Raw genomic sequence first — 55,573 nt, 5'->3', positions numbered from 1 at the left:
CGGGCCCGGTGCGCCACGAACTCGTCCTCGTCGAGGACCTCCACCTCGCCGGTGCGGCGGCGGCGCACGTCCAGGTCGAGGTCGACGACCGTCACCTCGTCCGGCGCCAGCCAGCGCGGCGGCGTCGTCACGTCACAGTAGATCTCCGTGGGCTTCGGCACGTCGTTGAAGGTCGCCGTCCACCAGCCGTCCCTCGGCACGAGGACCACGTGCGCGTAGTCGACCGCCCGGCCGGTGGCCCGCCCCCGGCGGGCGATCGCGCCGGCCGGGGCCCCGAGCCAGACACCGTGCTCGTCCTCGCCGAGGCGACGCATGGGCGAGGACCAGTGCGGGCTCCCGTCGTACTTGCGGAAGACCAACCTGACCTCGTCGTCACCGGACACCTCCCGCAGCGTAGTTGCCCTCCGCGACGCGCGCTGTGGAAAACCTGACTGGGCGTCACAGGCGCCCGGTAGCGTCGTCTCCCGTGACTGTCCCTCCCTCGGTCGAAGAACTGCTCGCCACGGCGGTCGGCGGCGTCCCCGGCGGCGCCCAGCGCCCCGGCCAGGTGGCCATGGCCCAGGCGGTGGCCCGCGCCGCCGAGTCCGGCGAGCACCTGCTCGTGCAGGCCGGCACCGGCACCGGCAAGTCGCTGGCGTACCTGGTGCCCGCCCTGCTGGCCGAGCCGCCCGTGGTGGTCTCCACCGCGACGCTCGCGCTGCAGCACCAGCTCGTGGAGCACGACCTGCCCCGGCTGGCGCAGGCCGTCACCCCGGCGCTGGGCCGCACGCCGACCTTCGCCGTGCTCAAGGGACGCCACCACTACGTCTGCCTGGCCAAGCTGGAGGCCGCCGACGAGCAGGAGCCCGACGGCCTGTTCGACCTGGACGACGGCGGGCTCGGCGGCGGCAGGCCCACCGGCGGCGCGACCCGGCCCGGCGGCGGCACCCGCTGGCTCGGCGAGGCCGGCCGGCTCGGCAAGCAGATCCAGCGGCTGCGCGACTGGGCGATGGAGACCGAGACGGGCGACCGCGACGAGCTAGACCCCGGCGTCGACGACACGGCCTGGCGGCTCGTGTCCACCCCGGCGCGCGAGTGCGTCGGGGCGGCCCGGTGCCCGTTCGGCGAGGACTGCTTCGCCGAGGCCTCCCGCGCCCGGGCCCGCGAGGCCGATGTGGTGGTCACCAACCACAGCCTGCTCGCCGTCGACATGATCGCGGGGCGGCACATCATCCCGCAGCACGAGCTGCTCGTCATCGACGAGGCGCACGAACTCGTCGACCGGGTCAGCTCCGCCAGCCAGGCCGAGATCAGCCCCGAGCTGGTCGAGCGCGCCGGCCGGCGGGTGCGCACGGTGCTCGACGCCGACGCGTACGAGCGGCTGACCGAGGCCGCCGACGCCGTCGCGATCGGCCTGGTCGAGGCGCCCGTCGGCCGGGTCACGGGCGGGCTGCCGCCGGCCCTGCGCGACGGGCTCATGCTGGTCGACGCGGCCGCCCGCAAGGCGCACGACAGCATCGGCGACATCAAGCAGGACGATCCGGACCCGGTCCGCAAGCAGCAGGCCCGCGCCTGGCTCGCCGAGCTGGCCACCACCGCCCAGCGGATGCTCGCCGAGGACTCCTCCGACGTCATCTGGGTCGAGCGCGACGACCGCCGCCGCAGCGCCGTGGTCGTCGCCCCGCTCAGCGTGGCGCACACGCTCGCCCTCAACCTGTACGAGGAGCGCACGGTCGTCGCCACCTCCGCGACACTCGCGCTGGGCGGCGAGTTCGCCACGGTGGCCCGCTCGCTCGGCCTCACCGCCCCCGGACCAGCCGCCGGGCGGGCGGCCGCGCCCGCGCAGCGCGACCCCGCCGCGAGCGCCCGCGACGCCGTTGTCGGCGCGCGCGAGGCCGTGGCCAGCGGGGACGCGGCGCTCGACCTGCCGTGGCGCAGCCTGGACGTCGGCTCGCCGTTCGACTATCCCAAGCAGGGCATCCTCTACGTGGCCGCGCATTTGCCCCGGCCCCAGCAGTCCGGCCTGGCCGAGCCGGCCGCCGCCGAGCTGGTGCGGCTGGTGCGCGCGCTCGGCGGGCGTACGCTCGGGCTCTTCTCCTCCCGCCGCGCCGCCACCCAGGCCGCGGAGGTGCTGCGCGCGCAGACCGACCTGGAGATCCTGGTCCAGGGCGAGGAGGCGCTGCCGCTGCTCGTCAAGCGCTTCCGCGCCGAGCCGACGAGCTGCCTGCTCGGCGTCATGTCGCTGTGGCAGGGCGTCGACGTCCCCGGCGACGCGTGCCAGCTGGTGGTCATCGACCGGCTGCCGTTCCCGCGCCCCGACGAGCCGCTGGCCGCCGCGCGCGCCGCGGCGGTCGACGCGGCGGGCCGCTCCGGGTTCGCGGAGGTCAGCGTCCCCATCGCGGCCGTACGCCTGGCACAGGGCGTGGGCCGCCTGATCCGCTCCGCCAGCGACCGGGGCGTGGTGGCGGTGCTCGACTCCCGGCTGGAGACCGCGCGCGGCTACGGCGGCTTCCTGCGCCGCACCCTGCCACCGTTCTGGTACACGACCAGGCCGGAGGTCGTCATGGGCGCGCTGACCCGGCTGCGCACCACCCACGCGACGCCGGAGCCCGCGCGCTGACGGTCTACCGGGAGGGCCGCTCCGGGTCCCGGGCGCTGCGGGTCGCGTCCGCCGCCGCGTCGGCCGCCTCGGCGGCGGCCTCCCGGGCCCCCTTGGCCGGCCCCTCCGGGCTCGCCGGCGGCGGGACGGCGAGGCCGTCGTCGCCCGGATCGGCGCGGTCGTGCGCCATGCCCCCCTGGGCTCCGTGACGGTGCGCCGCGAGGACCCGCACGGCGGTGTTGAGGACCGCGACCAGCGGCACGGCGACCAGCGCGCCGATGATGCCGGCCACGACGCCACCCATCGCGATGGCGACGATGACGGCGAGCGGGTGGATGGAGACCGCGCGACCCATGATCAACGGCTGCAGGACGTGGCCCTCCAGCTGTTGCACCAGGATCACCGAACCGAGCACGAGCAGCGCGGTGACCCAGCCGTTCGTGACCAGGGCGACCAGGCTCGCCACCGCGCCCGAGATCGTGGCACCGATGACCGGGATGAACGAGCCGAGGAAGACCAGCGCGGCCAGCGGCAGCCAGAAGTCCACCCGCAGGATCACCAGCGCGAGGCCGATGCCGACCGCGTCGATGAAGGCGACCAGCACGGTGGCGCGCACATAGGACACGAGCGTGCGCCACGACTCGTCGGCCGCGTGGGCCATGGGTTCACGCGCGCGCGACGGCAGCAGACCGATGAGGAAACCCGTGATCGACCGGCCGTCCCGCATGAAGAAGAAGGTCGAGAACAGCACCAGGAACACGCCGGTGAGCACGTGCAGGATCGTGGTCGCCGTGCTCAGCGCGCCGCTGGTGAGCGTGTCCTTGTTGTTGGTGAGCCACTTCTGCACCTCGTCGAAGAAGCTGTTGAGCTGCTGGTCGGTCAGGTGCAGGAAGCCGGTCTGCAGCCAGGTCTGAATGCGGCTGATGGCCTGCGCGGTGTTCTCCGACAGCTTCGGGAAGCCGTTGATGAACTGCGTGATGACCATCGTCAGCACGCCGGCGACGGCCGCGATGCCGGTGACCAGGGCGATCGCGGTTGCCAGCGACCGCTGCACCCCCATGCGGCGAAGCGAGTCGACGAACGGGGCGAGCAGGGCCGACAGCAGCAGCGAGATGGCCAACGGTATGACCACGAGCTGCAGGCGCGCGACCAGGTAGAGCAGCACCGCCGTGGCGAGGATGAGCACGAGCAGGCGCCAGGCCCAGCCGGCCGCGATGCGCAGCCCGTGCGGCACCTCGCTGTCGTCGCGGCCGACCACCTCGATCGTGGTCTGGCCGTTCTCGTCGGCGCGGGCCTGGGCGAGCGCCGACTCACCGCGCGCGAGGATCGCGTACTCCGTGGCCTGTTGGGCACTCGCCGAGGCCTGCGCCGCACGGATGGACTCCCGGCGCGCCTCCACGGCCTGCCGTACCCCAGCGCGCCACTGCGCGAAACGTCCCACGCGTCACCTCCTGCAGACCGGACACCGCCTTAATACCGTAGCGGCGGCGCGCCCGTCAGCCCTGTTATCCGGAACCCCGCGCGGACCTGACTTGCCCGGGAGGTAGCTTGGCAAACGTGACCGACACGGATCTCGACACCGGCCTGCCGATCCGGCTGCTGCACGACCGGGTACTCGTACGCCAGGACGGCAGCGAGGGCGAGCGTCGCTCGTCGGCGGGCATCGTGATCCCGGCGACGGCCTCGGTGGGCCGGCGGCTGTCCTGGGCGACCGCCGTGGGGGTCGGCCCGCACGTGCGCACGATCGTCACCGGCGACCGGGTGCTGTTCGACCCGGAGGACCGCGCCGAGGTGGAGCTGCAGGGCAAGGACTTCATCCTGCTGCGCGAGCGCGACGTGCACGCCGTCGCCGCCCGCCGCGTCGAGCAGGACGGCACGGGCCTCTACCTCTGAGCGAGGAACGGCACGGGTACGACCGGCAGCGGCGGCGCGTCGACCGGGCGCGGCACCCCGTCGGGGAACACCACGTGATAGCGCTGCCCGTCCCAGCGGGCCGGCGGGGTCATCGGGTCGCGGCGGGTGAACACCTGCCGGTACGCCTCGATGGCGGACAGCAGCGCGCGCTCCTCCTCCAGCGCGACCTCGATCTCTTCGGGCTTACGCCGCAGCCCACGGTCGAGCCCGTCGCGGACGAGCGCGAGCCGGGTCGCGGCGAACTGGTAGCCACGCATCGCGGCGGCGCCCGCGTCACCGGCCACCCGGCGTGCCCAGGCCCGCGCCGAGAGCCGGCGCCCGAGGGTGCCCAGCGCGATGACCTCGGGCGGTGAGAACCAGCCGGCGGCCGCGTACGCGGGCAGGACGCGTTCGGTGAGCCGACCCTCCCAGGACCGCACCCAGATCACGATGCCGGTCACCGTGAGGAAGATCGGCATGAAGACCGAGAAGTACCCGTAGAGGACGTAGTACGCGTCGTCCTGAGCGAGCGTGGCCATCAGGTTCCACGCGGCGTGCAGACCCATGGCCAGCAGTAACCCGACACACGGTGCGAGCACGCGCACCCGCCGGTCGGCCGACCGCGCGGCGATGCCCAGCCCGATGCCGACCATGGCCGTGAACAGCGGATGCCCGAAGCCGCTGAACAGCACCCGGCCGATGAACATCGCCTCCACCGCCAGCGCCCCACCGGCGACCCCGCCCTCCGCGGCGCCCGAGGCGTAGCCGTACCCGCCCAGGTAAAGGATGTTCTCCACCATGGCGAAGCCGGTCGCCGACAGTCCACAGAAGACGATGCCGTCGGTGACGCCGGAGAACCGCCGCCGCGCGAGAAACAGCAGCGCGATCGGGAAGGCGGCCTTCATCAGCTCCTCGATGACCGGGGCGACCAGCACCCCGACCAGCTCGTCCGCGACGCCCCACCGCTCGAACGCCCACGCGGCCGACGTGTTGACCAGCAGCGCGACCCCGGTGGCGACGAACGCGCCCCACAGGAAGCAGAGCAGCAGCAGCTGCACCGGTTCCGGGTCGTACCGGTCCAACCACAGAAAACAGCTCACCAGTACGGGCACCGGCAGCATCGCGGCCGCCACGCCCACCGCGAGCGCGACCGGCCCGATCCGGTTGCCCACATAGCCGAGCAGCACCACGCCACAGATCGCGATGAAGGCGATGAAGAGCCCGAGCCACAGGCCACGCCGCCGCTCGAGCAGCCGGGGACGCGGCGGCGCCGGCAGGGCGGGCCGGGGGTCCGCCCCGGCGGCCTGCACCGCGACGGCCTGCGGCGCGGCGGGCGGCGCCGGCTGGGCGGCGGGGTCCGGCGGCAGCGACATGCCCGCCAGCCTAACCGGGCACCGGACGCCGGGGCAGGCGCGTGATCGGCGCCGCCCGCCGGATCAGCCGATCGGCCTCCTTGTGCGCCACGCCGGTCGCCTCCAGCAGGTCGGCGGCGGCGTTGCGGATCGTGGCGACGACCGCGTTGCCGGACAGGTCCAGGTGCTGCAGGTACGCGGAGCCGCCGTACCGGACCGCGGACAGCGCGTGCTGGCGGGTCGCCTCCGGCTCGACCCCGTCCGCGAGGTCACGGCGCAGCGCGCTCACCCCCTCGGCCAGTTCGCGAATGGCGGCCACCAGCTCCGGCGGGGCCGGCTCGTCATCGTCGATGAGGAAGGCGACCCGGCGGGCCATCACCCGGGCGTTGCGCCACACCCGGTCGACATGCACGGCCGCCTCGACGTACTGCGCGAGTTCGCTACGCGAGCGCCACCGCACCGGGGCCAGCGTGACCGTCTCCCGGCCCACCGGCAGCACGTCGCGGAAATGCGCCTGGTCCGCCTCCCCCTCGCGCAGGTCGTCCAGCGCGTCCAGCGCCCAGTTGGCCTCCCGGTGGCCGAGCGCCTCGTAGATGCGCATGAGCGCCCCGCTCAGCGTCCGCATCGCCGGGTCGGCGGCCCGGGCGACCGCGCGCAACGGGTTCAGCGGCAGCAGGACGGTCACCACGACGATGCCGACCGCGCCCCCGATGAGCGCGTCGAAGAACCGCGAGAAGTACACCCCGGTCGAGGGCGGGGCCAGCGTGGCGACGAGGACGGCCGACGACGCGGCCTGGCTCATCATCATGGCGCCACCGCCCAGATAGACCGCCGCGACGATCGCCAGGAGGACCGCCAGGCCCAGCTGCACCGGACCGACGCCGACGACGAGGATGAGGATGTCGCCGAGCGCGATGCCCAGCGCGACGCCGAACACCAGCTCCAGCGCGCGCCGCACCCGCGCGCCGATGAGCGTACCGATGACGATCAGGGCCGCGATCGGCGCGAAGAACGGCTGGTAGTGGTGCAGCAGGTCGGCCGAGATCCACCAGGCCAGCGCGGCGGCCATGGCGCCCTGGGCGGCGACGAGCAGGTTCGCCCGCACACGCCGGCGCCGGTCGCGCAGGGTGCGCTTCGACGTCTCCGTGATCCGCGCGAGGTCGGGCATGGCCCACGCTAACCACGTTCCGGTGCCATGCAGGACAAAAACGGCTTATTGCCGGCCACCGCGTCAGACCCGCGTACGGTCAGGCCGCCTCGGCCAGCAGGTCGCCGCCCGTGGCCACCCGGGCGAGCACGTCGGCCGGCCCGAGCGGCGCCAACCGGCCGGACTCGACCTCGTCCCAGGTCAGCGGCGCGGACACGGCCGGAGTGTCGCCGGCCCGCAGCGAGTACGGCGCGACGGTCGTCTTCGCGGCCGCGTTCTGGCTCCAGTCGAAGAAGACCTTGCCGGCGCGCAGGTTCCTGGCCATCCGGGAGACGACCAGCTCCGGCAGGGCACGCTCCAGGTCCTCGGCGACAGTTTTCGCGTACCCGTTGATCTCCTCGGACCCCGACGTGCCCGGCAGCCGGCAGACCAGCTGCATGCCCTTCTTCCCGGAGGTCTTCGGCACGGCCGCCAGCCCGTCGAGCGCGAAGCGCTCGCGGGCGGCGACGGCGACCAGCCCGCACTCGGCCAGGCCGGTGCCGGGGCCCGGGTCGAGATCGGCCACGAGCAGGTCCGGCGGGCGCGGGTCGCCGTCGGCGGACACCCGCCACTGCGGGGTATGCAGCTCGATCGCGGCGAGGTTCGCCAGCCAGACGAGCGTGGCGACGTCGTCGACCACGACGAAGTCGATCGTCTCCCGCGACCGGGTGGAGCCGGGCACGGGCAGGGTCACCGTGCGCACCCAGTCGGGCGTCCCGGCGGGGGCGTTCTTCTCGAAGAAGCCCTGCGCGGCGACGCCGTTCGGATAGCGGATGCGGGTCAGGGGGCGGCCCCTGAGATAGGGCAGGAGCACCGGCGCCACCCGGACGTAGTAGTCGATCATCTCGCCCTTGGTGAACCCGGTCCGGGGATAGAGCACCTTGTCGAGATTCGACAGCTCCAGCTCCCGGCCGTCGACCCGGACGAGCACGCGGTCACCCGGCATCGGCGTCTCCCGTCTCCGCGGGCGTCTTGTCCGGGCGGATGCGGACGAACCTCGGGAAGCGCAGCCGCCCGTCCGGGGTGAGCTGCCCGTAGCGCACCTCGACGACCAGCTCGGGACGCACGAACGTGGCCCCCTTGGCGTCCTCGCGGGGCAGCGGCGTCGCGAACGGCGCCTCGGCGGCGACCAGCGGCCGCAGGCTGTCGAGCAGCAGCCGCTGCGCGGCGCCGGAGATGCCGCCGCCGACCCGGCCCCGGTAGTCGAGCCGGCCATCCGGCCGGGCCACGCCGACCAGCAGCGCGCCGAGCGGGCGCACGCCCGGCCGCCAGCCGCCCACCACCACGTCGATCGTGTGCTCGCGCTTGACCTTGATCCAGTCGCCCGTCCGCTGGCCCGCGAAGTAGGGCGCCGCCAGCCGCTTGGCGACGACGCCCTCCAGGGCGAGATCGTGGGCGGCGGCCAGGGTGGCCGGGCCGTCGTCGAAGCTCGGCGGGACGAGCCACCGGTCGTACCCGTCGAGCGGCAGCGAGTCGAGCAGGTCGCGACGGCGGGCGTAGCTCGCGCCCGTCAGGTCGGCGCCGTTCCAGCGCAGCACGTCGAAGATCATGTAGGTGACCGGGAGGGCGGCGGCCAGCGCGGCGGCCTTCGTCGTGTCCCGTACGTGCATGCGCTCGGCCAGGGCCGTGAAGCTGGGCCGGCCGTCCGCCCCGAGCGCGACGATCTCCCCGTCGAGCAGGGCGTCGCCACCAGCCCCGGCCTCGGCGGCGACGGCCCCCAGCCGCCGCAGCTCCGGGTAGGCGAGGGTGATCTCGGCGCCCGAGCGGGCGAACAGGGCGAAGCGGTCGCCGTCGCAGCGGGCCAGGGCGCGCACCCCGTCCCACTTGAACTCGTACGCCCAGCCCGGGCCCCGCGGCAGCTCCCCGGTCATGGCGAGCATGGGCGCGGGCACGGAGCCGGGCACCCGCTCGGGATGCCCGGGCCTGGCGCGTGCCGATCCGGCCACCCCACCAGCCTAAATGATCAATACCGTACGGGTACGACCCCCTTGTCCTGGGTATCTGGCGTGGGATGCTGGTAATTCGAGCCGGCAGCTCGCCGCGCGGCGCGGCGGGGAGGGGGCACAAATGCGGGCGATCTGGAAGGGTGCGGTCTCGTTCGGTCTGGTGTCGATCGCCGTACGCCTGTACTCGGCGACCGAGGAGAAGGACATCCGGTTCCACCAGGTGCACCGCTCCGACGGTGGCCGGATCCGCTACCGGCGGGTGTGCGAGCTCGACGGCGAAGAGGTCAAGTACGACGAGATCGCCAAGGGGTACGACCTGGGCGGCGGCGAGCTGGTCGTGCTGACAGACGAGGACTTCGCCGACCTGCCCCTGAGCACCAGCCGGGCGATCGACGTGCTGGAGTTCGTGCCGTCGGACCAGATCGACCCGATGCTCTACGCCAAGGCCTACTACCTGGAGCCCGACAAGGTGGCCACCAAGCCGTACGTGCTGCTGCGCGAGGCGCTGGCCGAGTCGGACCGGGTCGCGATCGTGAAGGTGGCGCTGCGCCAGCGCGAGCAGCTGGCCACCCTGCGCGTCCGCGACGATGTGCTCGTCCTCAACACGATGCTGTGGCCCGACGAGGTGCGCACGCCGGAATTCGGCTTCCTCGACGAGGGCATCAAGGTCCGCTCGCAGGAACTGGCCATGGCGACCTCGCTCATCGACTCGATGACGGGCGACTTCAGCCCGGACGAGTACACGGACGACTACCGCGAGGCGCTGCAGCAGGTCATCGAGGCGAAGGTGAGCGGCAAGGAGGTCGTCGCCCCGCCGGCCACAGAGGAGGCCCCGAGCGGCGCGATCGATCTCATGGCGGCGCTGCGCGCCTCCGTGGACCGGGCGAAGGCCGCCCGCGCGGGCGGCGAGGCGCCCGAGCACGAGCCGGTCGAGCCGACGCCGATCACCTCGGCCCGCTCAGCGAAGGCGGCTCCGGCGAAGGAGCCCCCGGCGAAGGAGACCCCGGCGAAGAAGGCGACGCCCGCCAAGAAGACGCCCGCGAAGAAGGCGACGAAGGCGACCGGCGCGGAGCCGGCGGCCAAGAAGGCGGCGGCGAAGTCCACCACCGCGAAGAAGGCCACGGCGGCCAAGAAGACCGCCTCGACGAAGTCGACCGCGAAGAAGGCGCCCGCGAAGGCCCGCCGGACGGCCTAACGCCAGGTCTCGCGGTAGTTGACGATCCGGCCGTCGCTCAGCATGTAGATCGCCGTGCACTCCGCGGCCACGAAGCCGCCGCCCGCGGCGGGCATCGCGGCGGTCACCCACGCGCCGACCTGCACGAGGCTGCCCGTGAAGTGGCAGGCGACCCGGTCGCCCTCCGCGCTGGCGAAGATCACGTCGACGCCGTAGAGGTGGCGCTCGTTGAACGCGGCCCAGAACATCCAGGCCCGTTCCTGCAGGGAGTCATCGGCGACGGTCTCGCGCAGGGCGGCCTCGTCCCCGCCGAACAGCGCGTCCTCGACATAGCGGCGGACGATCGCGCACGCCTGGTCCGTGAGCGAGCCACTGGTCACTTCCGTCATCGCGGTCCCCCTTAGCCGGCTCTGCTCCCTTCATAGCAAACGAGCCAGGCCGGCAACGAACACTTCGTCAGCGCGAGGGAACCCCCACGGGCACGTGGCAGCCCGCCAGGTGGTCGTCCACCATGCCGGTGGCCTGCATCAACGCGTACGCCGTTGTCGGGCCCACGAAGCGGAACCCGGCCTTGCGCAGGGCCTTGGCCATCGCGGTGGACTCGGGCGTGACGGCCGGGACCGCCGCCCCGGTGGCCGGGCGGCCGTCGGGGCGCGGCGGCGGGGCGAACGACCACAGCAGCTCGGTCAGCCCGTCCGGCAGGTCGGCCGCCGCGCGCGCGTTCGCGATCGCGGCCTCGATCTTGGCCCGGTTGCGGACGATGCCCGCGTCGGCGAGCAGCCGGGCCACGTCCCCGTCGTCGTACCGCGCCACCTTGGCGATCTCGAACTGGTCGAACGCCGTCCGGAAGGCGGGCCGCTTGCGCAGGATGGTGATCCAGGACAGGCCCGACTGGAACGCCTCCAGCGTCAGCCGCTCGAAGAGGGCGTCGTCCGTGCGGACCGGCTGACCCCACTCCGTGTCGTGGTAGGTCACGTAGTCGGGCGTGCTAGCGCCCCAGGGGCAGCGGGCCAGGCCATCGGCGCCCGTCACGAGGTCCGTCATGGTCCCCAGGCTACGACCCGGCTCCGACACGGCCGGCGTTGTCCACAGGCCGGCCGGTCGTCCACAGATCGGCCCGTCAGGGTAGCGCGCCGGACTCCACGAGCTTCGCGAACCGGCCGAGCGCCACCCGCAGGCTCAGCTTGGACCCGGGCCACAGCAGCGGCCGTGCCACCTGGCCGAGCACGCCCGCCGGCAGGTGGAACCACTCGTGCATGACCACCTGCGTACGCCCGCCGGCCAGCGGCGTGCACCGCATCACGCCCGGCCCACGCAGCACCTTGCCGAAGTGGACCACCCGCACCTCGTACGGCGGATCGAGGTGGTCGACGAGCAGCTCGTCGCGCAGCACCGCCGGTCCGACCGTGGTGACGGCCTCCACGTGGCTGCCGACGCCGCCGTCCCCCTCGACGAGGCGGACAGTGGTGAACGGCAGCCACTCCCCCTGCCGTTCCCAGGTGACGAAGGCGGCGAACACGCGCTCGGCCGGGGCCGCCACGATCACCTGCGCGGTGACCTCGCCGACGCCGGGCGCGCCCGGATCGGTCGGGCGGTCAGGCACGCGCCGTCCGGGGCCCCACCGGCTGCGCGTCGTCCGCCGCGCTCCCGCCGGCCGCCGCGCTCTCCGCGGCCTCGGCGCTCTCCGAGGCCTCCGCGCTCTCCTCCGCGGCCTGGGCCGCCTCCGCCTCGGCCTCGGCCGTCTCGGCCTCGGTCACCGCCGCGTCGGCCAGCTCGATCTCCGCGGGCTCGGTCTCGTCGCCCGCCGGGGCCGGCTCGCCGCCGGCCTCGACCGGAACGGCGTAGCCGCGATCCACGCCGGCGAGCGCGTTCTCGCGCGCCTTGCGCATCAGCTCGGCGTCCTCGGCGCGGCCCTCCCGCAGCGCGCTGATCTCCGCCTCGAGAACGGAGATCATCTCGTCCTTGTACCCGATGTCGTACGCGGCCCGCCGCAGCGCCCGGTCGACCTGGGCCATCCGGTAGCCCCGCAGCGCGGTGTCGAAGCGCACCTCGGCGAGGTCGTCCTCGACCAGCGGGCGGTCGGCGGGCAGCGGCAACGCGTAGTCGGCCTCGGCGGGAACGAGGCCGGGGTCGTCGCCCGACAGCAGAGCGAGCACGCCGAAGATGAGCGCGCCGACCACGAGCGCGATAACGAGGACGAGGACCAGGGAACCCATAGCTGCGATCGTGGCACGCTGGCGGCATGCAAGCTAGCCGGGCACCACAAGAACCCCAAACTGGACAGGCTGACCTGCGCCTCGGCGGTCGCGTCTTCGCCCCGCACGAGCGCATTGTCATGGCGATCGTGAACCGTACCCCGGACTCCTTCTTCGACCAGGGTGCAACTTTCGCCGAGGAGGCGGCGCTGCGGGCGGTCGACGCGGCCGTCGAGGCGGGCGCCGACATCATTGACATCGGCGGGGTGAAGGCCGGCCCGGGCACTGAGGTGGACGTCGCGGAGGAGCTGCGCCGCACGATCTCGACCGTGGCGGCCGTGCGCGCCCGGCACCCCCGGGTGATCATCTCGATCGACACGTGGCGCGCCGAGGTGGCCACCGAGGCCGTCGCGGCCGGTGCGGACCTGCTCAACGACACGTGGGCCGGGGCCGACCCCCGGCTGGCGGAGGTGGCCGCCGCGACGGGGGCGGGCCTGGTCTGCTCGCACGCGGGCGGTCTCACCCCGCGCACGAGGCCCCACCGGGTGGCCTTCGACGACGTCGTGGCCGATGTGATCGCGACGGTCACCGCCCTGGCGGACAGGGCCGTCAATGCCGGGGTACGCCGCGACGGCATCCTGATCGACCCCGCGCACGACTTCGGCAAGAACACCCGGCACTCGCTGGAGCTGACCCGCCGCCTCGACGCCATGGTGGCCACCGGCTGGCCGGTGCTGGTCGCCCTGTCGAACAAGGACTTCATCGGCGAGTCGTTGAACGTGCCCGTGGCCGAGCGACTGTCCGGGACGCTGGCGGCCACGGCGGTCTCCGCCTGGCTGGGGGCGCGGGTGTTCCGCGCGCACCAGGTCCGCGAGACCCGCCAGGTGCTCGACATGGTGGCCGCGATCCGGGGCGAGCAGCCGCCGGCCGTGGCGCGCCGTGGCCTAGCGTGAGCGTTTCGTCGCGGATCCGAAACTTACGCCGGGCCACTCAGTCGAACGCGATGACCAACTCCACGACCGCCGGGCCGTCCCACCGCAGGAACATGTTGCCCGTGCCGCCCTCGTCCCACTCGAACGAGGCCCGCACGGCGTCGCCGCCGATCTCCTCCATCGAGGTCAGGGCCATCGTGTCCAGCGGCGGCTGGGTGACGTACGCGTCGACGATGGCGGTGCGACCCCGGAACGGCCCGACCGGCACCCCGTCGAAGCGCAGCACCGCGTCGTCCGCGAAGCCCTTGCCGAACTGGGCGAAGTCGCCGGTGCGCACGGCTTCGTTGAACTGTTCGACATGGTGTTCGAGAAGGCTCCGAAGGTCTGGCTCAGCCATGGCCGGGAGGCTAGTCGACCCGCTCGATAACGTCGAGTGCGCCATCCACCGTTGAGACAACGCGAAGCAGACTCATGGCTGAGATGCCGATAAAACGCTCCCGGGCGACGCCCTCCAGCCAACCCATCAGACCGGTATAGAAGCCGTCCGCGTCCAGCAGCACGATCGGCTTGTCGTGCAGGCCCAGGATGCCCAGGGTCCACACCTCAAAAAGCTCATCCAGCGTGCCCAGCCCGCCCGGCAACACGAGGAACGCGTCCGACCGGTCGATCATGACGGTCTTGCGGGCCGCCATGCCCTCCGTGACCACGAGTTCGTCGGCCGACGTGTCGGCGACCTCCAGGTCCACCAGCGACTGCGGGATCACGCCGACCGTGTGGCCGCCACCCGCCCGGGCCGCGGTCGCCACCGCGCCCATCATGCCGACCCGGCCGCCGCCCGAGACCAGGGTGTGCCCGCGGCCCGCCAACTCGGCGCCGACCGCTGCGGCCAGCTCCAGCCATCGCGGCTCCAACACCGTCGAGGATCCGCAGAACACGCATATCGCCGCCATTCAGACCTCTCTCCGCTGCGCGTCCGCACGCCAGGCGGCGTCGCTGGCCCGCGCGGCCTCCCGCGCCTGCGCCGCCGCCTGCTCGGCCGCCGCCAGCGCCGCGTCCGACTCCACGATGTGCCGCACGGCCTCGTCCACGTTGTCGGTGACGCACACGAGGTCGAGGTCCTCCGGGCTGATCTTGCCCTCGGCCACCATCGTCGTCCGGATCCAATCGAGAAGACCACCCCAGTACGCAGCGCCGAGCAGCACCACCGGGAAGCGCGTGACCTTGCCCGTCTGCACGAGGGTGAGCGCCTCGAACATCTCGTCCAGCGTGCCGAACCCGCCCGGCAGCACCACGAACGCGTGCGCGTACTTGACGAACATGGTCTTGCGCACGAAGAAGTACCGGAAGTCGATGCCCAGGTCGACCCACTGGTTGAGGCCCTGCTCGAAGGGCAGCTCGATACCCAGCCCCACGGACAGCCCGCCGGCCTCGACCGCGCCGCGGTTCGCCGCCGCCATCACACCCGGCCCGCCGCCGGTGATCACCGCGTAGCCGGCGCGCGCGAGAGCGCCGCCCAGCTCCTCCGCGAGGACACACTCGGGGCTGTCCGGCTTGGACCGGGCCGATCCGAAGACGCTCACGGCCTGTGGAAGATCCGCGAGCGTGTCGAAACCCTCGACGAACTCCGACAGGATCCGCAGGGCACGCCAGGCGTCCTTCTGCTTCCAGTCGGCCCGCCCCTTCGAGTCCAGAAGCCACTGGTCAGCGGTGGTGTCCTGCATCGCGTCACGGCGCATGGTGACCGGTCCACGGTGCCGTTCCGGCCCGGCCGCGGTCTGCTGCCCGTCGTCCGCCCGGTTCCCGCTATTTGTAAAGGCCATGGCGCCACCGTAACGAAAGCGCAACGCTGTCTGGAATCGGGAACGATCCGGGAGACGCTGACGTCATCACAGATGAGCTTCTCCCGGCGAGACGAGAAGGCAGGCGATCAACGGACGAAGCACACCGCACCGACGGCACGATCAATCATTCCCACCCCGACCGGGTGGCAAGTGGGGGAGGTCACGGGTGACCCGCAACGAAATCGCCCGACGGCGGCGCCAGATGCACCGGCGCATCCGCGAGCTCGTCGCGATCCGGCGAGCTGGCGTGTCCTACGCCGCGGCACTGGCCCAGGCGGCACTTCCGGCCGCTGCCACCTCCACTGTGGAGTCCGCACGCACCGCCCCGCAGGCGGCCCCGGCCATCGCCGCGACGCCGGTCGCGGTGGCCCGCCCCCTCGGCGGCCAGCGCCGCCGCCCGCACGCCCAGGTGCCGCCCCCGCGTGAGGCCAAGCCCACAGCGGCCCGCCGCCGCCCCCGCGCGAGCACCCCGCCCCCGCCCGCCTGCCCCTGACCGGACCTGTCGGCACCGGGGACGGTCGGGTCAGTCCGCTGGCGTCGTGAGCCAGCGACGCAACGTTTCCGCGCCCGCCCGGATCTTCGGGATCTCGACATGCTCGTCGCGCTTGTGGGCGAAGTTCGGGTCACCGGGGCCGAAGTTCAGCGCCGGGATGCCCATGGCCGCGAACCGGGACACGTCCGTCCAACCCAGCTTGGCGACCGGCGCCTCCCCGACCACGTCGAGGAACTGGCGGGCGGCGGGCCGGTCGAGACCCGGCAGGGCGCCGGGCGCCGAGTCGGTGACCTCCAGCTCGTACCCCTGAAAGACCTCGCGGAGGTGGGCGAGCGCGTCGGCCTCGCCGCGGTCGGGTGCGAAGCGGAAGTTGACCTCGATCTCGCACCGGTCCGGAATGACATTGGAGGCGACCCCGCCCGCGATGCGTACGGCGTTGAGGCCCTCCCGGTACGCGCAGCCGTCGATCGTCACCTGGCGCGCCTGGTAGGCCGACAGGCGCCGCAGCACCTCGCCCGCGTCGTGGATCGCGTTGTGGCCGTGCCAGGAGCGGGCCGCGTGCGCCCGGGTGCCGTGGGTACGCACGATCACCCGCATGGTTCCCTGGCAGCCGGCCTCGACCAGCCCGTGGGTGGGTTCGAGCAGGATGGCGAACGAGCCGTCGAGCCAGTCGGGCTGCTGCTGGCTGACCTTGAACAGTCCGTTGCGCTCCGACTCGACCTCCTCGCAGTCGTAGAACAGGTACGTGACGTCGAAGGCCGGCTCGGCCACGGTCGCGGCCAGGTGCAGCGCGATGGCCGAGCCGGACTTCATGTCGGAGGTGCCGCAGCCGTACATGAGGTCACCCGCGATCGTGGCCGGCAGGTTGTCGGCGATGGGCACGGTGTCCAGGTGCCCGGCCAGGATCACCCGGCTGGGCCGGCCCAGGTCGGTGCGCGCGCAGACGACGTTGCCCAGCCGGGACACGCTCAGCCGGCCGGCGGCCAGCAGCGCCGCCTCGACGGCATCGGTGATCTCCTGCTCGTCGCCGGAGACGGATTCGATGTCGACCAGCGCGCGGGTCAACGCGACCGGATCGGCCAGGATTTCCGGGGTCAGCACGGCAGCCATGACCATGGACCCTACCCGCCCTCGCGCCGCGGGACCCGGTAGCGTAACCGCCGTGCAGCCCGAGAACTTCACGGAGAGCCCGGCGTGGGGCTACGGCCTCGCCACCGTCACCGAGTCCGGGCAGGTGCTCGACACCTGGTTCCCGACCGGCTCCTTCGGCCTGGGCGAATCGCCCGCCGACGCCGCCAAGCCGGCCGACGCCGTCGAGGTCGTCATCGGCTCGCTGGCCGACCCGCCCAAGGACGCGTCCGACGTCTACCTGCGCCTGCACCTGCTGTCAGCGCGCCTCGTGCGCCCGCACACCGTCAACCTCGACGGCATCTTCGGCCTGCTCGCCAACGTCGCGTGGACCTCGGCCGGCCCGTGCCTGCCCGAGGCCGTCTCCGACCTGCAACTGGCCGAGCGCCGCGCGGGTCGCCGCCTCGTGGTGTACGGCATCGACAAGTTCCCCCGCATGGTCGACTACGTGGCGCCGAGCGGGGTCCGCATCGCCGACGCCGACCGGGTCCGCCTCGGCGCGCACCTGGCCGCCGGCACCACGGTCATGCACGAGGGCTTCGTGAACTTCAACGCCGGCACGCTGGGCACCTCCATGGTGGAGGGGCGCATCTCGGCCGGCGTGGTCGTCGGCGACGGCTCGGACGTCGGCGGCGGTTCGTCCATCATGGGCACCCTGTCGGGCGGCGGCAAGGAGCGCATCGTCGTGGGCGAGCGCTGCCTCATCGGCGCCAACGCCGGCATCGGCATCTCGCTGGGCGACGACTGCGTGGTGGAGGCCGGCGTCTACATCACGACCGGCTCGAAGCTGACCCTTCCCGACGGCCGCGTCGTCAAGGCCCGCGAGCTGTCCGGGGCCAGCGGCCTGCTGTTCTGGCGCAACTCGGTCACCGGGGCGCTGGAGGTGCGCCCCCGCAAGGGCACCGGCATCGAGCTGAACGCCGCCCTGCACGCCAACCAGTAACGGCTACCGCAGGCGCGCGGCGACGGCCCCGATCCGCTCGTCGGTCGCCGTCAGCGCGAAGCGCACGTGCCGCTCGCCGGCCGGACCGTAGAAGGACCCGGGGCTGGCGATGATGCCGCGCTCGGCGAGCCAGTCCACGGTGGTCCAGCAGTCCTCGTCGCGGGTCGCCCACAGGTAGAGGCCGGCCTCCGAATCGTCGATGCGCAGCCCGGCGCCCGTGAGCGCGGCGCGCAGCACCTCGCGGCGGGCGGCGTACCGCTGCCGCTGCTCCTCCGCGTGGGCGGCGTCGCCCAGCGCGGCGATCATGGCGGCCTGGACGGGGGCGGGCATGATCATGCCGAGGTGGCGGCGCAGGGCGAGCAGCTCCCCCACGATGGCCGGGTCGCCGGCGACGAACCCGGCCCGGTACCCGGCGAGGTTGGAGCGCTTGGACAGCGAGTGCACCGCGACGATGCCCTCGACCGGGCCCCCGCACACGACCGGGTCGAGCGCGGACACCGGCGCGGCGCCGCCCGGGTAGGTCAGTTCCAGGTAGCACTCGTCGCTGGCCACGACCGCGCCGTGCGCCCGCGCCCAGGCGATGACCGCGGCGAGCTCCTCCGGGGGCGCCACGCGGCCGTTCGGGTTGCCGGGCGAGTTGACCCAGACGAGCCCGACCGGGCCCTCGATCGCGGCGAGCTGCGCCGGGGTGTCGGCGCGCGCCACGGCCGCCCCGACCATCCGGGCGCCGACCTCGTACGTGGGGTAGCAGACCGACGGGATCGCCACCGTGTCGCCCGGCCCGAGGCCGAGCAGGGTGGGCAGCCAGCCGACCAGCTCCTTGGACCCGATCGTGGGCAGCACGGCGACATTGTCGTCCGCGCGGCAGCGCCGGGTCACGTACTCCTGGATCGCCGCGCGCAGGGCCGGCGTACCCGCGGTGAGCGGGTAGCCGGGGGCGTCCGAGGCCGCGGCGAGCGCGTCACGGATGACCGCGGGGACCGGGTCGACCGGGGTGCCGATGGACAGATCGATCAGGCCGTCGGGGTGTGCCGACGCCCGCGCCTTGGCGGGCGTCAGCAGATCCCACGGAAAATCGGGCAGCGTGGCGGAGCGAGCGGCCACGGCGCCGGTCAGTGCTCGCGCGGCGGTTGACTCGCCACGAACGAGGCGTCCTTGTCCACCTTGCCGAGCTTCGAGGCGCCGCCGGGCGAACCGAGGTCCTCGAAGAACTCGTAGTTGGCGCCCGTGTAGTCGCGCCACTGCTCGGGGACATCGTCCTCGTAGAAGATCGCTTCGACCGGGCAGACCGGCTCGCACGCACCGCAGTCGACGCACTCGTCGGGGTGGATGTAGAGCATCCGGTTGCCCTCGTAGATGCAGTCGACCGGGCACTCCTCGATGCACGCCTTGTCCAGCACGTCGACGCACGGCTCGGCGATGATGTAGGTCACCGGTGTTCCTCTCCACAGCGACTTCCCGCCGCATGATTCTGCGGCCCGACCAAGCCTAGTATCCGTCTGCGTGGGCGTGACATCCGGGAGGCACCGTTGATCTCATCCGCCGACCTGGGCGCCCGGGTCGTGGTCCGGCTGCGGGTGGGCCTGGGCCCGACCGGCCGGCCGGCCTTCACCGACCTCACGGGCGAGCTGGTGGCCATCGACGCCGAGCGCCTCGTGGTGCGTACGGAGGACGGCCGCGCGCACGCGCACGCCCTCCGGGAGGTGGCGGCCGCCAAGCCGATCCCGCCCCGACCGCCGAAGTACTCCGAGATCGCGGCCGTCGAATGGGCCTCGGCGAGCACCTGGCGGGCACCGGTCCAGGAGCGGCTCGGCGACTGGCTGCTGCGCGCCGCCGACGGCTGGACGGCCCGGGGCAACTCGGCGCTGCCGCTCGGCGACCCGGGCCTGCCGCTGGCCGCCGCCGTGGACCGCGTGACGGCCTGGTACGCCGGCCGCGGGCTGCGCCCCGGCATCAGCGTGCCGATGCCGGTCTGCCGGGCCGTCCTGGACGAACTGCTGGCCCGCGGCTGGGAGGCCTGGCCGACCACCCTCGTGCAGACCGCGTCCCTGGACACGGTGCTGGCCACGGCACCCGCCCGGGCCGACCTGCCGGCCGTGTCGCTCCACCCGGCGCCGTCGCCGGCCTGGCTGGCGGCCGTCGCCGGCCGCAAGGGCAGCCTGCCGGCCGCCGCGCACCGCCTGCTCACCGGGGCAGCCGGGGTCCGCTTCGCGGAGGTGTACGACGGGACGGAACTTGCCGCGCTCGCGCGCGGCGCCCTGTCGACGGACGGCGAGTGGCTCGTGTTCTCCCTCGTGGAGGTGAGCGAGGCGCACCGCCGGCGCGGGCTGGCCCAGCACGTGGCGCGGGCCCTCGCGCAGTGGGCCGTGGCGCAGGGCGCGCGTCGGGCCGCGCTGCAGGTACTCGAGGAGAACGTGGCGGCGCTGAGCCTCTACGCGCGGCTCGGCTTCACCACACACCACCCGTACGTGACGCTGACGGCGCCCGTCAGCCCTTGACGACGCGGCGCGGGCGCGACGAGTAGCCCTGCGCGTACCGCTGGAGGCCGCGGCCGCGCCAGTCGCGGCCGAGCGCCACGACGGCGAGGTAGCCGAGCAGCCCGCCGACCGCGGTGATGGCCAGGAAGAGCAGCACCTGCCCGAGGAAGAAGCCCAGCCCGCTGGCGAACGGAGCGGCGCCACCGACCAACGGGCCGACGAGCGACGTGAGCAGCGCGCCCACGATGCCCGCGGCGCCCAGGTCGGCCACCACCCGGCCCACCGGGTGTCGCACGCTCCACCAGGCTGCCGCCCCGATCATGACCACGGAGCTGGCGGCGATCGCGATGAGGCCGAGCTTCGTCTGCGCGCCGGCATCGGCGATGTCGGCCATGCGGGACACGAGCCGGGCCGCGGCATTGATGACAAACAGCGCGCCGGTGAGCACGCCGATGGGCACCCAACGGTTCTTCATGGCCCGGGATGGTAATCCCACGGCCACCGCCCCGTCGATGCCCCGGCCGGCTTCTCCCGGCATTTTCGCAGCGCACACCCAGCGGACTCAGTCGCAGATGAAGTGCGGCTCGGCGTCGTACTTCCAGGAGAACTTCTCCCGGGACACGACCTCGCCGCCGCGCTTGATGACCCGCCAGGCGTCCTGCGCGAAGCCGATGCCGCCCGTGGTGGGCACGCAGCCGTCGCCCTTGAGGTGCACGGTCCGCGGCTGCGTCACGCCCAGGCGGGGGCCCCACTCCGTGGTGACGCTGTCGTTGACCTTGGTGCTCCACATCGTCACGGTCACCGAGTCGCTTGTCGTCGTCGTGTCGATGAGCACCCCGTACGGGGTGTTGTTGCGGAACTTCATGTCCAGCGTCGGGTAGTAGATCGTCGACTCGATCACGGACGGGTACCGCGAGATGTAGTAGCTGTGCGGCTTGTGGAACACGTCCTCGAGCCCGGCGTAGTACGCGGCGTTGAACAGCGTCGTGGTGAACTGCGAGATGCCGCCGCCGACCGCCTTGACCAGCTTGCCGTCGAGGATCACCGGGGCGTCGATGTAGCCCTGGGCGTACGAGCGCTCGCCCGTGTAGCCGTTGAGCGAGAACGTCTCGCCCGGCTTGAGCACGGCGCCGTCGACCTCCTTGGCCACCTGGATGATGTTGTGGTTGCGGCCCTCGCCACCGGAGAAGTGGGTGGTGAAGGTCGAGACCTTCTCCTTGATGCCCAGCGCCGCGAGGTCGGACGCGGTCGTCTTGGCGGCGACCTCCGTGACGGCGGCGGCGACGGTGCGCCCGCTGCTCCTGCCCAGCACCCCGAGCAGGTCCGTCGCGAGCCGCTTCGTGTCGATCAGCCGGCCGCCCTGGCTGGCCACGATCCTGACCGTACCGTCGGAGAGGCGCACGGTGGCGTCCTGCGGCTCGACCTCGACCTCGGCCAGTACGTCCCCGAGCGCCGCGCGCAGCTTCGACTCCGACACCGTCGGCGTGATCTTGCCGGTCTTGTCGGGGGTGAACTCGAGGCTCCTGGCGATCGCCTGGCGGCTGACCGTGAACGCGCCATCGTTCGTGGTGACCGTCACCGGCGCCGCGACGGCGGGGCGGGCCAGGTCCGCGAGCAGGGCGTCGACCTCGTCGGCGGTGGTCTTCGGGTACACATCCGTCAGCGGCAGGCTGATCTCGGCCTGACGCAGCCAGCCCGCCGACAGGGCGGCCGCGGCCCCGTCCTGGTCCAGGCCCTGGCCGGCGACCGGGTACGTCGCCCTGGGCGTGAGCCCCGAGTACGTGATCTTCGGCAGGGTCATCGCGTGGCCGGCCTTCTTGACCGTACCGGCGACCGCGCCCGCCAGCTTGGTGGCGTCCACGCTCACGACCGGCTCCACATCGCGACCGGTGAGCAACTTGATCGGGTTCGGCCCGGCCTTCGCGGCCTCAGCGGCGGTCGCCTCGGCGTCGAGCGCGAGATTGACCTGCTGCGGGTCGACCGTGGTGGTGCGGTCGCCGACGCGTACGGTCACCGGGCTCTGCACCCGGTCGCCGAGCCCGGCGGCGAGCGCCATCGCGGCGTCCTTGGTGCTGCGACCGCCGATGTCGATGCCGAGGACCCGCGTGTGCAACGGCACCTGGTCCTTGACGTCCACGGCGGTCAGGACGCCGGCGGCGACGGCCAACCCGGCGAGCGCGGCGACGCCGGCAAAGACCGGCCTGGGCATACCGAGGATCCGGCGCCGCTTGCGCCCGGCGGGCGGGGCCGGCGGCGCGACGGCCGGGACCACCCGCGTCGGCTCGTCGATCACGCGCATCGTGACGGTGGGCTGGTCGCCCACGATGGGCAACGACATGGTGGGCTCGTCGGCGCCTTCGGGAAGCTGGCGGTGGGACGTCGGCTCGGTCACGACGGACTTGCACCAATCTGCCGGGGTCAGAACTCATACGAGGGTATGCGGCAATTCTCCGTATCCCCAGGCGACGATCCGAGATGCGATATGGCTAATACTCAGCCGCACTTAAATCACCCGAAAAGACATATACCAGTCGACGCTGCGACCCTCACGTGGCGAGATGACCGCGGTTCAGCGGATCTTGGGGGCAAACCCTACGCATAGGTGGACTTCGGCCCCAAGATCGCCGGTCGTGATCCGACACCGGCCCGCTCCAGGGCCAGCGGTCAGAACGTGCGGCGCGGGGGGATCAGGGCCCGGTAACAGAACACGGCGACCACGATGGGACCGAGGAACAGATAGAGGACCGCGACCCAGTGCTGGGACAGCACGATGTCGCCCTCCGTCCGCCGGTTCGCGAACGGGAAGGTCGTCACCACCCAGGCCACACCGACCATGATCACCGGCAGGACGCCGCCGGCGACGTACCGGGCGAACATCATGATGGCGGCCGGCGCCACGATCGCGATCACCAGCGCGATGGGCACGATGACGCCGCCGACGCGGAACGGGGTGAGGAACGCCCCGACGATCGCCATCAGCACGGAGGCGGCGACCGCCACGGCCGTACCGGCGATGCGCACCGTCCCGACCAGCCAGCGGGGCGGCGGCAGCTTCTCCTCCGTGGCGGGCGGCTGCGAATCGCCCGACTTCGCGGCCGGCGCGGCCTTCGCGGCCGGAGCGGCCTTCGCGGCCGGAGCGGCCTTCGCGGCCGGCACAGCCTTCGCGGCCGGTTCAGCCTTCGTGGGCGGCGCGGCGGCCGGCGCGGGCGGCTCGGCAGCCGGCGTGGACTTCGCGGCCGGGCGCTTCCCGGCCGAGGGCCTCGCGGCGCCGCCCCGGCGGGGCGGGGGCGTCACGCCGGCTCTCCCAGGTCGTCGAGGCCGGCGAACAGATCACTCTCCCAGCCATGCTTGCCGGAGCCGGGGCCCTTCTGCCCCACTGCCAGCGTGTAGTGCTCCACGCCGACGAACTCGCCGCCGAAGTTGCCGGCGATCGAGAACAGCCAGGAGGTGGGCGGGATCTGGGTGGCGTGTGCCCGGACGGCCGCGAGCTTGGCGTCCGCGTGGTCGGTGCCGTCGATCTCGGCGGAGATCTGATCGTCGGGGGTGCCGAACGGCAGGTCGTCGACGTGCTCGATCTCCGCGAACGGGTTGTCGGAGCTGCCGGCGAAGTGGGCCATGCCGGCCTCCATGACGCTGCGTGGCATGGCCGACCAGTAGATCTTGGCGGGGCCGATGCCCTCGTCGGCGGCCAGCTCGGCGGCGCGCATGGTCACCCGGTGCGCCTGGATGTGGTCGGGGTGCCCGTAGAAGCCGTTGTCGTCGTAGGTCACGACGACCTGCGGGCGTACCTCCCGCATGATCTCCAACAGTTGGTGCGCCGCGACCTCGAGGTCGGCGCCCCAGAACGCCCGGGGGTGCTTGTTGGTCTCCAGCCCCATCATGCCGGAGTCGCGGTAGCGGCCGGCCCCGCCCAGGAAGCGGTGGTCGGTCACGCCCAGCGCGGCGCAGGCGGCGGCCAGTTCCGCGATGCGGTAGCCGCCGAGCTGGTCGGCCTCGGCGGCGGCGAGCCCGGCCAGCGAGGGCACGTGGATCTCGCCCTCCTCGCCGGCCGTGCAGGTGACGAGGGTGACGAGGGCCCCGGAGGCCGCGTAGTGCGCCATCGTGGCGCCGGTCGCGATCGTCTCGTCGTCCGGGTGGGCGTGGACGAACATGATGCGGCGGGCGGGGAGAGCGGCGGTCACCCGAGCCACTGTACGCGCGCCCCCGCGCCGGAAACTGATACGACCGGTGAACGTCGAAACGGTGGCGCGGCGGGAGTTCACGGACGACGATCTCCACATGGACTTTCCCGAGCTCGCCACCCGTACCCGGACATTCTCGGCCGGTGCGCCGCGGGCGGTGACCGTCTCCGCGGACGGTGACCGGGTCGTCTTTCTCCGCTCCGCGGGCACGCAGGACCCGGTCGACCAGCTCTGGGTGTACGACGTGCCGGCGGGCGCGGAGCGGCTGGTCCACGCGCCGCCGGGCGACATCGGCATCGACGACTACGCCACCGACTCCGCCGGCCGGCTCGCGGCCTTCACGGTGGGCGGGCGGCTGATCACCGCCGACCTCACCACGGGCGAGGTCGCCGAACACCCGGCCGACGGGCCCGTCAGCGACGCCCGGCCCGACCCGACCGGCGAACGCGTCGGCTACCTGGTCGCGGGTGCGCTGCGCATCCGGGACCTGTCCGGGGGCGAGGACATGCTGCTCGCCGGGGAGGCCGGCAACGACGCGGTCACCTGGGGCTCGGCGGAGCGGGTCGCGGGCGAGTTCGGTCGCCGGCGCGGTTACTGGTGGTCGCCCGACGGCCGGTACGTGCTGGCCGCGCGGGTGGACACCAGCCGGGTACGCAAGCTCGTCACGCACGACCCGAACGACCCGCAGGCGCCGCCCGGGGAGCTGGCCCTGCCCCTGGCCGGCGAGGCGAACGCGCAGGTCACGCTGCACCTGCTCGACCTCGACGGCGGCTGGGTCGACGTGCACTGGGACCGCGAGACGTACCCCTACCTCGTGGCCGTGTCGTGGACCGAGGCCGGCGGCCCGCTGATCACGGTGCTGCGCCGGCTGCAGCAGCACGGCCTCGTGCTGGCGATCGACCCGCGCACCGGCGAGACCCAGGTGCACGCGGAGCTGGCCGACCCCCGGTGGGTCTCCCCCGTGCCGGGCACCCCGTGCCACCTGCCGGACGGGCGGGTGCTCATCGGCGGCGAGCTGGCCCACGACGGGTACGACGCGCGCTGCCTGTTCGCGGACGGCACCCTGCTCACCCCGCCGTCGCTGTACGTGCGCCGGGTCTGCGGGCGCCTGCACACCCGGGACGGCGTGGTCGATCGGGCCGAGGCCGACCTGCTGGTGGAGGGGAGCGACACCGACCCGGCCGAGCAGCACCTGTTCCGGGTGCTCGCCCACACGGGCTCGACCGGCCTGGAGGTGCAGCGCCTGACGACCGCGCCGGGCTGGCACACGGGCGCGGTCGGCGGCGACACGGTCGTGGTCGGCACCCGCTCGCTGGACCACCCGGGCACCCACTGGACGATCTACGCGGGCGGCGAGCGGCGGGGCGAGCTGCGCTCCCACGCGGCCGCCCCGCCGTCCGCGCCACGCCCCACCCTGGAGCGGATCACCGACCGTCGCCTGCCCGCGGCGGTGCTCTACCCCCGCGCCCACGTGGCGGGCCGCCGCCTGCCCGTGCTGCTGGACATCGACGGCGCGCCGGGCGGCCAGCAGGTGGTCGCGGACCGGGCCGCGTGGGTGGTGCGGCAGTGGTGGGCCGACGCCGGGTTCGCGGTGGTCGTCGTCGACAACCGGGGTACCCCCGGGGTGGCGCCGTCGTTCGAGAAGGTGGTGCACCGGCGGGTGGCGGACGTCGTGCTCGCCGACCAGGTGGACGGCCTGTACGCGCTCGCCGAGAAACACCCGGACCTGGATCTGGGCCGGCTCGCGGTGCGCGGGTGGGGGTTCGGCGGCTGGCTGGCGGCGCTGGCGGTCCTGCGCCGGCCGGACGTGTTCCACTGCGGGATCGCGGGCACGCCGATCGTCGACTGGCAGCTGTCGCCGAGCGCGTACGCCGAGCGCTACCTGGGCCTGCCCGCCGACGCGGCGGACGTGTACGCCCACCACGGGCTGCTGGAGTCGGCCGCGGAGCCGCCGGTACGCCCGGGCGAGGCACGGCCGCTGCTCATCGTGGCGGACCTGGCCGATACCCGGCTGCTGCCGGCGCACGCGCTGCGGCTGTCGGCGGCGCTGCTGGCCGCGGGCCGGCCCCACGCGGTGCTGCCGCTCGCGGGGGCGCCCCGGACGGCCGCGCTGCGGCTGGAGCTGGACTTCGTCCAGCGACACCTGCCGTGACGGCTCAGCGAACGGCGCCGATCTCCGGGAAGTGGCACGCCGACAGCGAGCCGTTCTCCTTGGTCGTGAGCGGCGGCTCCTGCTCGGCGCACACGTCCTGGGCCTTCCAGCAGCGGGTACGGAACCGGCAGCCGGACGGCGGGTCGATCGGCGTGGGCACGTCGCCCTCAAGGCGGATGCGGCCGGTGGCGGCGCCGAGCTTGGTCACGTCCGGCACGGCGGACAGCAGCGCCCGCGTGTACGGGTGCGCCGGCCGCTCGTAGATCTCGTCGCGCGTACCCACCTCGACGATCTTGCCGAGGTACATGACGGCGATGCGCTCGCAGAAGTGGCGCACCACGGCCAGGTCGTGGGCGATGAACACGAACGCCAGGTTCAGCTCCCGCTGCAGGTCGCGCAGCAGGTTGATGACCTGGGCCTGGATCGAGACGTCGAGCGCCGACACCGGCTCGTCCGCGATGATGATCTTCGGCTTGAGGGCGAGCGCGCGGGCGATGCCGATGCGCTGGCGCTGGCCGCCGGAGAACTCGTGCGGGTACCGGTTGTAGTGCTCAGGGTTGAGGCCGACGAGCTCCAGCAGCTCCTGGACGCGCTTCTTCACGCCGCCCGGCGGCTTGATGCCGTTGACGGTCATCGGCATGGCCACGATGCGGCCGACCGTGTGCCGGGGGTTCAGCGACGAGTACGGGTCCTGGAAGATGATCTGCATGTCCTGGCGCAGCGGGCGCAACGCGCCCCGGCCCAGGTGCGAGATGTCCTTGCCCTCGAACGTGATCGTGCCGCTGGTGGGTTCGAGCAGCCGGACGAGCAGCCGCCCGGTGGTCGTCTTGCCGCAGCCGGACTCGCCCACGAGACCGAGGCTCTCGCCGGGGGCCACCTCGAAGCTGAGCCCGTCAACCGCGCGTACGTACTGCTTGGCGCCGAAGAGCCCGCCGCGCACCGGAAAGTGCTTGGTGAGGTTCTCCACGCGCAGCAGCGGCTCGCCGGTCGCCCGGCGGGCGGCCGTGGCCTGCTGCGGAATGATCAGGTCGCTCATCGTGCCACTCCCACCGAGGCGATGTCGTTCTCGTACGTCTCCTTGCGCTGCCGCTCGGGCAGGTGGCAGGCGACCGTGTGCCCCGGCTCGTTGCTGAGCGCGAGCGGCAGCAGCTGCGGCACCTCGGTGTCGCAGGGGCCCGGGTCGAGCATCGCGTAGCGGCAGCGCGGGTTGAAGGGACAGCCCGGCGGCACGTTGATGAGGCTGGGCGGGTTGCCCTTGATGGGCAGCAGGTCCTCCTCGGCGTTGCCGTGCAGCGACGGCACGCTGGAGAGCAGACCCCAGGTGTACGGGTGCTGCGGGCCGCGCAGCACCTGCTCGGCGGTGCCGAACTCGGCGACCCGGCCGGCGTACATGACCAGCACCTCGTCGGCGACCTGGCTCACCACGCCGAGGTCGTGCGTGATGATGATGATCGCGGAGTTGAACTCGCGCTGCAGGTCCTCCAGCAGGTCGAGGATCTGCGCCTGGACCGTGACGTCCAGCGCCGTGGTGGGCTCGTCCGCGATGAGCAGGTCCGGGTCGTTGATCAGCGACATCGCGATCATCGCACGCTGCCGCATGCCGCCGGAGAACTCGTGCGCGTACTGGTCGAAGCGCTTGTCCGGCTTCGGGATGCCGACGCGGTCGAGTATCTCGATGGCCCGCTTCTTGGCCTGCGCCTTGGATACTTTGTGGTGGACCCGGTAGGCCTCCACGATCTGATGACCCACCGTGTAGAAGGGGTGCAGCGCGGACAGCGGGTCCTGGAAGATCATGGCCATGTCGCGGCCACGGCGGCGACGCACCTGCTCGTCGTTGAGGGCCAGCAGGTCCTCGCCGCCGAGCAGGATCTGCCCCTCGACCTTGGTCCGCTTGCGGTTGTGCAGGCCCATGATGGACAGGCTGGTCACACTCTTGCCCGAGCCGGACTCGCCGACGATGCCGAGTGTGCGCCCGCGCGCGACGGAGAAGGAGACCCCGTCGACGGCACGCACGACGCCGTCCTCGGTCGGGAAGCTCACCCGCAGGTCCTTGACCTGCAGGTACGGGTCGGTAGTGGTGGTCTGCGGCGCCATGTCAGCTCAACCTCACCCGTGGATCGATAACCGCGTAGAGCATGTCCACGATGACGTTCATCATCACGATGATGACCGCGGCCAGCAGGACCGTCGCCATGATGATCGGAAGGTTCTGCTGGAAGACGGCGAGCACGGCCGTCCGGCCGGCACCCTGCATCGTGAAGGTGGTCTCCGTGATCACCACGCCGCCGAGCTGGGTGCCCAGGTCGAGGCCCGCGATGGTGACCAACGGCGTGACCGCCGCGCGGAACGCGTGCTTGAGGTAGACCCGCTTGATCGGCAGGCCCTTGGCGCGGGCGGTGCGGATGAAGTCCTCGGAGAGGGTCTCCAGCATCTGCGCCCTGGCCAGCCGGGCGTAGATGGCGGAGTTGATCAGACCAAGCGTGATCCAGGGCAGCAGCATGCCACCCATCCACCCCGTGATGCTCTCGGTCGGACTGATGTATTGCGGGCGGGGTAACAGCCCGGTCTTCCAGACCAGCAGGTAGGCCAGCAACAGGCCGAGGAAGTAGATCTGCATCGAGGCGAAGCTGAGCGAGAAGCCCACCGCCGTGCGGTCGATGAACGACCCGCGCCGGATCGCCGACAGCATGCCCAGCCCGACGCCGACGACGAGGTACACGACGGCCGCGCCGAGCACGATGCTGATGGTGACGGGGAAGGCGCGGGCGAGGATCTGCGTCACCGGCTCCCGGGTACGGAAGGAAACGCCCAGACAGGGCGCCGGGCAGTCGATGGCGGTCTCGCCCGACCCGATCGTCCGGCCGACGAAGACGCCCCGCATGTAGGCGGCGTACTGGTTGATCGCCGGTTGGTCCAGGCCGAGGTCATGGGTGATCCGGGCGTGGGTCGCCGGGTCGCACAGCTTGCTGCCGCACATGGTCGCCGCCGGGTCGGCGGGACCGAGGAAGAACAGCGAGAACGCCGCCACCGAGATGGCGAAGAGGGTGAGGACCGCGAGGAGTACACGCCGTACCGCGAACCTAAGCATCTGGACCTTCCACCGTTGCCGGCCGGCCTTCCGGCCGGCGATTGTGCTACGGGCGGCCGGCCGGAGCCGGCCGCCCGTAACGCGGTACCTACGTCAGGACTTCACGTAGATGCCGGTGATGTTGAACTGGGCCCACAGCGGGCTGGCGAACGTGCCGCCGACCTTGGTGCCGTGCATCGAGAAGAACCGGTCGTAGCGCAGCGGGATGACCGGCGCGGCCTTCATGATCTGCTGGTCCAGGTCGCCGTACTGGGCGGCGGCCGCGGAGCGGTCGGCCAGGGTACGGAGCTCGCCGATCTTGGCGGTGATGGCCGGGTCGTTGAAGTAACCCAGGTTGTTGTTGCCCTTGTCGACGATCTTGGTGCCGTCGAAGAGGACACCCAGGGTGGCGTCACCGTCCGGGAAGTCCTGCGCCCAGCCACCCGCGATCAGGTCGCAGTCGGTGGTCTTGTCACCGACGGTGGTGTAGAACGCGGCCGGGTCGATCGGCGCGGACGAGAAGGTGAAGCCGGCGCGGGCGAGGCCGGTCTGCACGACCGCCATGACCGTCTGGTTCACCGGGGTGTTACCGAAGCAGAACTTCAGCTTCGGCACCGTCTTGCCCTTGATGAGCTCCTGGGCCTTCGCGACGTCACCGTTGGTGCCGCCGCCCGCGCCCGGGTACTCGTCGAACTTCTTGTAGCCCGGCACGACCGGGGCGAGCGTGGTGCTGGCCGGCTCGGCGATGTCGTAGCCACCGATCGCCTTGATGTAGGCGTCACGGTCGAACGCGTAGTTCAGCGCCTGGCGCACCGACACGTCAGTCACGCGCTGGGTGTTGATGTAGAGGTAGCGCACGAACGGCGTGGCGGCCGACAGGGTCCGCTTCATGATCTCGGGGTCAGCCTTGACCTCGGCGATCTTCTGCGGCACGACGTTACCCGTCATGATCGCCGCGGCGTCGTCACCCTGGCTGGCGATGATCCGGTTGGTCTCGCTCTCGCCGTCGACCGTGAACTCGAAGTGCACCGTGTCCACGTACTGGTTGCGGATCGGGTCCGACTTCGGGTCCCAGTTCGTGTTCTTCTCCAGGTCAAGGTAAGCGTCGCGCTTGTATTCCTTGATCTTGTACGGGCCGGTCGACTGGAACGCGGTCTCGTACTTCTCCTTGGTGAACTTCGACTCCTGGATCGGCGTGGCCGTCGGGTACGACACCAGGTAGGGCAGCTCGGCGTGGGGCCGGTCGAACGTGAAGACGATGGTCTTGTCGTCCGGGGTGGTGACGCCGGGGATCTCGGCACCCTTGCTGTCGAACGGACCCTTGTAGGTGCCCTGGGGGTCGAGCGCGGCCTGCAGGTACTGCGGGCCCTGCACGCCGTACGTGGAGAACGCGATCGCGATGCCGTAGGCGACGTCCTTCGAGGTGATGGGGGTGCCATCCTCGAACTTCACGCCGTCGCGCAGCGTGTACTTCCAGGTCTTGCCCTCGTCGGTGGTCTCACCGGCGTTGGTCGCCAGGTCGCCGACCAGCTTCAGCGGGCCGCCCTTGGCGTCCTCGATGTAGCCCGTCAGCTGACGGTGGAACAGGTTGGCGTACGCGAGCGCGTTCGAGACGTAGATCTGCTGCGGGGAGAGGTGCTCGAAGTCACCCTCCTGCATGATGGTGAGCTTGCCGCCGGGCGTGGCGCCCTCGACCGGGGCGGCCGGGGTCGGGGTCTCGCCCTTGTAGTCGACAACGATGTCGGACTGCGCCTTCTCAGGCTCGTTGCCCGTACCGGTGGTACCGGTGTTCTTGTCACAGCCGGTGGCCGCTAGGCCAACGACTAGGGCACTGATAATCAGCGCCCGAACGGGGTGTCGCACAGCGATTCTCCTTCTCCCTTTGTTACCCGTCCCGACCGGCTTGTGTCCGCCCGGCGCGGGTGCCTCTATTGCGTGGTGCCCTACTTCGCCGACTTCGGGTCGAGCGCATCGCGCAAGGAGTCCCCGAAGAGGTTGAAAGTGAGCACCAGTACCCAGATCGCAAAGCCAGGAATGAACGTGTACATCGGATCGGCCTGCAGCCACGGGACGCTTGCGTTGATCATGCGGCCCCAGTCGGGCGTCGGTTCGATCACGCCAATGTTGAGGAAAGACAGCGCCGCCTCGGCAGTCACCGTGGCGGGGAGGCTCAGCGAGAAGGTGACCAGGATCGGAGCCCACAGGTTCGGCATGATCTGCCGGAACATGATGTGCCAACCGCTCGCGCCGGCCGCCCGCGCGGCCTCGACGTACTCCCGCTCGCGCATGGAGAGCACCTGGCCGCGGACGAGGCGGGCGGTGTAGAGCCAGCCGAACACCGAGAAGATGATGATGATGGTGATGATGCGTTTCGTCGGCGACACGTCGCCGATCTCGTCGCCGATCCACGTGTTGATGACCGGGATCGCGGCGATCGAGAAGAGGATGAACGGGAACGCGAGCATGAAGTCGATGACCCAGTTGAGGATCGAGTCGATCCAGCCGCCGAAGTAGCCCGCCATCACGCCGATGATCGAGCCGATCGTCACGGAGAGGATGGACGCGCTCACCGCGATGACCAATGAGGTGCGGGCGCCGTACACCAGGCGGATGAAGATGTCGCGGCCCGTCTGGGGCTCCACGCCGAGGATGTGGATATGCCCGTCGGCGTTGTTCGTGGTGAAGTCGATGCCGCCCAGGTAGCCCAGCGGCAGGCCGGTGCGGTCGAGCAGGTTGGAGTTGCTCGTGTTGGGCCCGAGACCGTAGATCCACTCGATGAGCGGCGCGGCGATCGCGACGACGCCGAACATCAGCACGATGATTCCGCTGATCATGCCGGTGCGGTCGCGCTTCAACCGCGCCCAGGCGAGCTGGTTCGGGGAACGGCCGATGTACTCCTTGGGACGCTTCGTCCCTTCGGAGTCCCCCCCGCCCACTGCCAGCTCGACGTCACCGTCGGCTGAACCGACGAGCCGATCGCCACTCGTGGTGGTCTCGCTCATCCCGTGCAGCTCCCTTCGGACGCCGACTCGATACAGCCCACGTCTTACGGAGACGGTATAGGCGTACCGCGTGTTGGGAAACACTCCTACGCATCGTTCCGGTAACAGCTCGATCACGTGCTGGCTGAGCTGCGTAAACGCGATGTAAAGCGGATCACGGTCGAGACGTCGCTCAGGGGCCTTACGCCATGGGGCACACGCGTACCTACCTGCAGGTAAGTGCCCGAGCGCCTCGGTTCGATGACAGGAGCCTTCTGGGCAAGGTACGGCGACGGCGGGCCGGAAACCAGACACGAAGAACGGATACAGGGATTCCCCGTACTCGAATGGGGGTCTTTATCCGAGATGACCGAATGACCGCATGAGGTTGTCAGTCGATGTAAGAGATGAGGTCGGCGATGGACGCGACGACCTTGGACGGACGGTACGGATACCGGTCGACCTCGTCGGCCCGCATGACGCCGGTCAGCACCAGGAAGGTCTGCAGCCCGGCCTCGATCCCGCACAGCACGTCCGTGTCCATCCGGTCACCGATCATGGCGGTCGTCTCGGAGTGGGCCTCGATCTTGTTGAGGCCCTCGCGCATCATCACCGGGTTGGGCTTGCCCACGAAGTACGGCTCGACGCCGGTCGCCTTTGTGACGAGTGCGGCGACGGAGCCGGCGGCGGGCAGCGCGCCCTCCAGCGACGGGCCGATGGGGTCCGGATTGGTGCAGATGAACCGCGACCCGCCGGCGATCAGCCGAATCATCTTCGTGATCGCCTCGAAGGAGTAGGTGCGGGTCTCCCCCAGCACCACGTAGTCCGGGTCGGTGTCCGTGAGCGTGTAGCCCGCCTCGTGGAGCGCGGTCGTGAGCCCCACCTCACCGATGACGTACGCCGACCCCTCCGGCCGCTGGTTGCTCAGGAACTGCGCGGTCGCGAGCGCGGAGGTCCAGATGGAGTCCTCCGGGAGCTCGATGCCGGAGTACTTGAGGCGGGCCCGCAGGTCCCGCGGCGTGTAGATCGAGTTGTTCGTGAGCACGAGGAAGCGCCGGCCGGAGTCGCGCAGCCGCCGGATGAACTCGTCCGCACCCGGCACCAGGCTGCCCTCGTGGACCAGGACTCCGTCCATATCGGTCAGCCAGGACTCAATGGGCTTGCGCTCGCTCACGCCGCCGCCTCCGCTTCGCTCCGGCGTCGCCGTGTGTTCCTGGGCTGATGGTTCGCTCGCTGACGCTCGCTCACGCAGGGATCTTAGCCGCCTGGTCACCCCCGCCGTGGCCGCACCAACGTGAGTGAAGTTCTGCACACTTTGCGTCCAGTGTGACGTGAAGGCTTTCGCCCGCGGCCCACCGCGCGCCACACTCCCCTGCGCAGGTTGCCCGGTTCACCCGGCGTAACGTGTGCGTAAACGTGGTCATGCCGGCCATTGTCGTGAATGGCAAGCCGCCGTGCTTGGTGAGCCGCCCGGCGACCGCTGCACAAGCGGCCGCGGCGCCCGCACAGGGAGAAAACTAAAAGATGACGACGACGGCAACGCGCCCTGTGGGGGCCAGGCCGCGCGCCCAGATCAGCGCGCGGACGTTGCGCACGGACCGGTGGTGGCTCGCGCCCCTGCTCACGGTCATTGGCCTGACGGCCTGGGTGGCGTACGCCACCGTCCGGGTCTTCATGCAGAAGTGGTACTTCCTCGACGGGCCCGGCTTTCATTACCTGACGCCGTTCTACTCCCCGTGCATCTCCAACGGCTGCGACCCGAGGGCCGCCGAGTTCGGCACGTTCCTGCCGGACAATCCGCTCATCCCGTACGCCGCGCTGAGCCTGCCGTTCCTGCTGCTGTTCCGGCTCACCTGCTACTACTACCGGCGGGCCTACTACCGCAGCTTCTGGATGTCGCCGCCGGCGTGCGCCGTGCCGGACGGGCACAAGACCTACTCGGGCGAGACCCGATTCCCGCTCATCTTCCAGAACGCCCACCGGTACGCGTTCTACGCCGCCTTCCTGATCTCCCTGCTCAACACGTGGGACGCCATCATCTCGTTCCACGGGACGGACGGCTTCGGCTTCGGCCTGGGCAACCTCGTGCTGGTCGCCAACGTGGTCCTGCTGTGGGCGTACACGATCTCGTGCCACTCCTGCCGGCACATCATCGGTGGGCGGCTCAAGCACTTCTCCAAGCACCCGGTGCGCTATCGCATGTGGACGTTCGTCTCCCGACTGAACGCCAAGCACATGCAGCTCGCCTGGATCACGCTGGCCACGCTGGCGATCACCGACTTCTACGTGATGGGCGTCTCCGCCGGCTGGTGGAACGACCTGCGGTTCATCAACTGAGGACGCGGCCGACAACATGACACAGCAGATTGAGAAGCACTCCTTCGACGTGGTGGTGATCGGCGCCGGCGGCGCCGGCCTACGCGCGGCCATCGAGGCCCGGCTGGCCGGCCGCCGGGTCGCGATCATCTCCAAGTCGCTGTTCGGCAAGGCCCACACGGTCATGGCCGAGGGCGGCGCGGCCGCCGCCATGGGCAACGTGAACAGCAACGACAACTGGATGGTCCACTTCCGCGACACCATGCGGGGCGGCAAGTTCCTCAACAACTTCCGCATGGCCGAACTGCACGCCAAGGAGGCGGCGGACCGCATCTGGGAGCTGGAGACGTACGGCGCGCTGTTCGACCGTACGAAGGACGGCAAGATCTCCCAGCGCAACTTCGGCGGCCACGAGTACCCACGCCTGGCCCACGTCGGCGACCGTACCGGTCTGGAACTGATCCGCACCCTGCAACAGAAGATCGTCTCGTTGCAGCAGGAGGACAAGGCGGAGTTCGGCGACTACGACGCGCGCATCCGGGTCTTCGCCGAGTGCACGATCACCGAGCTGATCGTCAACGACGGCCGCATCGCGGGCGCGTTCGGCTACTACCGCGAGTCCGGCGACTTCGTGCTCTTCGAGGCGCCCGCGATCGTGCTCGCCACGGGCGGCGTCGGCAAGTCGTACAAGGTGACCTCGAACTCCTGGGAGTACACCGGCGACGGCCACGCCCTGGCCCTGCGGGCCGGCGCCACGCTCATCAACATGGAGTTCCTGCAGTTCCACCCGACCGGCATGGTCTGGCCGCCGTCGGTGAAGGGCATCCTCGTCACCGAGTCGGTGCGCGGCGACGGCGGCGTCCTGAAGAACTCCGAGGGCAAGCGGTTCATGTTCGACTACGTCCCCGACGTCTTCCGCGCGCAGTACGCGGAGACCGAGGAGGAGGCGGACCGCTGGTACACCGACCCGGACAACAACCGCCGGCCCCCGGAGCTGCTCCCCCGCGACGAGGTGGCCCGCGCCATCAACGCCGAGATCAAGGCCGGTCGCGGCAGCCCCGCCGGTGGCGTCTACCTCGACATCGCCTCGCGCCGCCCCGCCGAGTTCATCCACAAGCGCCTGCCGTCGATGCACCACCAGTTCAAGGAGCTGGCCGACGTCGACATCACCAAGGAGCCGATGGAGATCGGGCCGACCTGCCACTACGTCATGGGCGGCATCGAGGTCGACCCGGACACCGGCGCGGCGGCCGGCACCGTCGAGGGCCTGTTCGCCGCGGGCGAGTGCTCCGGCGGCATGCACGGCTCGAACCGACTGGGCGGCAACTCGCTGTCCGACCTGCTGGTTTTCGGCAAGCGAGCCGGTGAGTACGCCGCCTCGTACGCCGAGTCCTTGGGAACCGCCAAGCCCCGCGTGACCGCGGACAGCATCGACGCGGCCGTCGCCACGGCCCTGGCGCCCCTGGAGCGCGAGTCCGGCGAGAACCCGTACGACGTCTGGCACGACCTGCAGACCGTCATGCAGGACCTGGTCGGCATCATCCGGCGCAAGCACGAGCTGGAGGAGGCCCAGAAGAAGCTGGTCGACCTGCGCGGGCGGGTGGCGTCCGTGAAGGCGACCGGCGGCCGCAAGTACAACCCCGGCTGGCACCTCGCCCTGGACCTGCGCAACATGCTCGTCGTGTCCGAGTGCACCGCGAAGGCGGCGCTGGAGCGCGAGGAGTCGCGCGGCGGTCACACCCGCGAGGATTTCCCGAAGATGGACCCGGCCTGGCGCCGCATCAACCTGGTCTGCTCGCTCGACGGCGACGAGGTGAACCTCACCCACCAGCCGGTGCCGCGCATGCGCGACGACCTGCTGACCCTGTTCGAGCGTCCGGAGATGGGCAAGTACCTCACGGACGACGAACTGAGCGACTTCGACGCGGCCAAGGCCGCCGTGACCGGAAAGGCGGAGCAGTGATGGGCGCCCACACCAAGGCCAGCACCCGCGGGACCGTCCGCAAGTTCAAGGTGTGGCGCGGCGACGCCCAGGGCGGGTCGCTGGAGGACTTCGAGGTCGAGGTGAACGAGGGCGAGGTGGTGCTCGACATCATCCACCGCCTGCAGGCCACCCAGGCCCCGGACCTGGCCGTGCGCTGGAACTGCAAGGCCGGCAAGTGCGGCTCCTGCTCCATGGAGATCAACGGCAAGCCGCGCCTGGGCTGCATGACCCGCATGGCCAGCTTCGAGCCCGACGAGGTCGTGACGGTCACCCCGCTGCGCACCTTCCCGGTCATCCGCGACCTGGTCACGGACGTGTCCTTCAACTACGAGAAGGCGCGTGAGACCCCGGCGTTCGCACCGCCGCCCGGCGTCCCCGGCCGCGACTACCGGATGCAGCAGGTCGACGTCGAGCGCTCGCAGGAGTTCCGCAAGTGCATCGAGTGCTTCCTCTGCCAGAACACCTGCCACGTCGTGCGTGACCACGAGGAGAACAAGGAGGCCTTCGCGGGCCCCCGGTACTTCATCCGGGCCGCCGAGCTGGACATGCACCCGCTCGACGTGCGGACCGACCGCAAGGAGTACGCGCAGAACGAGCAGGGCCTGGGCTTCTGCAACATCACGAAGTGCTGCACCGAGGTCTGCCCCGAGCACATCAAGATCACGGACAACGGGATCATCCCGATGAAGGAGCGCGTCGTCGACCGCCGCTTCGACCCGATCGTGTTCCTCGGCCGCAAGATCTTCCGCCGCCCGGAGGGCGAGGGCACCGCGCCCACCACGGCGACGTACTCCTCCCCGACGTGGACCCACCACGCCGGCGAGCCCCAGCCGTTGGCGGCCGCCGTTGGCGAGGACGGCCGGATGCCGATCACGGAGATCACGTTCGACCGGGCCGGCGCGGCTTCCCCGTTCGGCGACGACATCGAGTTCCCCGTCGACCCGAAGTCGCTGCGCTACAACCACCCGGAGGGCGTCCCGCCCACCGACGAGGTCCCCCACCCCGGCACGGGAGCCACCCCGGACGTCCAGGGCTGACAATCACTGATCGGCGTCCCGCACCTCGTGTGCGGGGCGCCGATCTTTTTGTCTTGCGGCCGTTCAGGAGTCGGCCGGCACGGCCGGCACCAGGGCGGTGACCTGCTTCGTGATCTCGGCGCGCAGCGCACCGGCGTCAGCGTCGTCCACGGCGGTCACGTTCGCGGCCGTGGCACTCCCGCCGACGGTCACGAACCGCACGTTCGGATAGGTCTTGGCGGCGGCCGTCACGGCGTCAATCTGCGGCTTGCCCACGGCGATCACCACGCCACACTTACCGCCCGCCAGCGACGCCACAAAGGTGCGCGCGTTGTCCGCGGTCTGCGGTCCCATGACCTCAAGGAACTGCACCTTCACGAGGCTCGACACGGAGGCGTCCTGCATCGCCGCCCACACGGGCCTCGCCTGCTCGCCGGCAATGCCGCGCTCGTCCGTCAGCAGGCACGCCGTGGCGTCCAGATACTCCCGCTGACGCGGCTCAGGGTCCGGCCACAGCGCCCAGGTGAGCACACCGGCCAGGATGACCCCGAGGGCACCGAGCGCAACCCACCTCGTCCGGCCGGAGGGCATCTGTAAGGCGGACAGCCCAACCCGCCATCGGGACGGTCCTGCGCCGGATCCCCGAAGCCGCAAACGATTCGACATTCGCAGCACCTTACTCGATTTATCGGCTAGCGCCGATTTTGCCAGCGGTCGCACTCGGCGCGGCGCTCGACTTCCACCGGAATGAGCGGCAAATAGTCGAGTGCATCCACCGATGCCTGGGCGTGCCCACTCCTCGATAACAGTGCTCTGAGATCACCTTCACTGTGCTCGGAGCCTGCGCTCCCGTTCGCCACAAGGTCCGTAGACCGAGGATCAACGCCGCACCGATAAAGAGGCTGACAGGCTCAGAGCCTCCGAATCAGCTGATTGGTGGTTGCACAAGCGCCATATCGTTACCGAATCCCACGAGTAGCTGGCCGGTCGCTGTCACGGCGAGCGAGTTTGGCGCGATCGGCAGGAGCATCGGTGGACACAGTCGTTTTCCGGTCTGAAGGTCTACAAGCGTGACAGAGCGGTCGGCGCACGCGACATAGGCGGCGGGCCACGAAACGGCCCGCGCTGCAATGATCTCTGCGTCGAACCGAATCTCCGGACCCACCCGGATACCGGATAGGCCCCAACTGCGTATGGACCGCCAGTCAGACCGCTGGTGATCCATCGATCCGGTAATTAGGTAATTCCCCGAAAGGTCGACCACAAAATCTGAGCCGACCTCCGGAATGGTGCGCGAAGATCCGTCCCCGCCCAAGCTATAAATCGTAGTCTGACCTCGGGTGGTGGACAGGACAATAATCGGCGCGCCATCGGCGATACCGGCAGCAAACCCATTCACTCGAGTATAGACATTCGTGGGAACCTCACCGATGAGTTCGCCGTCGACGGCTCGCCACATTCCGAGCTCGGAGTGAGGACGGAACGTCACTAGAACGTCTTCGCCGGCGATCGGAATCCTCGCGAGGAAGTTGACCGTTACCTCATTTGGCTCAATCGTCGGCGCCAACATTTCGGCACGGCCAAGGTCCCATCGCCGAAGGCGACCATCGGGTGTTTGTCGTGAGCCCGCACCGATAGCTATCTGGACCCTGCCAGCGATCTCCCACGCCGCGATCACGCGGACATTCTCGAGGTCCGTCGCAAGCACCGGTGCCACTAACGCGCCATCGATGACCTGCCGCGCGATAACGGCTCCGCTCCGATCCACGGTGACCACGACCTCGGGAGATCCCGCTGTAGCCATCGAGACGATCCGGCCTTCGTGACGTGGTTTGTCGGAGAGGGGTACATCCACATCGAAAAGGGATATGGCCCCGTCCCCCGAGGAGCCGGCAAGAAGGTAGTCACAATTCCGCCAACGTAGCGGCCGAACAAGGCATCCAGCGACTGGTCCGGCAAGCGGCGAGGCTTCCTGTCGCGACGACCGAATATTCCAGAGATGCACCTGCCATCGGGTAGGAACGGCTATGATCCCCGACATGGAGGCCAGTTGCGGCGGGCGCCTGGGCGGGGACCACATATGCATCAGACCGGGATAAGGGAGTCTCACATGACTGTCGATTGGCGATCCCACTGAATCGCCTTCCGAAAGCTCGAACGACAATATTCGCCCGACATCAGTCAGTATCGTCAGTATGTCAGTCCCGTCGATCGCCGACAGACTTAGCGACAACACCGTGCCGCACCAACTTGGAATGGACAATGGCTGGCGCTTGCCGCTTACCATATCCACTATAGTAAGGCGCTCGCCGCTAACAGCTACTACGTGACGCCCGTCGGCGAGTTGCGCACCATAGATCGCAGTCGAGCCAAAGGTCTCCAGTTCGTCAATCCAGGTATCCGGCATGAGGCCCACCCGCACGGTGCGGCCCCCCGCATCCCGCGCCACCGCGATCATGCGCCCGTTTACATCGACTACGGACAGGTCCATGACTTCGTCCTCGCCGAGTTCGACCGTCGAACGCAACGAAGCACTAGGGATGTGCCATACGCGCAACGCCCCATCCGTATGGCCGGTGACCAGCAGCGGATCGTCCGGTAAACCGGCGATCGCCAAACTCTGAACTCCCGAACACGGTATGACCGTGATGCCACCGGAACACAGGTCGTGAAGCTGCACCTCGTCTGTCACATCGTCCTGCGGGACAGCCACCGCGACCACCGGACGGTCGTCAACAACACCGCCTGCCATACAGGTGAAAGGCCCCACCCAGATCTGACACTTGGTTCGCGGATCTAGATCAGTGTCTGTTGCCCACTGCACTCGCCATGCAGGTGCTTCAAGATCTGCGTTCGCCAGTCTCTCGGCTTCAGCACGTTGCCCCGAGCGAACCGCGTGCAGGTATCTCAATTGCCGAACGTTATAGGTAGTCCCGACGGCTGGGCCGGACGAAGCGCCACCGTCACCAACCGCCGATCCGATCAGATGATCACTCACTGGCACCTCCGTCCGGCATCCCAGTCCTTCTTAGCATTCACCAGCCCTTTAGCGGGTTCCACGCGCTTGGGTGCGCAGAGAAGCCGGCACGATTCAAAGCGTCCACCGCGATGTCCCTGAGCGCTGTGTTACGCCCGTTCAATTTGGGGCGATAGTGACCTGACACTTGGTTGATGTCGGTTATTACCCCCTTGGCATCCACGATGAAATTGCCAGCCATGATCACCGGCTTTCCTCGCGACAAGCTCGTATGGCCAGGCCCAGGCTTATTCCAGTCAGGGAAGAGATCGAACATGTCGTCAGTGTGGAAGGCCCGGATCGAACGGTCCGGCATCACCACAAAGGTATGCTCGCCCGGCTTGAAGTTTGACGCATTCGTTGTCCACCGGTTCATCGGAATGAACGCCTGCTTCCCACCGTCAACATCAGGCCGGCCCGCCTCCCATTCAATGGGGTTCTCCAGGCTGTTTCCATCATCCACTTCGCAGGCGTCGTTGTTGTGTACTAAAACAGGGTCGTTTCCGGCGACCACGTAGTACGTGTGGCGCCTGGATCATCGATGGACATCCGGCGTCGCCGCAGGAGATGCTCTTACCTGGGCATTTGGAATCTCCACATCGGAACAGCCATTCATCGCTGTCGGTCCTGACATCAACGGTGACATCAACCCCGGCGCACGTCAGCGACCGTAGACGACGAGCGCCGCCAGTGGGAAATGCGTGAAGCACGGCCGCCCGGCATCGACGAACCGGCCGTGCGCCGCGAGGCTATGTAGCCGCCCCTCCGGGTTCAAGGGCGCTACGCGTCGCCACGGCGACCGCCCTACGGGCGACCCTTGAGCCCGGAGACCACTGCGGCCCCACGGCAGACATCGCGGGCAGGCTGGCCGCCTGCCCCGCCCCGTACGCGGCACACGACCGGCGATCGAGCGTGAACCCAACCGGCACACCAGCCCACAACCCGAAACATCGACCGGCATCGTGGGAGTGGTTACAAACTGCTTCACCTATATCAAGAGCGCCCGGCTACGCCGGACGCACGCGCGCGCTACACCTACGGCCCGCGCGCACACGCCCACGCAACGGCCAGCATGAAGATCTTGAAGCAAAAGGAACCGACGTGAAAGCCGTGACGATCCCCTCGTCGGGCAAGCACCGCGGTGGCTTCCGGGGATCGCCGCCACGACGCTAACGCGCCGAGGCATCGGGCAAGCCGAGCTCGCCCCAGAGTTGGCCCGATGCACGATCCTCAGCCGCTCCGATGCCTCGAAGAAACTCATCGATGCATCCGCGTATTTAGGGTAGTACCAAGTATTTGACATCAGTTTTGACATCAACTGGGACGCACAACCCCGCACACCAGCGGACCAAGTCGCTGGCCAACTACGCACCGTAGTGGCACAGAAAATTCAAGACACTGAAGTTAACCGATGAAACCGTTTAACTCCCGACCACAGACTCCAGGACAACGCGTAGTTGAGTAACCGTCTGAGTGGCGGATGCCAACTTCTCGTCATCGGTCCAGCCGCTTAGCCACAGGCCACCTTGACCAGCGACCGAGTTTAGCGCCATTAGTGCCTGCCCAGCGAGTTCAAATGCTGGCACTGAGAGAGCAGCAGCAGCCAACTCATCTGCCACTGCTTCCCCCTGCGAGCCACCTATCGATGCACCGCCCGGCAAGCTAATTGCAACCAGCGCAGCGGCTGCCACCACCTCGTCCGGATACACCTCGCTCATCAGCAGCTCCGGGTTTTCACTTGTAGCGGACAAGATCCGCCCCAGCTCAGCCAATCGCTCGTCTTCCTCCAGCTCAGCCAGCTCATCTAGCAGGTCGAGCGCGCCATCGCTGCCGAAAGGTCCAGTGCCCCAAGTGCCCATGTCGATCCGTTTCTGCTAGTGGTACCAGAGAGGATACTCGGGGTATTTGTCGTTGATTAAGTTGACACCGAGTTCTTTCCAGCCATCGGTGACCGACTGTTCAAGTCGCCTGGCCACGTCACGTGATGCACGGCGACCCCCAAATCCACGTGGAAGCTCGATCCAGGTGACATTTTTAATATTAACTAGCGTGTATCCAGCGTCGGACACGGCGTGCCCATCTTTCATGGTCGCATTAACGCGGCCACGCATATCACGCGTTGCCATTCCTACATATTTTGAACCATCGTCCAAATGAACTGTATAGACGCCTGGCCGGTTCGGAACATCGAACTTTTCACTTGGCCCGCAGTTGTGCACCAGGACGGGCGTACTGCCCGCCACCACGTAGTACGTGTGGACATTGGAGACGGTAAGATCGCGCATCGTCTTGGCGCCGGTGAAGTTGCGAACGCCGGTGACGTACTGGACCTGCCCATCGGGGCCAACAAACGTCGACTCGCCGGGGTCGAGCTTGGCCGCGTCCACCCACTCGCCGGTAGTGGCATCCCAGAACGGGTGATTCGCGGTGGTGTGAAGCACCGACGAAGGCGGCCCACGCGTGCCACGCTCACCATCGCCCTCACCGACGGCACGTGCGTCCTCGTCAGCCGGCCTCGACGACACCGTGACGTCGGTCAGTTCCAAGTCCACGTTGACGTGCAGAAGCGTTACCTGCTGGTCGCTGTGCTCGCCCGTGGCTGGGTCAGTCGCCGCGACCTCGTCACCCACGTTGACGTCCGCGATCGGGCGCGTGCTTCCGTCGGCCATCAGCACCCGAGTGCTGGGGTCGAAGCTGTGGCATGCCTTCTTCGGCTCTGGGTCCTTCTCACGCTGTGGGTCGTCGTCGCGGTCCCTGTCCCTTTCCTTGTTCGGCTTGTTCTGCTTCGGCTTCTCGTGCTTCTTCGGAGCTTCCTTCGCCTTCGGTGGCTTAGCCGGCTTGGACGGCTTCGGCTTGGGCTTCGGCTTCGGCTTCGGCTTCGGCTTGGGCTTGGGCTTCGGCGGCTTCGGCTTCTTCTTCGGAGGTTTGGGCTTCTTCGGGAGCTTCTTCATCAGGTCGCCCATGTGCTTGCGCGCCGTGTTGAGAATGTCCGACGCGCGACGCATCGCGGTCTGGGCACCCTCCACGATGCGCTTCCACATCCGGAAGCCGTTGATACCTCGCTCGACCGCATGGATCAGCGACCGGCCGATCTTGAACGCCTTCATGAAGCCGATGGCGCTGGTGACCAGATCGACACAGGCCCACAGGTCGCCACCGAAGCAGCCGACGGCCGCGTTCCAGCCGATCATGTCGAGGATCATGCCGATGCCGACGTTGACCAGGATGCTGAACAGGTCGACGCGGCTTTCGGCCTCGGCGCGCGCGTACTCCGCCTCCTGGCGAGCGATCTCCTCACCGGTGGCCTTCATGTCCGCGTCGCGTTGCTTCATGTCGCTCTCGTACTGCGTCATGTCGCGCTGGTATTGCGCCACCGACCGCTCGTACTCGCGCAACTGGCACTGGTAGTCGTCCCGACTGCAACCGTCGACCGCGTTGCCGGTCCTGTCCGTGTTGGACAGTGGGTCACCTTCGGCGTACGCGAACCGGTTCGCCGAGCCCGATGTCGGCGTCGGGTTGTTCGTTGCGGTGTCGCGGGTGTCGAAGGCGCCCGTCTCCGGGTCGTACCAGCGGTTCCACATGTTGACTTTGCCGGTGCCCTGGTCGGTCCACTGCGACTGGTAGCCCAGCTTGCCGGCCATGCCACCGCTAACCAGGATCTTGCCCCACGGGTCGTAGGCCACCGACCCCGTCAGCGTGGTCCCTGAGGCCGTGAACTCGCCCACCACGTCGGTGTGCAGGTCCGTCCACGCGTAGCGCTGGGCACTGCCCCCGACCGCGACGAGCGTGCCCGCCGGGTCATGCACGTACGTGGCCGAGCCGTCGCCGGCGACGTGGTCACCGCGGGGCGGCCCAACTCATCGTTGGCGACATACGTGGTGTTACCCCGCGGGTCGGTCGCCGAGGTGACCGATCCGTCCTTGTCCAACGTGTAGCTGGTGCGGATCACGCCCGAAGTCGGCGAAGGCGCGGTGCCGTTGAAGACCAGTTCGATCTCGGACGCGGTCAGCGCCTTGGTGTAGTCCTGCACGTCGGAGACGCCGCCGTCCCACGCCGCATTCTGCGCGTCGCCGGCCCAGATGCTGCGCCGATGGTCAGCGGACCCGTCGCAGTCCGTGGCGCCGTCGCCGCGACCGATCTCTCCAGGGCGCCATTGACGTAGATCTTGAGCTGTCCGGCGCCCTGGTCATAGACGCCCGCCAGGTGCGCCCAGGAACCGAGTGCCAGCGCCGACGTCGAGTCCGCGGTCGAACACACGCCTGCGACCTCAGGGGTTGGCGGCGCGGCGGGCGGCTGCGACGTACCGGCTCGTGACCATCCGTTGGGCCAGGCGCCCGACCGGCCCGCCCAGCCGCAGGTACCACGCCGCCGGGCGACTGAACGCGCGTACCTCGAAGTAGACCGCGCCGCCGGCGCCCGCGCGGGTCACGATGAACGCCTCCTCGCCCGTGGCCGGGTGCCCGGCCACCGTGCCGAAGCCGTACCCGTAAAGATCTTCTTCGTCGTGCAGCCACACGACCCGGACGGGGGCGGGCAGGGCCAGAGGGCCGACGCCGAGGCGCGCGTCGACGCGTACCCCGATGGCTGGCGGTTGAGGGTCGCGGACGGTGAGCCCGCCGCCGCGGTGGATGCCCCACTCGCGCATCTCGGCGACGACGCTCTGGAAGGCGCGGTCGCCGGCGCCGACGCGGGCGCGGACGGTGACGTGGTGGTAGCCGGCGGGCAGGTCCATGCCGGGCCGGGTGAACCCGACCTCGGGGTACGTCAGGTCGCTCACGCGGCCGTGCCTCCCAGGGTGCGGACCAGGTCGGTGACGATCGGCAGGTCGGCGGGGAGCCAGTCGAGGTCGAGCAGGTCATCGGGGGCGACCCAGCGCAGCGAGGCGTGCTCGAGCGGGGCGGGCTCGCCGGCCACGAGGCTGGCCTGCCACACGCGCAGCACGGCGGTACGGGTGCCGAGCGGCACGTCCGTGCCGACCCGCTCGCCGAGCTTGATCGTCACGCCGAGTTCCTCCTCGCACTCGCGGATGAGCGCGGCCTCGTCGGCCTCGCCGGGGTCCACCTTGCCACCCGGGAACTCCCACCGGCCGGCGACCTCCGCGGGTGCGGCGCGTTCGCAGGCCAGCACCAGGCCGTCGCGGACGATCGCGGCACCCACGATGACGGCCGGTATCGGACTTTCGGTCTGCACGACGGTCAAGCGTGCCAGATGTTCAGCCGAACGGCTCATCCGGCGTGCCCGATTGCGCGACACAAGACGGAAATGCGGCCGTGGACAGATCAGTCGAGGTTCAGGAAGACTGGCGTTAAGTAACGGTGCGATAAAGACGCGGCCACAAGTTGCGACAATCACACTCCGGAGGTGCGGCGATGCTGCCATTCGGCCCTCCCGGTCAGGAGTTCCTTGACGATGCCCTACGGCTGCTCAAAGAGTGGTTCGGGGACGCCAAGGAGATCCGGCGGACGCTGCACATCAGCGATGCCGAGCACGCGGCGCTGACCGAGCGGATCAAGGTCGCCTCGGACGTCTTCCAGCTCATACCCGAGGTCCGCCGGGCGGACGGCAACACCCAGATCCGGGTACGCACGGCGGACGGCGGCACGATCAACGCCGGGGCGGTCGCACTCGCCGCCCGGATCGAGGCCGCCTACCAGGCCGTCACCGGCCGCTGAACCGGTAGCACTCCGCCTCGACGACCCGCTTGCGCGGCGAGGGCGCGGACGGATCGGGCCGCCCCGTGAACCGGTACTCGGAGACGAGAATCCAGTTGAACCGCCGCTCCTGGACGAGTACGGCGGACCGCCCCATGATCGCGTGGTACTCGCGCAGCCGGCCCGGGTTGACCCGCTCGCTGGCCCTGATGACGATCCACACCCTCGGCGCGGAGGTCAGCAGCTCGTTCGTCACCCGGCCGCGCATGAGCCGCGCCCCGGTGGCGGCGCCCGTGGACTCCACGCCGAAGACCGGCGGGCCGGTGACGACGCCGCCCTTGGCCCTGGCGCACGGGCGCCCGCGCACCGGCTGGAACAGCCCGTCCCACTCGAGGCCGGCCCGGGGCCCGTACCAGACGGCCACCCGCGAGGTGTTGTAGCCGAAGTACACCAGGTCGGCGGGGCCCCGGTTGGCGGCCACGTAGCGGATCGCCTCCTCGGCGCGCTCGTACAGGGTGAGCTGGTTGTGCGGCAGTCGCCGGCCGAGCGTCGGCGCGTATGTCCACGCCAGGGACGACACCATGACCAGGGCGAGCGCTCCGGCCGCCCAGCGCATCCGGGGGTGGTCGGGACGCGCCAGCGCCCGCACGGCCGCGTCCACGGCCGCGCACACCATGATGATCATTAGTGGTACGACCCAGAGCGCGAGGCGTGCGCCGAACGGGTACAGCCGCAACAGCGCCAGCAGGTACGCCGTGACGACCGGCGCCGCGACGAGCACGCCGACCCGCCGGTGCCGCACCACCAGGGCCACCAGCCCGGCGACCAGCAGGACCAGCAGGATCACCCGGCCCTCGCTGTTGCGGACCCCCAACGCCTGCCGGGCCAGCGCGTTGCCGCACCGGACCGTCCAGTACAGCAGCGAGGACGGCGTGAGGTCGACCGGCCCCATCGAGCCCGGGTAGTGCCGGGCCCACCAGGTCGTCAGCCAGCCGGCCACGTGCGGCTGCTGGACCAGGTACATCGCGCCGATCGAGGCGGCAGCGGCCGCGCCGCCCGCGACGTGCCACAGCACCCGGCGCCACCGGGCCCGCCACGCCGCGAACAGCAGGAGCAGCCCGCCGACCACGCCCGCCGTGAAGATGGAGGTGGTCGCGAACCAGCAGGTCACGGCCGCCGTCGCCCAGAACGCCACGACCCGGCCCCGGCCCTGTTCGACCTCCGGGCGCGCCGTCGGGTCGGGCAGCGCCCGCAGCGCGAGGAGCACGAGCAGCGCGGTGCAGCCCACTTCGAAGGAGTACTGCTTGACCTGCGTCGAGTAGTACAGGATCTGGGGCGAGAAGGACACCAGGCCGAGGGCCAGGAGGGCGACCAGCGGCGACAGCAACCGCCGGGCCAGGAAGGCGACGACGACGAGGCTGGCGCAGCCGGCGAGCATCGGGATGAACCGCAGCGACAGCTCGCCCGGCCCGGCGATCTCATAGGCGAGCTTCTCCGCCCACAGCCATCCCATGGGGGCGACCTGGTCGTACTCCAGCCCGCCGCGCAGTCCGCCCAACGACCGGTGCGCGAAGCTGATCACCAGGGATATCTCGTCCTGGGAGAACGACCCGCTGCCCGCCCAGTGGACGAACCGCAGCGCCGATCCGACGGCGATGATGACGATGGCGGCCGGCCAGTAGCCGATCCGACGGGCCAGCGCGACCACGGACGAGGCATTGACGGGGCGCGCGTTCCGGCGGCGGGACGGCCCCGGTTCAGGGGCCGTGCGGTGCGTAGGGACCTGGGTCACGCCTGTTCAAACGCGTCACCGACACGGTTGGTCGTGGTCGATTGGTTGGCAGCGTCGCCCGGGTTGCCTTCCATCCCGCCCCATCGACTCTCCCATGCGGCTGTGATACCGGGTATCACAGCGTGGCCCGGAGATATCAGGTGCGACGCTCGGTCGCGGCGCCGCAACGTCAGTAGTGGTAGCGGGCGGCGAGAACGATGATCTCTTTGTCGGTGACCAGGTAGACCAGGCGGTGCTCGTCATCGATCCGCCGCGACCACGCACCGGGCAAGTGATACTTCAACGGCTCAGGCTTGCCGATCCCGGCGAAGGGATCCCTTTTGACCTCCTCGATGAGCCTGTTGATCCGGGCCAGGATCTTCCGGTCGTTGTTGAGCCAGGATGTGTAGTCATCCCAGCCCTGGTCCTCGAAGACGAGCCTCACGCGGCATCGGGATCGATCAGATCGCGCTCCCTGACATCGACGTGCGCCAAGGCGTTTTCGTAGGCCCGAAGCAGGCGGCGCGCGTTCGCCGGCGACCGCAACAGGTAGGAGCCCTCCCGCAGTGACTCGTAGTCCTCCGCGGACATCAGCACCGCGTTGCCGTGCTTCGACACTATCTCCACGACGTCGTGGTCTTCGTTGACCTTTTTGATCAACGGAAAGAGCTCCTTGCGAGCCTCACTCGCGGTGATCGACATCGACAAGCCCTTCTAGGTGGTACCACATATGGTACTGAAGGTCGAGGTGGAGGCACCACTGCCGCGCGAACGTCGCTGGATCTAGACGTTGAAGCGGAATTCCACCACGTCGCCGTCGCGCATGACGTAGTCCTTGCCCTCCATGCGGACCTTGCCGGCCGCCTTGGCGGCGTTCATGGAGCCGGCCGCGATCAGGTCGTCGAACCCGACGATCTCGGCCTTGATGAAGCCGCGCTGGAAGTCGGTGTGGATCACGCCGGCGGCCTCGGGGGCGGTGGCGCCGACCGGGATGGTCCAGGCGCGCGCCTCCTTCGGCCCCGCCGTCAGGTAGGTCTGCAGGCCTAGCGTGCGGAAGCCGACCCGGATGAGCTGGTGCAGGCCGGGCTCGGGCTGGCCGATGGCCTCCAGCAGCTCGCGGGCCTCGTCCTCCGGCAGGTCGATGAGCTCCGACTCGATCTTGGCGTCCATGAAGACGGCCTCGGCCGGAGCGACGAGGGCGCGAAGCTCGTCGAGGAACTCGGCGTTGTTCAGCTCCTCCTCGTCGACGTTGAACACGTACAGGAACGGCTTGCCGGTGAGCAGGTGCAGCTCGCGCAGCTCCTCGGCGTCGATGCCGGCGGCGGCCGCGCCCGCGTAGAGGGTCGTGCCCTCGTTCAGCAGCGCGGCGGCGGCCTTGGCTGCGGCGAGGATGCCGGCGCGGTCCTTGCGGAGCTTGGCCTCCTTCTCCAGCCGGGGCAGCGCCTTCTCCAGCGTCTGCAGGTCGGCGAGGATCAGCTCCGTGTTGATCGTCTCGATGTCGTCGCGGGGCGAGACCTTGCCGTCGACGTGCACGACATTCGGGTCGGAGAACGCGCGGACGACCTGGCAGATCGCCGAGGCGTCGCGGATGTTGGCGAGGAACGCGTTGCCCCGGCCCTGCCCCTTGGAGGCGCCGCGCACGAGCCCGGCGATGTCGACGAACGACACCGGCGCCTGGATGATTTTCTCCGAGCCGTACAGCTCGGCGAGCTTGTCGAGCCGGGGGTCCGGCAGCCCGACGACACCCACGTTCGGCTCGATCGTCGCGAACGGGTAGTTCGCCGCGAGGACGTCGTTCTTCGTCAACGCGTTGAACAGCGTGGACTTGCCGACGTTGGGCAGGCCGACGATGCCGATGGTGAGCTGGGCCATTCCGCCTCTTTCGTGGTCTTCTCCGGACTCGGCGCCCAGTCTACGGACCGAGCTACGGTCGACCCGTGCAGTCCCTGTCCGGCGCCCTCGTCGCCCTCGCCGTGCTCGTCGCGGCCACGGCGGTCGGTTTCGCGTGGCGCAAGCGCAATGGTCGTTTCACGGAGCAGGCGCCGGCGTCCGCGCCGGACGAGGCCGTGGTGCCGCCCGCTCTCCGCGACGCTCTCGAACTTCCCCCGGGTACGCCCGTGACGTTGCTCCAGTTCTCCTCCGCGTTCTGCGCCCCGTGCCGCGCCACGCGGGTCATCTGCGCCGACGTCGCCCGGACGGTGCCCGGGGTGGCGCATGTCGAGGTGGACGCCGAGTCGCACCTGGAGGCCGTCCGCGCGCTCGACGTCCGGCGTACCCCCACGGTTCTGATCATTGACGACGCGGGCCGGATCAGGCGCCGGGCCAGTGGCGCGCCGACGAAGGCCCAACTGCTGGCCGCACTGGCGGAGGTGAAGGCGTGATCTCGTTAGGTAGCGCGCTGGGGGTGGCGGCCGTGTCGCTCGGCATGGTGCTCACTCCGGGGCCCAACATGATGTACCTCGTCTCGCGCAGCATCTCGCAGGGCCGCCGGGCCGGGCTGCTGTCACTCGGCGGGGTCGCCGTCGGCTTCGTGGTCTACCTGGCGGCGGCGACCTTCGGGTTGTCGGCCCTGTTCACGGCCGTGCCGGAGATCTACCACGCGGTCCGCTTAGCGGGCGCCGCCTACCTGTTGTGGCTGGCCTGGAAGGTGCTGCGGCCGGGCGGGGTGTCCATTTTCGAGCCGGTGCGGCTGCCGCCGGACAGTCCTCGGAAGCTGTTCGCGATGGGGTTGTTCACGAACCTGCTCAATCCCAAGGCGGCGCTGATGTACGGCTCGCTCATCCCGCAGTTCCTCGACCCGTCAGCCGGTCATCTGGTGATGCAGGGCTTCCTGCTGGGCGGCGTGCAGATCACCATCAGCATGCTGGTCAACGCGACGCTCGTGCTGCTCGCGGGCAGCGTGGCGGTGTTCCTGGCCGGGCGGCCGGGGTGGCTGCGCGCGCAGCGGTGGATCACGGGCACGCTGCTCGGCGCGATCGCGGTGCGCCTGGCGACCGACCGTACCCGCCCGGGCGTCGCGACATAGATCTCGATAATTCCTATCGGGTGAGATGCTATAGCAGCTCACCGGCCCTTTGCATACGATCAACTTCGTGAACCACCTGCTGACGAGACGCCGCGCGGTCGACCTGTGCCGCGTCTGCGCCAGCCTTTGTCGCCCTTTCTGACCCCGTTTCGTCCCCCGAATCCGTCAGAAGGGCACTTCCATGCAGCTCGACGTGCGCGGGCCGCGCTTCGCGGCCGCCGTCACCACCCTCGTCCTCGTCCTCGTGCTCATCACCGGCTCCGGCTGGCTCGCGCTCGCCCAGGCCGTCGTGTTCGCCATCGGCGCCGCGAGCGCCCGCTACGCGCCCTACGGCTGGCTCTACCGGGTCGCCGTGGCGCCGCGCCTCGGCCCGATCAGGGAACGCGAGGCGGCCGGGCCGGTGCGCTTCGCCCAGGGCGTCGGCTTCGCCTTCGCCGCGATCGCCACGCTCGGCTTCCTCAGCGGCGTCACGGTCGTCGGCATCGTGGCGACCGCGTTCGCCCTCGGCGCGGCCTTCCTCAACGCGGCGTTCGGCTTCTGCCTCGGCTGCGAGACGTACCTGCTCGCCAAGCGCCTCACCACCCGCCCGGCCAACTGACCACCGGCGCGGCAATGAACCGGGCTGGTACGTGTAGCTACCCTCCCGGTTCATTGCCCGACCGCTTCCGGCCGACCGGAACGGGCGGGAGTATGACGATGTAGGCTTGTCGGTATGAGCAAGCGGATCACCGTCAGTGTCCCGGACGACGTGGCCGAGCGGCTGAGCGCCGAGGAGAACGTCTCCGCGTACGTTGCGGACGCCGTACGCCGACGGATGCGGCACGAGACCACGCGATCCATGCTGGTGGCGGCCGGGTTCGCCCTTACCGACGAAGGCATGGCCCGGGCCCGGGAACGCCTCTCGAACGGCCGGGCGGCGATGACCCCGGACGTCCTGGAACAGGGCCGGCGCATGCTCGACGAGTTGCGGCCCAAGGGGTGACGGCAACACTCGTGCTCGACACGAGCGCCGCCGTGGCTTACATGCGGCAGTCCTTGGCGATGGGCGAACTGCTCGCGGTCGTCGACGAGGACGACGACACGGTGATCCTGCCGGCGACGTGCCTGGCCGAGGCCGCGGCACAGGCGGACGACGCCGAGACGGCGCTGCTACGCGTCCTCGCGGCGCTGCCCGGCGTCGCCGTCACGCCGTTGGCACCCGATACGGCCATCGAGGTGGGCAGGCTCACTCGACGGCGGGCCGGCCTGGACCTGGCGCACGCGGTCGTCGAGGCAGTCGGGCACGACGCGCAGCTAGCGAGCGCCGAGGCCGCCGCAGCTCGCAAGGTCCTGCCACCCGGCTGGGGGATCATCGAGGTCTGATCCACGGTCATGTCCGAAAACCGCCAGCCACGGTGCCGGCCGCGGGGCAGGATCGGACACGTGCTGGACTTCGAGCAGTGTTACCGGGCGGTGGACAGCCGCGATGCGCGGTTCGACGGGTGGTTCGTGACCGCCGTCACGTCGACGCGGATCTACTGCCGCCCGTCCTGCCCGGCGATGACGCCGAAGCGGGCGAACGTGCGCTTCCTGCCGTCGGCCGCCGCCGCACAGAAGGACGGCTTCCGGGCGTGCCTGCGGTGCCGTCCGGACGCGGCGCCCGGGTCGCCGGAGTGGGACACCCGGGCCGACGTGGTGGGCCGGGCGATGCGGCTGATCGCGGACGGGGTCGTCGACCGCGAGGGGGTGCCCGGCCTCGCCGGCAAGCTGAGCTACACGGAGCGCCACCTGCACCGGATGCTGACCGACCAGCTGGGGGCCGGGCCGCTCGCGCTGGCCCGGGCGCAGCGCGCGCAGACGGCGCGCATCCTCATAGAGACGACCGACCTGGGGCTCGCCGAGATCGCGTTCGCGGCCGGGTTCGGCAGCGTGCGGCAGTTCAACGACACGATCCGCGAGATCTACGGGCGTACGCCGTCGCAGCTGCGGGCGGGCCGCCGTGCCACCGGACAGGCGGCCGAGGCCGGGGCGGCGACCGTGAACCTGCGGCTCGCGTACCGGCCGCCGCTGCACACCACGTCGCTGCTGGGGTATCTGGCGGCCCGCGCGGTGCCCGGCGTCGAGGAGGCGACCCCCGAGGGGTACGGGCGGGCGCTGCGCCTGCCGCACGGGGCGGCGACGGTGGTCCTGCGGTTCGCGGACGGCCACGTCGACGCGACCCTGCGGCTGGACGACGTCCGCGACCTCGCGCCGGCCGTCGCCCGGTGCCGGCGGATGCTGGACCTCGACGCCGACCCGGCCGCCGTCGACGCCCTGCTGGCCCGCGACCCGGCGCTGGCCGCGAGCGTGCGCGCCGAGCCGGGCGTACGCGTCCCGCGCGCCGCGGACGGTTTCGAGCTGGCCGTACGCGCGGTCGTCGGCCAGCAGATCTCCGTCGCCGGCGCCCGTAGGGTGCTGGGCCGCCTCGTGGCACCGGACGGCGATCAGCTGGCCGCGTTCCCGGACGCGGCGGCGCTGCTCGCGCTGCCCGATGAGGCGTTCGCGATGCCGGCCGCGCGCCGGCGCACGCTGCGCGCCCTGGCGGCGGCCGTCGCCGACGGCGGGCTGCGGCTCGACCCCGGCGCCGACCGGGCCGAGACGGAGAAGGCGCTGCTCGCGCTGCCCGGCGTCGGCCCGTGGACGGCGCAGTACGTGGCGCTGCGGGCGCTCGGCGACCCGGACGTGCTGCTCGCCACCGACCTAGCGGTACGCCGCGGCGCCCGTGCCGCCGGCCTGCCCGACAACCCGACCGGACTGGGCCGCCACGCGGCCGAGCACTGGGCGCCCTGGCGCTCCTACGCCACGATGAGACTCTGGAGACTCGCATGACCAGCACCTTCACCGGCACGATACCGAGCCCGGCCGGCCCGTTCACGATCGTCACCGACGCTGACGGCGCCGTCGTCGCGTCCGGGTGGACCGACGACCTCGGCGCGCTCCTCCTGCCCGCGGGGACGGATCCGGTGCCCCGCAACGATGTGGGACCCGCGAGCGCCGCTGCCCGCGCGTACTTCGATGGTGATCTGGCTGCCATCGACGCGGTGACTGTGCGGCAGCACCACAGTGGACTGTTCCTCGCGCACGCGTGGGACGTGCTGCGCGCTGTCAAGCCCGGCGAACCCGTGACGTACCAGGGCTTCGCGGAGCTGAGCGGCCGGCCGGCGGCCGTACGGGCGGCGGCGCAGGCGTGCGCGCGCAACGCGGCGGCCCTGTTCGTGCCGTGTCACCGGGTCATCCGCACGGACGGCTCACTCGGCGGCTTCCGCTGGGGCCTGCCAGTGAAGGCGTGGCTGCTGGAATTCGAATCCCGCAAGAGATAGGCGGCGCTAGATACTGACAGGCCATTCGGGCTACTCGGCGGTTACGTTCGGAGGGTGCCCCGGTCACCCCAACGCCATTCGCTCCACAACCTTTGGCGCACGCGTAGCTACATGCGGCCATTCGCCGCCCTGTACCTTTGGATGATCATCGCGGGTGTCGCGACGACAGCGCTCAGCGTGGCCCTCCCCCTCATCGTCCAGCGGGTCGTCGACGGCCCGGTCCTGCACGGCGACGAGCGCGGCCTGCTGCTGCTCGGCCTGGTCGCGCTCGCGCTGGGCCTCGTGGAGGCGCTGCTCATCTTCATCCGCCGCTGGGTGCAGGCCAACTCGGCGCTGCGCATGGAGACCGCCATGCGCGACGACCTGTACCGGCACCTGCAGTCCCTGTCGGTGTCCTTTCACGACGGCTGGCAGTCCGGGCAGTTGCTGTCGCGGGCGACCTCCGACCTGTCGGTGATCCGCCGGTTCCTCTCTTTTGGACTGATCTTCCTCGTGCTCAACACGGCCACCGCGGTCGTCGTGGTCGTCCTGCTGTTCCGGCTCTACTGGCCGCTGGCGCTCGTGGTGACCGCGAGCGCGGTGCCCCTGTTCTGGTTCAGCCAGCAGTTCACCCGGCGGTACAACGCGGCCGCCCGGCGGATGCAGGACCAGCAGGGCGACCTGGCGACCGTCGCCGAGGAGAGCGCGGGCGGCATCCGGCTCATCAAGGCGTTCGGTCGCCGCGACCACATGGCGGAGAGGTTCACCGGGTACGCCCGGCAGCTGCACGACACGGCCGTCGGCAAGTCGAGGATGGTGGCCCGCACGTGGGCCAAGTTCGACGCCGTGCCGAACGCGACCCTGGCCGTGGTGCTCGTCGGCGGGGCGCTGGCCGTGGCCCGCGACCGGATGACCGTGGGCGAACTGGTGGCCTTCGTGTCGCTGCAGATCATGCTGA

At 70.4% G+C, this 55,573-nt stretch carries 58 protein-coding genes (2 of these 58 running past the window's edge); 20 read left to right on the top strand and 38 right to left on the bottom strand.

What is annotated here, in order from left to right; all coding sequences use genetic code 11:
- On the bottom strand, positions 1-383 hold the 5' portion of the coding sequence (locus ABD191_RS19425) for a DUF402 domain-containing protein (RefSeq protein WP_344083779.1). Its footprint begins 127 nt before the window's first position; 383 of the gene's 510 nt are visible here — the first part of the coding sequence; its start codon is at positions 381-383; its stop codon lies off the left edge, out of view.
- Positions 384-553: 170 nt separating this feature from the next.
- Between ABD191_RS19425 and ABD191_RS19420 the strand changes: the two genes are divergently transcribed.
- Positions 554-2,599: an ATP-dependent DNA helicase gene (locus tag ABD191_RS19420; RefSeq protein ID WP_344083809.1), complete on the top strand. Its 2,046-nt coding sequence runs from the start codon at positions 554-556 to the stop codon at positions 2,597-2,599.
- Positions 2,600-2,603: 4 nt separating this feature from the next.
- Here ABD191_RS19420 and ABD191_RS19415 read toward each other — a convergent pair whose 3' ends face one another.
- Positions 2,604-4,019, bottom strand: a complete 1,416-nt coding sequence (locus ABD191_RS19415) for an AI-2E family transporter (protein WP_344083776.1) — start codon at positions 4,017-4,019, stop codon at positions 2,604-2,606.
- Between the two features lie 116 nt (positions 4,020-4,135).
- On the opposite strand from ABD191_RS19415, the gene ABD191_RS19410 reads away from it, so the two are divergent.
- Positions 4,136-4,471, top strand: a complete 336-nt coding sequence (locus tag ABD191_RS19410) for a GroES family chaperonin (protein ID WP_425560768.1) — start codon at positions 4,136-4,138, stop codon at positions 4,469-4,471.
- Here ABD191_RS19410 and ABD191_RS19405 read toward each other — a convergent pair.
- From ABD191_RS19405 to ligD (ABD191_RS19390), 4 genes are all read right to left on the bottom strand, one after another.
- Positions 4,462-5,844, bottom strand: coding sequence for a PrsW family intramembrane metalloprotease (locus ABD191_RS19405; RefSeq protein ID WP_344083770.1), 1,383 nt, complete (start codon positions 5,842-5,844; stop codon positions 4,462-4,464). The genes ABD191_RS19410 and ABD191_RS19405 overlap by 10 nt on opposite strands.
- Positions 5,845-5,854: 10 nt before the next feature.
- Complete coding sequence (locus ABD191_RS19400) at positions 5,855-6,991, bottom strand: FUSC family protein (RefSeq protein WP_344083767.1); 1,137 nt, start codon at positions 6,989-6,991, stop codon at positions 5,855-5,857.
- A 79-nt stretch (positions 6,992-7,070) separates the two neighbouring features.
- Positions 7,071-7,955, bottom strand: a complete 885-nt coding sequence (ligD, locus tag ABD191_RS19395; RefSeq protein WP_344083765.1) for a non-homologous end-joining DNA ligase — start codon at positions 7,953-7,955, stop codon at positions 7,071-7,073.
- Positions 7,945-8,913: a non-homologous end-joining DNA ligase gene (gene ligD / locus ABD191_RS19390; RefSeq protein ID WP_344083806.1), complete on the bottom strand. Its 969-nt coding sequence runs from the start codon at positions 8,911-8,913 to the stop codon at positions 7,945-7,947. The genes ligD (ABD191_RS19395) and ligD (ABD191_RS19390) overlap by 11 nt, the downstream gene beginning before the upstream one ends.
- A gap of 163 nt (positions 8,914-9,076) precedes the next feature.
- Here ligD (ABD191_RS19390) and ku point away from each other — a divergent pair, with 163 nt between their 5' ends.
- Complete coding sequence (ku, locus tag ABD191_RS19385) at positions 9,077-10,150, top strand: non-homologous end joining protein Ku (RefSeq protein ID WP_344083762.1); 1,074 nt, start codon at positions 9,077-9,079, stop codon at positions 10,148-10,150.
- Here ku and ABD191_RS19380 read toward each other — a convergent pair.
- From ABD191_RS19380 to ABD191_RS19365, 4 genes are all read right to left on the bottom strand, one after another.
- Positions 10,147-10,518 carry a hypothetical protein gene (locus tag ABD191_RS19380; protein WP_344083759.1) on the bottom strand — a complete coding sequence of 124 codons (372 nt, stop codon included), beginning with the start codon at positions 10,516-10,518 and terminating at the stop codon, positions 10,147-10,149. The genes ku and ABD191_RS19380 overlap by 4 nt on opposite strands.
- Before the next feature lie 67 nt (positions 10,519-10,585).
- Complete coding sequence (locus ABD191_RS19375) at positions 10,586-11,173, bottom strand: DNA-3-methyladenine glycosylase I (RefSeq protein WP_344083756.1); 588 nt, start codon at positions 11,171-11,173, stop codon at positions 10,586-10,588.
- Between the two features lie 76 nt (positions 11,174-11,249).
- Positions 11,250-11,732, bottom strand: a complete 483-nt coding sequence (locus tag ABD191_RS19370) for an SRPBCC family protein (protein ID WP_344083753.1) — start codon at positions 11,730-11,732, stop codon at positions 11,250-11,252.
- A complete protein-coding gene (locus tag ABD191_RS19365) occupies positions 11,725-12,345 on the bottom strand; it encodes a DivIVA domain-containing protein (RefSeq protein ID WP_344083750.1) in 621 nt (206 codons plus the stop codon). Before ABD191_RS19365 ends, ABD191_RS19370 begins: the two co-directional genes overlap by 8 nt.
- 26 nt (positions 12,346-12,371) lie before the next feature.
- On the opposite strand from ABD191_RS19365, the gene folP reads away from it, so the two are divergent.
- Entirely contained in the window at positions 12,372-13,277 is a 906-nt protein-coding gene (folP, locus tag ABD191_RS19360) for a dihydropteroate synthase (RefSeq protein WP_344083747.1), read from the top strand.
- 37 nt (positions 13,278-13,314) lie between these two features.
- Here folP and ABD191_RS19355 read toward each other — a convergent pair whose 3' ends face one another.
- Genes ABD191_RS19355 through ABD191_RS19345 form a run of 3 tightly spaced genes read right to left on the bottom strand, consistent with a single transcriptional unit; the run spans position 13,315 to position 15,076 of the window.
- Positions 13,315-13,653, bottom strand: a complete 339-nt coding sequence (locus tag ABD191_RS19355) for a nuclear transport factor 2 family protein (RefSeq protein WP_344083744.1) — start codon at positions 13,651-13,653, stop codon at positions 13,315-13,317.
- A 10-nt stretch (positions 13,654-13,663) separates the two neighbouring features.
- Positions 13,664-14,206, bottom strand: coding sequence for an LOG family protein (locus ABD191_RS19350; protein ID WP_344083741.1), 543 nt, complete (start codon positions 14,204-14,206; stop codon positions 13,664-13,666).
- Positions 14,207-15,076, bottom strand: a complete 870-nt coding sequence (locus ABD191_RS19345) for an LOG family protein (RefSeq protein WP_344083738.1) — start codon at positions 15,074-15,076, stop codon at positions 14,207-14,209.
- A 187-nt stretch (positions 15,077-15,263) separates the two neighbouring features.
- Between ABD191_RS19345 and ABD191_RS19340 the strand changes: the two genes are divergently transcribed.
- A complete protein-coding gene (locus tag ABD191_RS19340) occupies positions 15,264-15,590 on the top strand; it encodes a hypothetical protein (protein WP_344083735.1) in 327 nt (108 codons plus the stop codon).
- A gap of 30 nt (positions 15,591-15,620) precedes the next feature.
- Here ABD191_RS19340 and dapE read toward each other — a convergent pair whose 3' ends face one another.
- Positions 15,621-16,700: a succinyl-diaminopimelate desuccinylase gene (gene dapE, locus ABD191_RS19335; protein ID WP_344083732.1), complete on the bottom strand. Its 1,080-nt coding sequence runs from the start codon at positions 16,698-16,700 to the stop codon at positions 15,621-15,623.
- A gap of 52 nt (positions 16,701-16,752) precedes the next feature.
- Here dapE and ABD191_RS19330 point away from each other — a divergent pair, with 52 nt between their 5' ends.
- The gene (locus tag ABD191_RS19330) at positions 16,753-17,661 is read left to right on the top strand and encodes a DapH/DapD/GlmU-related protein (RefSeq protein ID WP_344083729.1); all 909 of its coding nucleotides are present in this window, start codon (positions 16,753-16,755) and stop codon (positions 17,659-17,661) included.
- Positions 17,662-17,664: 3 nt separating this feature from the next.
- On the opposite strand, the gene dapC is transcribed toward ABD191_RS19330, so the two are convergent.
- Entirely contained in the window at positions 17,665-18,765 is a 1,101-nt protein-coding gene (gene dapC / locus ABD191_RS19325) for a succinyldiaminopimelate transaminase (RefSeq protein WP_344083726.1), read from the bottom strand.
- 8 nt (positions 18,766-18,773) lie between these two features.
- Positions 18,774-19,094 (bottom strand): ferredoxin, encoded by a 321-nt coding sequence (gene fdxA, locus ABD191_RS19320; RefSeq protein WP_344083723.1) that lies wholly within the window; start codon positions 19,092-19,094, stop codon positions 18,774-18,776.
- Positions 19,095-19,190: 96 nt separating this feature from the next.
- Here fdxA and ABD191_RS19315 point away from each other — a divergent pair, with 96 nt between their 5' ends.
- Positions 19,191-20,159 carry a GNAT family N-acetyltransferase gene (locus tag ABD191_RS19315; RefSeq protein WP_344083720.1) on the top strand — a complete coding sequence of 323 codons (969 nt, stop codon included), beginning with the start codon at positions 19,191-19,193 and terminating at the stop codon, positions 20,157-20,159.
- Here ABD191_RS19315 and ABD191_RS19310 read toward each other — a convergent pair.
- From ABD191_RS19310 to mshB, 4 genes are all read right to left on the bottom strand, one after another.
- Positions 20,149-20,613 carry a hypothetical protein gene (locus ABD191_RS19310; protein WP_344083717.1) on the bottom strand — a complete coding sequence of 155 codons (465 nt, stop codon included), beginning with the start codon at positions 20,611-20,613 and terminating at the stop codon, positions 20,149-20,151. The two genes, ABD191_RS19315 and ABD191_RS19310, sit on opposite strands and share 11 nt — an antisense overlap.
- 87 nt (positions 20,614-20,700) lie before the next feature.
- Positions 20,701-22,476: a VanW family protein gene (locus ABD191_RS19305; protein ID WP_425560773.1), complete on the bottom strand. Its 1,776-nt coding sequence runs from the start codon at positions 22,474-22,476 to the stop codon at positions 20,701-20,703.
- A 326-nt stretch (positions 22,477-22,802) separates the two neighbouring features.
- A complete protein-coding gene (locus tag ABD191_RS19300) occupies positions 22,803-23,432 on the bottom strand; it encodes a DUF6113 family protein (protein ID WP_344083711.1) in 630 nt (209 codons plus the stop codon).
- On the bottom strand, positions 23,429-24,289 hold the full coding sequence (gene mshB / locus ABD191_RS19295; protein ID WP_425560772.1) for an N-acetyl-1-D-myo-inositol-2-amino-2-deoxy-alpha-D-glucopyranoside deacetylase: 861 nt from the start codon (positions 24,287-24,289) through the stop codon (positions 23,429-23,431). Before mshB ends, ABD191_RS19300 begins: the two co-directional genes overlap by 4 nt.
- A 127-nt stretch (positions 24,290-24,416) precedes the next feature.
- Between mshB and ABD191_RS19290 the strand changes: the two genes are divergently transcribed.
- Positions 24,417-26,471, top strand: a complete 2,055-nt coding sequence (locus tag ABD191_RS19290; RefSeq protein WP_344083803.1) for a prolyl oligopeptidase family serine peptidase — start codon at positions 24,417-24,419, stop codon at positions 26,469-26,471.
- A gap of 4 nt (positions 26,472-26,475) precedes the next feature.
- Here the strand turns inward: ABD191_RS19290 and ABD191_RS19285 are convergent, their stop codons facing one another.
- The 6 genes from ABD191_RS19285 to ABD191_RS19260 form a co-directional block, all read right to left on the bottom strand.
- Complete coding sequence (locus ABD191_RS19285) at positions 26,476-27,507, bottom strand: ABC transporter ATP-binding protein (RefSeq protein ID WP_344083705.1); 1,032 nt, start codon at positions 27,505-27,507, stop codon at positions 26,476-26,478.
- Positions 27,504-28,565 (bottom strand): ABC transporter ATP-binding protein, encoded by a 1,062-nt coding sequence (locus tag ABD191_RS19280; RefSeq protein WP_344083702.1) that lies wholly within the window; start codon positions 28,563-28,565, stop codon positions 27,504-27,506. Before ABD191_RS19280 ends, ABD191_RS19285 begins: the two co-directional genes overlap by 4 nt.
- A gap of 1 nt (position 28,566) precedes the next feature.
- Positions 28,567-29,559: an ABC transporter permease gene (locus tag ABD191_RS19275; protein WP_344083699.1), complete on the bottom strand. Its 993-nt coding sequence runs from the start codon at positions 29,557-29,559 to the stop codon at positions 28,567-28,569.
- Positions 29,560-29,652: 93 nt separating this feature from the next.
- Positions 29,653-31,401: an ABC transporter substrate-binding protein gene (locus ABD191_RS19270; protein WP_344083696.1), complete on the bottom strand. Its 1,749-nt coding sequence runs from the start codon at positions 31,399-31,401 to the stop codon at positions 29,653-29,655.
- An 80-nt stretch (positions 31,402-31,481) separates the two neighbouring features.
- Positions 31,482-32,657, bottom strand: a complete 1,176-nt coding sequence (locus tag ABD191_RS19265; RefSeq protein ID WP_344083693.1) for an ABC transporter permease — start codon at positions 32,655-32,657, stop codon at positions 31,482-31,484.
- Between the two features lie 253 nt (positions 32,658-32,910).
- The gene (locus tag ABD191_RS19260; protein ID WP_344083690.1) at positions 32,911-33,693 is read right to left on the bottom strand and encodes an HAD-IIA family hydrolase; all 783 of its coding nucleotides are present in this window, start codon (positions 33,691-33,693) and stop codon (positions 32,911-32,913) included.
- 350 nt (positions 33,694-34,043) lie between these two features.
- Between ABD191_RS19260 and ABD191_RS19255 the strand changes: the two genes are divergently transcribed.
- Genes ABD191_RS19255 through ABD191_RS19245 form a run of 3 tightly spaced genes read left to right on the top strand, consistent with a single transcriptional unit; the run spans position 34,044 to position 37,856 of the window.
- Positions 34,044-34,856 (top strand): hypothetical protein, encoded by an 813-nt coding sequence (locus ABD191_RS19255; RefSeq protein ID WP_344083687.1) that lies wholly within the window; start codon positions 34,044-34,046, stop codon positions 34,854-34,856.
- 16 nt (positions 34,857-34,872) lie between these two features.
- Positions 34,873-36,798, top strand: coding sequence for a fumarate reductase/succinate dehydrogenase flavoprotein subunit (locus tag ABD191_RS19250; protein ID WP_344083684.1), 1,926 nt, complete (start codon positions 34,873-34,875; stop codon positions 36,796-36,798).
- Positions 36,798-37,856, top strand: a complete 1,059-nt coding sequence (locus ABD191_RS19245; RefSeq protein WP_344083681.1) for a succinate dehydrogenase/fumarate reductase iron-sulfur subunit — start codon at positions 36,798-36,800, stop codon at positions 37,854-37,856. Before ABD191_RS19250 ends, ABD191_RS19245 begins: the two co-directional genes overlap by 1 nt.
- Positions 37,857-37,919: 63 nt before the next feature.
- Here ABD191_RS19245 and ABD191_RS19240 read toward each other — a convergent pair whose 3' ends face one another.
- The 8 genes from ABD191_RS19240 to ABD191_RS19210 form a co-directional block, all read right to left on the bottom strand.
- Positions 37,920-38,366, bottom strand: a complete 447-nt coding sequence (locus tag ABD191_RS19240) for a type 1 periplasmic-binding domain-containing protein (RefSeq protein ID WP_344083678.1) — start codon at positions 38,364-38,366, stop codon at positions 37,920-37,922.
- Between the two features lie 394 nt (positions 38,367-38,760).
- Entirely contained in the window at positions 38,761-40,833 is a 2,073-nt protein-coding gene (locus tag ABD191_RS19235; RefSeq protein ID WP_344083676.1) for a WD40 repeat domain-containing protein, read from the bottom strand.
- A gap of 37 nt (positions 40,834-40,870) precedes the next feature.
- Positions 40,871-41,365: a hypothetical protein gene (locus tag ABD191_RS19230; protein ID WP_344083673.1), complete on the bottom strand. Its 495-nt coding sequence runs from the start codon at positions 41,363-41,365 to the stop codon at positions 40,871-40,873.
- A gap of 907 nt (positions 41,366-42,272) precedes the next feature.
- Positions 42,273-42,710: a DUF4259 domain-containing protein gene (locus ABD191_RS19225; RefSeq protein WP_344083670.1), complete on the bottom strand. Its 438-nt coding sequence runs from the start codon at positions 42,708-42,710 to the stop codon at positions 42,273-42,275.
- Positions 42,711-42,725: 15 nt separating this feature from the next.
- Positions 42,726-44,657: an RHS repeat-associated core domain-containing protein gene (locus tag ABD191_RS19220; protein ID WP_344083667.1), complete on the bottom strand. Its 1,932-nt coding sequence runs from the start codon at positions 44,655-44,657 to the stop codon at positions 42,726-42,728.
- A 199-nt stretch (positions 44,658-44,856) separates the two neighbouring features.
- The gene (locus ABD191_RS29295; RefSeq protein WP_425560767.1) at positions 44,857-45,108 is read right to left on the bottom strand and encodes a LamG-like jellyroll fold domain-containing protein; all 252 of its coding nucleotides are present in this window, start codon (positions 45,106-45,108) and stop codon (positions 44,857-44,859) included.
- A gap of 10 nt (positions 45,109-45,118) precedes the next feature.
- A complete protein-coding gene (locus tag ABD191_RS19215; RefSeq protein WP_344083664.1) occupies positions 45,119-45,628 on the bottom strand; it encodes a DUF1990 domain-containing protein in 510 nt (169 codons plus the stop codon).
- Positions 45,625-46,080, bottom strand: a complete 456-nt coding sequence (locus ABD191_RS19210) for a (deoxy)nucleoside triphosphate pyrophosphohydrolase (RefSeq protein ID WP_425560766.1) — start codon at positions 46,078-46,080, stop codon at positions 45,625-45,627. The genes ABD191_RS19215 and ABD191_RS19210 overlap by 4 nt, the downstream gene beginning before the upstream one ends.
- A gap of 140 nt (positions 46,081-46,220) precedes the next feature.
- Here ABD191_RS19210 and ABD191_RS19205 point away from each other — a divergent pair, with 140 nt between their 5' ends.
- Entirely contained in the window at positions 46,221-46,523 is a 303-nt protein-coding gene (locus ABD191_RS19205; RefSeq protein ID WP_344083658.1) for a pterin dehydratase, read from the top strand.
- Here the strand turns inward: ABD191_RS19205 and ABD191_RS19200 are convergent.
- The 4 genes from ABD191_RS19200 to ychF all read right to left on the bottom strand — a co-directional run bounded on the left by ABD191_RS19200 (position 46,510) and on the right by ychF (position 50,145).
- Positions 46,510-48,210: a glycosyltransferase family 39 protein gene (locus tag ABD191_RS19200; protein WP_344083655.1), complete on the bottom strand. Its 1,701-nt coding sequence runs from the start codon at positions 48,208-48,210 to the stop codon at positions 46,510-46,512. The two genes, ABD191_RS19205 and ABD191_RS19200, sit on opposite strands and share 14 nt — an antisense overlap.
- A 253-nt stretch (positions 48,211-48,463) precedes the next feature.
- Positions 48,464-48,718, bottom strand: coding sequence for a Txe/YoeB family addiction module toxin (locus tag ABD191_RS19195; protein WP_344083652.1), 255 nt, complete (start codon positions 48,716-48,718; stop codon positions 48,464-48,466).
- Positions 48,715-48,975 carry a type II toxin-antitoxin system Phd/YefM family antitoxin gene (locus ABD191_RS19190; RefSeq protein ID WP_344083649.1) on the bottom strand — a complete coding sequence of 87 codons (261 nt, stop codon included), beginning with the start codon at positions 48,973-48,975 and terminating at the stop codon, positions 48,715-48,717. The genes ABD191_RS19195 and ABD191_RS19190 overlap by 4 nt, the downstream gene beginning before the upstream one ends.
- An 81-nt stretch (positions 48,976-49,056) precedes the next feature.
- The gene (ychF, locus tag ABD191_RS19185) at positions 49,057-50,145 is read right to left on the bottom strand and encodes a redox-regulated ATPase YchF (RefSeq protein ID WP_344083646.1); all 1,089 of its coding nucleotides are present in this window, start codon (positions 50,143-50,145) and stop codon (positions 49,057-49,059) included.
- Positions 50,146-50,210: 65 nt separating this feature from the next.
- On the opposite strand from ychF, the gene ABD191_RS19180 reads away from it, so the two are divergent.
- The 8 genes from ABD191_RS19180 to ABD191_RS19145 all read left to right on the top strand — a co-directional run.
- Positions 50,211-50,654, top strand: a complete 444-nt coding sequence (locus ABD191_RS19180; RefSeq protein WP_344083643.1) for a TlpA family protein disulfide reductase — start codon at positions 50,211-50,213, stop codon at positions 50,652-50,654.
- A complete protein-coding gene (locus ABD191_RS19175; protein ID WP_344083640.1) occupies positions 50,651-51,298 on the top strand; it encodes a LysE family translocator in 648 nt (215 codons plus the stop codon). Before ABD191_RS19180 ends, ABD191_RS19175 begins: the two co-directional genes overlap by 4 nt.
- 181 nt (positions 51,299-51,479) lie before the next feature.
- Positions 51,480-51,896: a DUF4395 domain-containing protein gene (locus ABD191_RS19170; RefSeq protein ID WP_344083637.1), complete on the top strand. Its 417-nt coding sequence runs from the start codon at positions 51,480-51,482 to the stop codon at positions 51,894-51,896.
- Positions 51,897-52,010: 114 nt separating this feature from the next.
- Positions 52,011-52,280 (top strand): hypothetical protein, encoded by a 270-nt coding sequence (locus ABD191_RS19165; protein ID WP_344083634.1) that lies wholly within the window; start codon positions 52,011-52,013, stop codon positions 52,278-52,280.
- Positions 52,277-52,660 carry a PIN domain-containing protein gene (locus ABD191_RS19160; protein ID WP_344083631.1) on the top strand — a complete coding sequence of 128 codons (384 nt, stop codon included), beginning with the start codon at positions 52,277-52,279 and terminating at the stop codon, positions 52,658-52,660. Before ABD191_RS19165 ends, ABD191_RS19160 begins: the two co-directional genes overlap by 4 nt.
- A 9-nt stretch (positions 52,661-52,669) precedes the next feature.
- Positions 52,670-54,145 (top strand): AlkA N-terminal domain-containing protein, encoded by a 1,476-nt coding sequence (locus ABD191_RS19155; RefSeq protein WP_344083628.1) that lies wholly within the window; start codon positions 52,670-52,672, stop codon positions 54,143-54,145.
- Positions 54,142-54,636, top strand: a complete 495-nt coding sequence (locus tag ABD191_RS19150; protein ID WP_344083625.1) for a methylated-DNA--[protein]-cysteine S-methyltransferase — start codon at positions 54,142-54,144, stop codon at positions 54,634-54,636. The genes ABD191_RS19155 and ABD191_RS19150 overlap by 4 nt, the downstream gene beginning before the upstream one ends.
- Positions 54,637-54,747: 111 nt before the next feature.
- Positions 54,748-55,573 carry the 5' portion of an ABC transporter ATP-binding protein gene (locus ABD191_RS19145; protein ID WP_344083623.1) on the top strand. Its footprint extends 875 nt past the window's final position, so the window shows 826 of its 1,701 coding nt (coding positions 1-826); the start codon lies at positions 54,748-54,750; its stop codon lies off the right edge, out of view.

Source organism: Luedemannella helvata (assembly GCF_039528415.1).
GTDB lineage: Bacteria > Actinomycetota > Actinomycetes > Mycobacteriales > Micromonosporaceae > Luedemannella > Luedemannella helvata.
This window is presented reverse-complemented; position numbering and strand designations above follow the sequence as displayed.

Excerpts from the sequence above, each read along its gene's own strand:
- ABD191_RS19375 (WP_344083756.1), bottom strand. The coding sequence starts at position 11,173 with ATGACGGACCTCGTGACGGGCGCCGATGGCCTGGCCCGCTGCCCCTGG.
- ABD191_RS19165 (WP_344083634.1), top strand. The coding sequence starts at position 52,011 with ATGAGCAAGCGGATCACCGTCAGTGTCCCGGACGACGTGGCCGAGCGG.
- ABD191_RS19170 (WP_344083637.1), top strand. The coding sequence starts at position 51,480 with ATGCAGCTCGACGTGCGCGGGCCGCGCTTCGCGGCCGCCGTCACCACC.
- ABD191_RS19250 (WP_344083684.1), top strand. The coding sequence starts at position 34,873 with ATGACACAGCAGATTGAGAAGCACTCCTTCGACGTGGTGGTGATCGGC.
- ABD191_RS19420 (WP_344083809.1), top strand. The coding sequence starts at position 554 with ATGGCCCAGGCGGTGGCCCGCGCCGCCGAGTCCGGCGAGCACCTGCTC.
- ABD191_RS19365 (WP_344083750.1), bottom strand. The coding sequence starts at position 12,345 with ATGGGTTCCCTGGTCCTCGTCCTCGTTATCGCGCTCGTGGTCGGCGCG.
- ABD191_RS19280 (WP_344083702.1), bottom strand. The coding sequence starts at position 28,565 with ATGGCGCCGCAGACCACCACTACCGACCCGTACCTGCAGGTCAAGGAC.
- dapE (WP_344083732.1), bottom strand. The coding sequence starts at position 16,700 with ATGGCTGCCGTGCTGACCCCGGAAATCCTGGCCGATCCGGTCGCGTTG.
- ABD191_RS19255 (WP_344083687.1), top strand. The coding sequence starts at position 34,044 with ATGACGACGACGGCAACGCGCCCTGTGGGGGCCAGGCCGCGCGCCCAG.
- ABD191_RS19380 (WP_344083759.1), bottom strand. The coding sequence starts at position 10,518 with ATGACGGAAGTGACCAGTGGCTCGCTCACGGACCAGGCGTGCGCGATC.
- folP (WP_344083747.1), top strand. The coding sequence starts at position 12,372 with ATGCAAGCTAGCCGGGCACCACAAGAACCCCAAACTGGACAGGCTGAC.
- ABD191_RS19355 (WP_344083744.1), bottom strand. The coding sequence starts at position 13,653 with ATGGCTGAGCCAGACCTTCGGAGCCTTCTCGAACACCATGTCGAACAG.
- ABD191_RS19190 (WP_344083649.1), bottom strand. The coding sequence starts at position 48,975 with ATGTCGATCACCGCGAGTGAGGCTCGCAAGGAGCTCTTTCCGTTGATC.
- ABD191_RS19285 (WP_344083705.1), bottom strand. The coding sequence starts at position 27,507 with ATGAGCGACCTGATCATTCCGCAGCAGGCCACGGCCGCCCGCCGGGCG.
- ABD191_RS19205 (WP_344083658.1), top strand. The coding sequence starts at position 46,221 with ATGCTGCCATTCGGCCCTCCCGGTCAGGAGTTCCTTGACGATGCCCTA.
- ABD191_RS19245 (WP_344083681.1), top strand. The coding sequence starts at position 36,798 with ATGGGCGCCCACACCAAGGCCAGCACCCGCGGGACCGTCCGCAAGTTC.
- ku (WP_344083762.1), top strand. The coding sequence starts at position 9,077 with ATGCGGGCGATCTGGAAGGGTGCGGTCTCGTTCGGTCTGGTGTCGATC.
- ychF (WP_344083646.1), bottom strand. The coding sequence starts at position 50,145 with ATGGCCCAGCTCACCATCGGCATCGTCGGCCTGCCCAACGTCGGCAAG.
- ABD191_RS19275 (WP_344083699.1), bottom strand. The coding sequence starts at position 29,559 with ATGCTTAGGTTCGCGGTACGGCGTGTACTCCTCGCGGTCCTCACCCTC.
- ligD (WP_344083765.1), bottom strand. The coding sequence starts at position 7,955 with ATGCCGGGTGACCGCGTGCTCGTCCGGGTCGACGGCCGGGAGCTGGAG.
- ABD191_RS19225 (WP_344083670.1), bottom strand. The coding sequence starts at position 42,710 with ATGGGCACTTGGGGCACTGGACCTTTCGGCAGCGATGGCGCGCTCGAC.
- ABD191_RS19150 (WP_344083625.1), top strand. The coding sequence starts at position 54,142 with ATGACCAGCACCTTCACCGGCACGATACCGAGCCCGGCCGGCCCGTTC.
- ABD191_RS19155 (WP_344083628.1), top strand. The coding sequence starts at position 52,670 with ATGTCCGAAAACCGCCAGCCACGGTGCCGGCCGCGGGGCAGGATCGGA.
- ABD191_RS19305 (WP_425560773.1), bottom strand. The coding sequence starts at position 22,476 with ATGTCGTTGCCCATCGTGGGCGACCAGCCCACCGTCACGATGCGCGTG.
- ABD191_RS19210 (WP_425560766.1), bottom strand. The coding sequence starts at position 46,080 with ATGAGCCGTTCGGCTGAACATCTGGCACGCTTGACCGTCGTGCAGACC.
- ABD191_RS19405 (WP_344083770.1), bottom strand. The coding sequence starts at position 5,844 with ATGTCGCTGCCGCCGGACCCCGCCGCCCAGCCGGCGCCGCCCGCCGCG.
- mshB (WP_425560772.1), bottom strand. The coding sequence starts at position 24,289 with ATGTTCGTCCACGCCCACCCGGACGACGAGACGATCGCGACCGGCGCC.
- ABD191_RS19400 (WP_344083767.1), bottom strand. The coding sequence starts at position 6,991 with ATGCCCGACCTCGCGCGGATCACGGAGACGTCGAAGCGCACCCTGCGC.
- ABD191_RS19310 (WP_344083717.1), bottom strand. The coding sequence starts at position 20,613 with ATGAAGAACCGTTGGGTGCCCATCGGCGTGCTCACCGGCGCGCTGTTT.
- ABD191_RS19345 (WP_344083738.1), bottom strand. The coding sequence starts at position 15,076 with ATGGCCTTTACAAATAGCGGGAACCGGGCGGACGACGGGCAGCAGACC.
- ABD191_RS19350 (WP_344083741.1), bottom strand. The coding sequence starts at position 14,206 with ATGGCGGCGATATGCGTGTTCTGCGGATCCTCGACGGTGTTGGAGCCG.
- ABD191_RS19290 (WP_344083803.1), top strand. The coding sequence starts at position 24,417 with ATGGACTTTCCCGAGCTCGCCACCCGTACCCGGACATTCTCGGCCGGT.